General features: G+C 60.6%; 54 protein-coding genes (2 of these 54 cut by a window edge). 29 read left to right on the top strand and 25 right to left on the bottom strand.

The annotated features are described in order from the left end of the window. From GQ39_RS21615 to exaC, 3 genes are all read right to left on the bottom strand, one after another. Window positions 1-916, bottom strand: the 5' portion of a protein-coding gene (locus GQ39_RS21615; protein ID WP_047533782.1) for an ethanolamine ammonia-lyase subunit EutB. Its footprint begins 479 nt before the window's first position; the window shows 916 of its 1,395 coding nt (coding positions 1-916); the start codon lies at window positions 914-916; its stop codon lies beyond the left edge, outside the window. Between the two features lie 135 nt (window positions 917-1,051). After that, window positions 1,052-2,422, bottom strand: a complete 1,371-nt coding sequence (gene eat, locus GQ39_RS21610) for an ethanolamine permease (protein WP_047533780.1) — start codon at window positions 2,420-2,422, stop codon at window positions 1,052-1,054. Between the two features lie 263 nt (window positions 2,423-2,685). Then, window positions 2,686-4,206, bottom strand: coding sequence for an acetaldehyde dehydrogenase ExaC (gene exaC, locus GQ39_RS21605; RefSeq protein ID WP_047533778.1), 1,521 nt, complete (start codon window positions 4,204-4,206; stop codon window positions 2,686-2,688). A 299-nt stretch (window positions 4,207-4,505) separates the two neighbouring features. Between exaC and GQ39_RS21600 the strand changes: the two genes are divergently transcribed. The 4 genes from GQ39_RS21600 (at window position 4,506) to GQ39_RS21585 (ending at window position 8,803) form a co-directional block, all read left to right on the top strand. Then, window positions 4,506-6,419, top strand: coding sequence for a sigma-54-dependent Fis family transcriptional regulator (locus GQ39_RS21600; RefSeq protein ID WP_047533776.1), 1,914 nt, complete (start codon window positions 4,506-4,508; stop codon window positions 6,417-6,419). Window positions 6,420-6,547: 128 nt separating this feature from the next. After that, a complete protein-coding gene (gene mpl, locus GQ39_RS21595; protein WP_047533773.1) occupies window positions 6,548-7,897 on the top strand; it encodes a UDP-N-acetylmuramate:L-alanyl-gamma-D-glutamyl-meso-diaminopimelate ligase in 1,350 nt (449 codons plus the stop codon). Further along, window positions 7,894-8,526, top strand: coding sequence for a flavin prenyltransferase UbiX (ubiX, locus tag GQ39_RS21590; RefSeq protein WP_047533771.1), 633 nt, complete (start codon window positions 7,894-7,896; stop codon window positions 8,524-8,526). Before mpl ends, ubiX begins: the two co-directional genes overlap by 4 nt. Beyond that, window positions 8,519-8,803: a YceK/YidQ family lipoprotein gene (locus GQ39_RS21585; RefSeq protein WP_047533769.1), complete on the top strand. Its 285-nt coding sequence runs from the start codon at window positions 8,519-8,521 to the stop codon at window positions 8,801-8,803. Before ubiX ends, GQ39_RS21585 begins: the two co-directional genes overlap by 8 nt. A gap of 69 nt (window positions 8,804-8,872) precedes the next feature. On the opposite strand, the gene GQ39_RS21580 is transcribed toward GQ39_RS21585, so the two are convergent. The 3 genes from GQ39_RS21580 to GQ39_RS21570 all read right to left on the bottom strand — a co-directional run bounded on the left by GQ39_RS21580 (window position 8,873) and on the right by GQ39_RS21570 (window position 11,828). After that, the gene (locus GQ39_RS21580; protein ID WP_047533767.1) at window positions 8,873-9,514 is read right to left on the bottom strand and encodes an oxidoreductase; all 642 of its coding nucleotides are present in this window, start codon (window positions 9,512-9,514) and stop codon (window positions 8,873-8,875) included. Between the two features lie 26 nt (window positions 9,515-9,540). Beyond that, on the bottom strand, window positions 9,541-11,259 hold the full coding sequence (locus GQ39_RS21575) for a C13 family peptidase (protein ID WP_047533764.1): 1,719 nt from the start codon (window positions 11,257-11,259) through the stop codon (window positions 9,541-9,543). A gap of 113 nt (window positions 11,260-11,372) precedes the next feature. After that, window positions 11,373-11,828, bottom strand: coding sequence for a MaoC family dehydratase (locus tag GQ39_RS21570; RefSeq protein ID WP_047533758.1), 456 nt, complete (start codon window positions 11,826-11,828; stop codon window positions 11,373-11,375). 194 nt (window positions 11,829-12,022) lie between these two features. Between GQ39_RS21570 and GQ39_RS21565 the strand changes: the two genes are divergently transcribed. From GQ39_RS21565 to GQ39_RS32890, 4 genes are all read left to right on the top strand, one after another. Beyond that, window positions 12,023-12,388 carry a CidA/LrgA family protein gene (locus GQ39_RS21565; protein ID WP_047533756.1) on the top strand — a complete coding sequence of 122 codons (366 nt, stop codon included), beginning with the start codon at window positions 12,023-12,025 and terminating at the stop codon, window positions 12,386-12,388. Then, window positions 12,385-13,101: an LrgB family protein gene (locus GQ39_RS21560; RefSeq protein ID WP_047533755.1), complete on the top strand. Its 717-nt coding sequence runs from the start codon at window positions 12,385-12,387 to the stop codon at window positions 13,099-13,101. Before GQ39_RS21565 ends, GQ39_RS21560 begins: the two co-directional genes overlap by 4 nt. Before the next feature lie 11 nt (window positions 13,102-13,112). Then, entirely contained in the window at window positions 13,113-13,703 is a 591-nt protein-coding gene (locus GQ39_RS21555) for an LON peptidase substrate-binding domain-containing protein (RefSeq protein ID WP_047533753.1), read from the top strand. A gap of 117 nt (window positions 13,704-13,820) precedes the next feature. Beyond that, complete coding sequence (locus GQ39_RS32890) at window positions 13,821-13,982, top strand: hypothetical protein (RefSeq protein WP_158249377.1); 162 nt, start codon at window positions 13,821-13,823, stop codon at window positions 13,980-13,982. Between the two features lie 61 nt (window positions 13,983-14,043). Here GQ39_RS32890 and GQ39_RS21550 read toward each other — a convergent pair whose 3' ends face one another. Further along, the gene (locus GQ39_RS21550) at window positions 14,044-15,360 is read right to left on the bottom strand and encodes a bifunctional DedA family/phosphatase PAP2 family protein (RefSeq protein WP_047533750.1); all 1,317 of its coding nucleotides are present in this window, start codon (window positions 15,358-15,360) and stop codon (window positions 14,044-14,046) included. Between the two features lie 195 nt (window positions 15,361-15,555). After that, entirely contained in the window at window positions 15,556-16,254 is a 699-nt protein-coding gene (locus tag GQ39_RS21545; protein WP_047533746.1) for a DNA-3-methyladenine glycosylase, read from the bottom strand. Window positions 16,255-16,443: 189 nt separating this feature from the next. Here GQ39_RS21545 and GQ39_RS21540 point away from each other — a divergent pair, with 189 nt between their 5' ends. The 13 genes from GQ39_RS21540 (at window position 16,444) to GQ39_RS21480 (ending at window position 29,098) form a co-directional block, all read left to right on the top strand. Beyond that, on the top strand, window positions 16,444-17,715 hold the full coding sequence (locus GQ39_RS21540; RefSeq protein ID WP_047533743.1) for a glutamate-5-semialdehyde dehydrogenase: 1,272 nt from the start codon (window positions 16,444-16,446) through the stop codon (window positions 17,713-17,715). Window position 17,716: 1 nt separating this feature from the next. Further along, window positions 17,717-18,406, top strand: a complete 690-nt coding sequence (gene nadD / locus GQ39_RS21535; protein WP_161793943.1) for a nicotinate-nucleotide adenylyltransferase — start codon at window positions 17,717-17,719, stop codon at window positions 18,404-18,406. Window positions 18,407-18,479: 73 nt separating this feature from the next. Beyond that, window positions 18,480-18,974, top strand: a complete 495-nt coding sequence (gene rsfS, locus GQ39_RS21530) for a ribosome silencing factor (RefSeq protein WP_047533738.1) — start codon at window positions 18,480-18,482, stop codon at window positions 18,972-18,974. 9 nt (window positions 18,975-18,983) lie between these two features. Then, window positions 18,984-19,451, top strand: a complete 468-nt coding sequence (gene rlmH / locus GQ39_RS21525; protein ID WP_007937439.1) for a 23S rRNA (pseudouridine(1915)-N(3))-methyltransferase RlmH — start codon at window positions 18,984-18,986, stop codon at window positions 19,449-19,451. Between the two features lie 10 nt (window positions 19,452-19,461). Continuing rightward, on the top strand, window positions 19,462-21,357 hold the full coding sequence (gene mrdA, locus GQ39_RS21520; RefSeq protein WP_047533735.1) for a penicillin-binding protein 2: 1,896 nt from the start codon (window positions 19,462-19,464) through the stop codon (window positions 21,355-21,357). A 31-nt stretch (window positions 21,358-21,388) separates the two neighbouring features. Then, window positions 21,389-22,492, top strand: coding sequence for a rod shape-determining protein RodA (gene rodA, locus GQ39_RS21515; protein WP_052193736.1), 1,104 nt, complete (start codon window positions 21,389-21,391; stop codon window positions 22,490-22,492). Between the two features lie 17 nt (window positions 22,493-22,509). Then, on the top strand, window positions 22,510-23,520 hold the full coding sequence (mltB, locus tag GQ39_RS21510) for a lytic murein transglycosylase B (RefSeq protein WP_047533728.1): 1,011 nt from the start codon (window positions 22,510-22,512) through the stop codon (window positions 23,518-23,520). Beyond that, entirely contained in the window at window positions 23,520-24,527 is a 1,008-nt protein-coding gene (locus GQ39_RS21505) for a septal ring lytic transglycosylase RlpA family protein (RefSeq protein ID WP_047533725.1), read from the top strand. Before mltB ends, GQ39_RS21505 begins: the two co-directional genes overlap by 1 nt. 259 nt (window positions 24,528-24,786) lie before the next feature. After that, the gene (locus GQ39_RS21500) at window positions 24,787-25,944 is read left to right on the top strand and encodes a D-alanyl-D-alanine carboxypeptidase family protein (RefSeq protein WP_047533722.1); all 1,158 of its coding nucleotides are present in this window, start codon (window positions 24,787-24,789) and stop codon (window positions 25,942-25,944) included. A gap of 87 nt (window positions 25,945-26,031) precedes the next feature. Continuing rightward, on the top strand, window positions 26,032-26,307 hold the full coding sequence (locus GQ39_RS21495) for a DUF493 domain-containing protein (protein WP_047533719.1): 276 nt from the start codon (window positions 26,032-26,034) through the stop codon (window positions 26,305-26,307). Beyond that, complete coding sequence (lipB, locus tag GQ39_RS21490) at window positions 26,307-26,954, top strand: lipoyl(octanoyl) transferase LipB (protein WP_047533716.1); 648 nt, start codon at window positions 26,307-26,309, stop codon at window positions 26,952-26,954. The genes GQ39_RS21495 and lipB overlap by 1 nt, the downstream gene beginning before the upstream one ends. A 1-nt stretch (window position 26,955) precedes the next feature. Continuing rightward, window positions 26,956-27,978, top strand: coding sequence for a lipoyl synthase (gene lipA, locus GQ39_RS21485; RefSeq protein ID WP_047533713.1), 1,023 nt, complete (start codon window positions 26,956-26,958; stop codon window positions 27,976-27,978). A gap of 169 nt (window positions 27,979-28,147) precedes the next feature. Further along, window positions 28,148-29,098 (top strand): S66 peptidase family protein, encoded by a 951-nt coding sequence (locus tag GQ39_RS21480; RefSeq protein ID WP_047533711.1) that lies wholly within the window; start codon window positions 28,148-28,150, stop codon window positions 29,096-29,098. Window positions 29,099-29,209: 111 nt separating this feature from the next. Here the strand turns inward: GQ39_RS21480 and GQ39_RS21475 are convergent, their stop codons facing one another. From GQ39_RS21475 to leuS, 5 genes are all read right to left on the bottom strand, one after another. Beyond that, complete coding sequence (locus tag GQ39_RS21475; RefSeq protein ID WP_047533708.1) at window positions 29,210-30,532, bottom strand: lytic murein transglycosylase; 1,323 nt, start codon at window positions 30,530-30,532, stop codon at window positions 29,210-29,212. 62 nt (window positions 30,533-30,594) lie between these two features. Then, entirely contained in the window at window positions 30,595-30,759 is a 165-nt protein-coding gene (gene arfA / locus GQ39_RS21470; RefSeq protein WP_047533707.1) for an alternative ribosome rescue factor ArfA, read from the bottom strand. 196 nt (window positions 30,760-30,955) lie between these two features. Continuing rightward, window positions 30,956-31,993 carry a DNA polymerase III subunit delta gene (gene holA, locus GQ39_RS21465; protein WP_047533705.1) on the bottom strand — a complete coding sequence of 346 codons (1,038 nt, stop codon included), beginning with the start codon at window positions 31,991-31,993 and terminating at the stop codon, window positions 30,956-30,958. 39 nt (window positions 31,994-32,032) lie between these two features. Then, the gene (locus tag GQ39_RS21460) at window positions 32,033-32,638 is read right to left on the bottom strand and encodes an LPS-assembly lipoprotein LptE (protein ID WP_047539092.1); all 606 of its coding nucleotides are present in this window, start codon (window positions 32,636-32,638) and stop codon (window positions 32,033-32,035) included. A gap of 88 nt (window positions 32,639-32,726) precedes the next feature. Next, on the bottom strand, window positions 32,727-35,333 hold the full coding sequence (gene leuS, locus GQ39_RS21455; protein ID WP_047533703.1) for a leucine--tRNA ligase: 2,607 nt from the start codon (window positions 35,331-35,333) through the stop codon (window positions 32,727-32,729). Between the two features lie 280 nt (window positions 35,334-35,613). Between leuS and GQ39_RS21450 the strand changes: the two genes are divergently transcribed. Both GQ39_RS21450 and GQ39_RS21445 read left to right on the top strand, forming a co-directional pair. Continuing rightward, window positions 35,614-35,934, top strand: coding sequence for a hypothetical protein (locus GQ39_RS21450; protein ID WP_047533701.1), 321 nt, complete (start codon window positions 35,614-35,616; stop codon window positions 35,932-35,934). Between the two features lie 105 nt (window positions 35,935-36,039). Further along, window positions 36,040-36,801: a YdcF family protein gene (locus GQ39_RS21445; RefSeq protein WP_047533699.1), complete on the top strand. Its 762-nt coding sequence runs from the start codon at window positions 36,040-36,042 to the stop codon at window positions 36,799-36,801. A gap of 76 nt (window positions 36,802-36,877) precedes the next feature. Here the strand turns inward: GQ39_RS21445 and lnt are convergent, their stop codons facing one another. The 5 genes from lnt to miaB form a co-directional block, all read right to left on the bottom strand. Then, window positions 36,878-38,401, bottom strand: coding sequence for an apolipoprotein N-acyltransferase (gene lnt / locus GQ39_RS21440; protein ID WP_047533698.1), 1,524 nt, complete (start codon window positions 38,399-38,401; stop codon window positions 36,878-36,880). Between the two features lie 16 nt (window positions 38,402-38,417). Beyond that, a complete protein-coding gene (locus GQ39_RS21435; protein ID WP_046028710.1) occupies window positions 38,418-39,257 on the bottom strand; it encodes an HlyC/CorC family transporter in 840 nt (279 codons plus the stop codon). Between the two features lie 5 nt (window positions 39,258-39,262). Further along, window positions 39,263-39,757, bottom strand: coding sequence for an rRNA maturation RNase YbeY (gene ybeY / locus GQ39_RS21430; RefSeq protein ID WP_047533696.1), 495 nt, complete (start codon window positions 39,755-39,757; stop codon window positions 39,263-39,265). Then, the gene (locus tag GQ39_RS21425; protein WP_047533695.1) at window positions 39,750-40,754 is read right to left on the bottom strand and encodes a PhoH family protein; all 1,005 of its coding nucleotides are present in this window, start codon (window positions 40,752-40,754) and stop codon (window positions 39,750-39,752) included. The genes ybeY and GQ39_RS21425 overlap by 8 nt, the downstream gene beginning before the upstream one ends. A 151-nt stretch (window positions 40,755-40,905) precedes the next feature. Continuing rightward, the gene (gene miaB, locus GQ39_RS21420) at window positions 40,906-42,234 is read right to left on the bottom strand and encodes a tRNA (N6-isopentenyl adenosine(37)-C2)-methylthiotransferase MiaB (protein ID WP_047533693.1); all 1,329 of its coding nucleotides are present in this window, start codon (window positions 42,232-42,234) and stop codon (window positions 40,906-40,908) included. Window positions 42,235-42,369: 135 nt separating this feature from the next. Between miaB and GQ39_RS21415 the strand changes: the two genes are divergently transcribed. After that, window positions 42,370-42,699: a DUF1820 family protein gene (locus GQ39_RS21415; RefSeq protein ID WP_003185742.1), complete on the top strand. Its 330-nt coding sequence runs from the start codon at window positions 42,370-42,372 to the stop codon at window positions 42,697-42,699. A 141-nt stretch (window positions 42,700-42,840) separates the two neighbouring features. Here the strand turns inward: GQ39_RS21415 and GQ39_RS21410 are convergent, their stop codons facing one another. From GQ39_RS21410 to GQ39_RS21395, 4 genes are all read right to left on the bottom strand, one after another. After that, window positions 42,841-43,395 carry a tetratricopeptide repeat protein gene (locus GQ39_RS21410; protein WP_047533685.1) on the bottom strand — a complete coding sequence of 185 codons (555 nt, stop codon included), beginning with the start codon at window positions 43,393-43,395 and terminating at the stop codon, window positions 42,841-42,843. A 225-nt stretch (window positions 43,396-43,620) separates the two neighbouring features. Then, window positions 43,621-44,904, bottom strand: coding sequence for a glutamate-1-semialdehyde 2,1-aminomutase (gene hemL / locus GQ39_RS21405; RefSeq protein WP_047533682.1), 1,284 nt, complete (start codon window positions 44,902-44,904; stop codon window positions 43,621-43,623). Between the two features lie 15 nt (window positions 44,905-44,919). Beyond that, a complete protein-coding gene (thiE, locus tag GQ39_RS21400; RefSeq protein ID WP_047533680.1) occupies window positions 44,920-45,543 on the bottom strand; it encodes a thiamine phosphate synthase in 624 nt (207 codons plus the stop codon). An 18-nt stretch (window positions 45,544-45,561) separates the two neighbouring features. Then, entirely contained in the window at window positions 45,562-46,359 is a 798-nt protein-coding gene (locus GQ39_RS21395; RefSeq protein ID WP_034148145.1) for a hydroxymethylpyrimidine/phosphomethylpyrimidine kinase, read from the bottom strand. Window positions 46,360-46,765: 406 nt separating this feature from the next. On the opposite strand from GQ39_RS21395, the gene GQ39_RS21390 reads away from it, so the two are divergent. From GQ39_RS21390 to GQ39_RS21375, 4 genes are all read left to right on the top strand, one after another. Beyond that, window positions 46,766-49,126, top strand: a complete 2,361-nt coding sequence (locus GQ39_RS21390; protein WP_047533674.1) for a hybrid sensor histidine kinase/response regulator — start codon at window positions 46,766-46,768, stop codon at window positions 49,124-49,126. 98 nt (window positions 49,127-49,224) lie between these two features. Continuing rightward, window positions 49,225-50,874, top strand: a complete 1,650-nt coding sequence (locus GQ39_RS21385) for an acyl-CoA dehydrogenase family protein (protein ID WP_047533672.1) — start codon at window positions 49,225-49,227, stop codon at window positions 50,872-50,874. Between the two features lie 176 nt (window positions 50,875-51,050). Continuing rightward, complete coding sequence (amn, locus tag GQ39_RS21380; protein WP_177329334.1) at window positions 51,051-52,550, top strand: AMP nucleosidase; 1,500 nt, start codon at window positions 51,051-51,053, stop codon at window positions 52,548-52,550. A 106-nt stretch (window positions 52,551-52,656) separates the two neighbouring features. Beyond that, window positions 52,657-53,292, top strand: a complete 636-nt coding sequence (locus GQ39_RS21375) for a pseudouridine synthase (RefSeq protein WP_047533669.1) — start codon at window positions 52,657-52,659, stop codon at window positions 53,290-53,292. Here GQ39_RS21375 and GQ39_RS21370 read toward each other — a convergent pair. Both GQ39_RS21370 and GQ39_RS21365 read right to left on the bottom strand, forming a co-directional pair. Continuing rightward, window positions 53,287-53,496: a DUF2788 domain-containing protein gene (locus GQ39_RS21370; RefSeq protein WP_007937369.1), complete on the bottom strand. Its 210-nt coding sequence runs from the start codon at window positions 53,494-53,496 to the stop codon at window positions 53,287-53,289. The two genes, GQ39_RS21375 and GQ39_RS21370, sit on opposite strands and share 6 nt — an antisense overlap. Before the next feature lie 199 nt (window positions 53,497-53,695). Next, window positions 53,696-54,175, bottom strand: coding sequence for an Lrp/AsnC family transcriptional regulator (locus GQ39_RS21365; RefSeq protein WP_007937367.1), 480 nt, complete (start codon window positions 54,173-54,175; stop codon window positions 53,696-53,698). Between the two features lie 467 nt (window positions 54,176-54,642). Here GQ39_RS21365 and GQ39_RS21360 point away from each other — a divergent pair, with 467 nt between their 5' ends. Then, the gene (locus tag GQ39_RS21360) at window positions 54,643-55,677 is read left to right on the top strand and encodes a DUF6515 family protein (RefSeq protein ID WP_047533658.1); all 1,035 of its coding nucleotides are present in this window, start codon (window positions 54,643-54,645) and stop codon (window positions 55,675-55,677) included. 59 nt (window positions 55,678-55,736) lie between these two features. Here the strand turns inward: GQ39_RS21360 and GQ39_RS21355 are convergent, their stop codons facing one another. Further along, on the bottom strand, window positions 55,737-56,250 hold the 3' portion of the coding sequence (locus GQ39_RS21355) for a cation diffusion facilitator family transporter (protein WP_047533655.1). It continues 380 nt past the right edge of the window; 514 of the gene's 894 nt are visible here — the last part of the coding sequence; its start codon lies off the right edge, out of view — the gene reads right to left on this strand; the stop codon is at window positions 55,737-55,739.

Here is a 56,250-nt window from a genome sequence, read left to right as displayed (position 1 = left end):
GATCGACGCCATGGTGGGCGTTGGCCGACAGGGCGCTGCCCTGGCCTGTTTCGAAATACATCAGGTTTTGCCCGAGGGTGCCGCGATTGAGGCTCAATCCGGCGTCGTAACCTTCCTTCAATACATTCAGATTGATGCCGAAACTGGCGTTGGCCGCCTCGGTGCCGGCGATCGACTGGAACACCAGGTCCAGCGGCACCCCGCGATTCACGGCTTCGATCGATGTAGTGACATGTGTCAGAACACAGGCCTGTGTCGGTATTTCGTAGCGTTGAATAATGGCGTCGAGCATTTCCAGCATCGCGCAAATCGAGGCGATGCTGTCGGTGGCCGGGTTGATCCCGATCATGGCGTCGCCGTTGCCATGCAGCAAACCGTCAAGGATGCTCGCGGCAATACCGGCCGGTTCATCCGTGGGGTGATTCGGTTGCAGTCGCGTGGAGAGCCGGCCGCGCAGGCCCAGGGTGCCGCGGAACTGCGTGACCACACGGATTTTCTGTGCCACCAGCACCAGATCCTGCACGCGCATGATCTTCGACACGGCGGCGACCATTTCCGGCGTCAGGCCGGGTGCAAGGGCGCGCAGGACATGTTCGTCGGCGGCATCGCTGAGCAGCCAGTCTCGAAAACCGCCCACGGTGAGGTGGCTGACGATGCTGAAGGCGTGCTTGTCGTGGGTGTCGATAATCAGCCGGGTGACTTCATCGGCTTCATAAGGAATCAGTACTTCCTGTAGGAAATGGCTTAGCGGAATGTCGGCCAAAGCCATTTGTGCGGCCACACGTTCGCCGTCATTGAGCGCGGCGACGCCGGCCAGAAAATCCCCTGAGCGCGCCGGACTGGCCTTGGCCATCACGTCTTTGAGGTTTTCGAAGCGATAGGTCTGAGCGCCGACGGAATGGGCAAATGCGGCCATGGGGCGGTGTCCTCTGGTCTGTACAAGTCTTGATAACACAAACAGTCCCTGTGGGAGGTAGTGTGCTCCCACCAGGGAATTTGCATGCACTTCAATCATGCAGGCGCCAGGCCAGGAGCCCGGCGCCGGTGCAACTCAGACGCCTTCGAGCATGGCGTCCGCCGGAGCTTCGGAGCGTTGCTTGGCGGTCAACTGGAAATACAGGTAACCGGCGGCCATGAATCCGACGAAAATCAGGCCGATCAGGGTGTTGAACCAGGCCATCGCCACCAGGCACACCACGGCGAGAAACAGCGCGATACCCGGCACGATCGGATAGCCTGGCGCACGGAAGGTGCGTTCCAGGTTCGGCTCGGTTTTACGCAGTTTGAACAGGCTCAGCATACTGATGATGTACATCACGATGGCGCCGAAAACCGACATGGTGATCATCGCTGCCGTCAGGGTCATGCCTTGCAGGTTGACCAGGCCGTCGCTGTAAATTGCCGCGATGCCGATGACGCCGCCGGCAAGGATCGCCCGGTGCGGCGTCTGGAAGCGCGACAGCTTGGCCAGGCCGCGAGGCAGGTAGCCGGCGCGGGCCAGCGCAAAGAACTGCCGCGAATAGCCCAGGATGATGCCGTGGAAACTTGCCACCAGACCGAACAGGCCTATCCACACCAGCATATGCATCCAGCTTGAATTGTTGCCCACCACGGCTTTCATGGCCTGGGGTAACGGATCGTTGATGTTCGACAGTTGACGCCAGTCGCCGACGCCGCCGGCCATGACCATTACGCCGATGGCCAGGAACACCAGGGTCAGAATGCCGCTGACGTAGGCCTTGGGGATCGTGCGTTTCGGGTCCTTGGCTTCTTCGGCAGCCATGGCTGCGCCTTCGATGGCGAGAAAAAACCAGATCGCGAAAGGAATGGCGGCGAAAATGCCGGGAATAGAGGCCATCGTGAACTCATTGGAGCCGGACCAGCCATTGAGCACAAAGTTACTGAAGCTGAACCCTGGTGCAACGACGCCCATGAACACCAGTAATTCGGCGACCGCCAGTACGGTGACCACCAGTTCGAAGGTGGCCGCGATGCTGACGCCGAGGATATTCAGGGTCATGAACACGAAATAGGCGCCTACCGCCGCGATTTTCGGGTCCAGTTCCGGGTATTGCACATTGAGGTAGGCGCCGATGGCCATGGCGATCGCCGGGGGCGCAAAGACGAATTCGATCAGGGTGGCGATGCCGGCGATCAAGCCACCTTTCTCGCCAAAGGCTCGCCGGCTGTAGGCAAACGGCCCGCCCGCGTGGGGAATGGCGGTGGTCAATTCGGTGAAACTGAAGATGAAGCAGGTGTACATCGTCGCCACCATCAGGGCGGTGACGAGGAAGCCCAGGGTGCCTGCGGTGCCCCAGCCGTAACTCCAGCCGAAGTATTCGCCGGAAATCACCAGGCCGACGGCGATGCCCCATAAATGCAGGGTGCCGAGTGTGGGTTTGAGCTGTGTGGTAGAAGTCATAAGTCCTCGCTGTCTTTTTTATTGTTTGATCTTTTGGACTTTCGGAAGCGGCTTGTGCGTGTAATGCGGGCAGGCAAGGCCCGTGCCAGAGCGGCCAGCCTTTTGTGTTGTGCCATTGAAGGCGCCATCGCGAGCAAGCTCGCTCCCACAGGGTTCTGTGACAGGTCTCTATATGTGAGCTCACCACAAAAACCTGTGGGAGCGGGCTTGCCCGCGATGACGATTGGGAGGGCGACACAGAAACCCTGTGTCGCCCCCGGTTTTTAGAAGAAGCCCAGCGGATTGATGTCGTAGCTCACCAGCAGGTTTTTGGTCTGCTGATAGTGATCGAGCATCATTTTGTGGGTTTCACGGCCGACGCCGGACTTTTTGTAACCACCGAACGCGGCGTGCGCCGGGTACAGGTGGTAGCAGTTGGTCCACACACGACCGGCCTTGATGGCACGGCCCATGCGGTAGGCGCGGTTGATGTCGCGAGTCCAGAGGCCGGCGCCCAGGCCGAACTCGGTGTCGTTGGCGATGGCCAGGGCTTCTGCTTCGTCCTTGAAGGTGGTGATGCTCACGACCGGGCCGAAGATTTCTTCCTGGAACACCCGCATTTTGTTGGTGCCCTTGAGCAGCGTCGGCTGGATGTAATACCCGGTCGCGAGGGTGCCCTCGAGTTTTTCCACTTTGCCGCCGGTCAGCAGTTCAGCACCTTCGCCCTTGGCAATTTCCAGGTACGAAAGGATTTTATCGAATTGCTGCTCGGACGCCTGGGCGCCGACCATGGTGTCGGTGTCTAGTGGGTCGCCACGTTTGATCTGCAGGACCTTCTTCATCACCACTTGCATGAATTCGTCGTAGATCGACTCTTGCACCAGCGCGCGGGACGGGCAGGTGCAGACTTCGCCCTGGTTGAAGAACGCCAGCACCAGGCCTTCGGCGGCTTTTTCGATGAAGCTTGGCTCGGCCTTCATGATGTCTTCGAAGAAGATGTTCGGCGACTTGCCGCCCAGTTCCACGGTGGACGGAATGATGTTTTCGGCGGCGCATTTCATGATGTGCGAGCCGACTGGCGTCGAGCCGGTAAAGGCGATTTTGGCGATGCGTTTGCTGGTGGCCAGGGCTTCGCCGGCTTCTTTACCGAAACCTTGCACAATGTTCAGTACGCCCGGTGGCAGCAGGTCGCCAATCAGCTCGACCAGCACGGTAATGCCCAGCGGGGTTTGTTCGGCAGGCTTGAGCACCACGCAGTTGCCGGCGGCGAGGGCCGGGGCGAGTTTCCAGGCGGCCATCAGGATCGGGAAGTTCCAAGGGATGATCTGCCCGACCACGCCCAGCGGTTCATGGATGTGATAGGCCACGGTGTTGCCGTCGATTTCGGCAGCGCTGCCTTCCTGGGCGCGGATGCAACCGGCGAAGTAGCGGAAGTGGTCGGCGGCCAGCGGAATGTCGGCGTTGAGGGTTTCGCGCACGGCCTTGCCGTTGTCCCAGGATTCGGTGATTGCCAGCAGTTCGAGGTTCTGTTCGATGCGGTCGGCAATTTTCAGCAGCACCAGCGAGCGTGCCTGGGCGGACGTGGCGCCCCAGGCATCGGCGGCCGCGTGGGCGGCGTCCAGGGCCTTGTCGATGTCTTCGGCGGTGGAACGCGGGAATTCGGCAATCGGTTGGCCATTGACTGGCGAGGTATTGGTGAAGTACTGACCTTTGACAGGCGCGACGAACTCGCCGCCGATGTAGTTACCGTATTTGCTCTTGAACGAAACGATAGCGCCTTCAGTACCGGGGTGAGCGTAACGCATGATAGTTCTCCTTGGCTTTTGTACTTATAAGAGAGACGCGCATGTGCGCTTGCTATAAGCGTAGAGCAAGGGTCGGGCCAGTGCCTTACAGGTCAGGCAAATCAAGGCCTTGGGCGATTTTTGTCGGACGGGCGGGCGGTGGCTGTGACGCTTTCGGTACAGTGCCTGTGACACTTTGTACCGTTTGTGGCACAGCCTGTGACTGGCCGGTCTTGCCGACATTGCAATGCAGGCTAGGCTGGAGGATGCTCGGCATCACCTCAACACGGGTCGCCGAGCCCCGGGGAGAATAATAAGAAATGCACGACAACCATTTGAGTCGCCATGCCCAGCAAGTGCTGACTGTGACCCAGGGTAAAGCCCATCTGCACGGTCCTGGCAGCGATCCGTCCATCGCCCGCTCCTGGCTGCGCTGCCTCGAGGACTATCACCTTGATCCGGCCCTGAGCATGGCGCCGACAGTGCTGGAACATGGACGCGTCCTCGAAAGCCGTGAACGCCTGCAGCAAGTGCTGCACATCGCCGGCAGTGAAATGACCAGCCTGCATCAACAGCTTTCCGGCGCCGGTCATGCGGTGCTGCTGACCGACGCGCGTGGTGTGATCCTCAACTGTGTGACGGCGCCCGCCGAACGGAGAATTTTCGAGCGCGCCGGGCTCTGGCTCGGCGCCGACTGGAGCGAGGCCTGCGAGGGCACCAATGGCATCGGTACCTGTCTGGTGGAGCGCCAGTCGCTGACCATCCACCAGGACGAGCACTTCCGCGGCCGTCATACCGGCCTGACCTGCTCGGCAAGCCCGGTGTTCGACCCCCACGGCGAGCTGCTGGCGGTGCTCGACGTCTCGTCGGCGCGGCATGAGGTGTCGCGTCAGAGTCAGTTCCATACCATGGCCCTGGTCAATCTTTCGGCGAAGATGATCGAGAGTTGCTATTTCCTGCGTTACTTCGATAACCAATGGCTGCTGCGTTTTCATTTGCAGGCCGAGTCCGTCGGGCTGTTCAGCGAAGGGTTGCTGGCGTTCGATGGGGAGGGGCGAATCTGCGCGGTCAATCAGAGCGCACTGAACCTGCTGGGCCATGTGCGCGGTGGATTGCTGGGCAAGCCGGTTGAGGCATTTTTCGATTGTTCGCTGGATGAGTTGCTTGGCCGTGCGAGCGCCAATGCCAGCGCCAGTTGGCCGCTGCGCACCCGTGACGGGCGCAAGCTGTTCGCCGTATTGCGTGGGCAGCCGCGCCGCGTGCCAGTGCCACTGGCGCCCGGTCCGGTGGTTGAGGAGCGTGCGCCGTCATCGGGTATTTGCCTGGGCGATGCCGGTTTGCAGGCGGATTTCCGCAAGGCCCTGCGGGTGTACGAACGGGACGTGCCATTGCTGATCAACGGTGAAACCGGCTCGGGTAAAGAGGCGTTTGCCAAAGCCGTCCATCGCGCCAGTCAACGGGCGGACAAGGCGTTTGTCGCCCTCAACTGCGCCGCCATCCCGGAAAGCCTGATCGAGAGCGAGCTGTTCGGCTATCGCGGCGGCAGCTTCACCGGGGCGCGCAAGGAAGGCATGCGCGGCAAGTTGCAACAGGCCGATGGAGGCACCTTGTTCCTCGACGAGATCGGCGACATGCCCCTGACGATGCAGACGCGCCTGTTGAGGGTGCTGGAGGATCGTCAGGTGGTGCCGATCGGCGGCGAGCCGGAGGCGGTCAACGTGCGGATCATCAGCGCCACGCACCGCAATTTGCTGGACCGGGTGCAGGAAGGCAGTTTCCGCGAGGACCTGTTCTATCGACTCAACGGGCTGGAGGTCGCGCTGCCGGCATTGCGCGATCGCAGTGACAAATCGCAACTGCTGGACTTTTTGCTGGCCGAAGAGGCGGGCGCAGAACCGGTCGTGATCGACGGGCCGGCCCGCCAGGCCCTGCTGGATTTCGCCTGGCCGGGCAACGTGCGGCAGTTGCGCAACGTGCTGCGGACATTGGCCGCGTTGTGCGAGGGCGGGCGGATTGTGCTGGACGATTTGCCGGCGATGATTCGCCAGACCCGACCGGCGGTTCGACCGGTCATTGAAGAGCCTGCCGAACATCCGCTGGAAGATGCCGAACGCCTGGCGCTGTTGAATGCGCTGGAGCAAACGCGTTGGCACATGACCCACACGGCTGAGCAACTGGGAGTCAGCCGTAACACGCTTTACAGAAAACTGCGCAAACACGGTATCGCCCGCTAGGGCCAGCCAATCGGTGGGAGCACGGAAAGTCGTGCTCCCACCGGTCCAGCCATCAGCGGGGGCTGAAACACAAGGTGCGATTTTCCCCTCCCTAAGCTAACCTGCGGCCATGTTTTACGAGGTCGACTATGCACATTCATATTCTTGGTATCTGCGGCACTTTCATGGGTTCGATGGCGGTTCTGGCCAAAGAACTGGGCCATCACGTGACGGGCTCCGATGCCAACGTCTATCCGCCGATGAGCACCCAGCTCGAGGCTCAGGGCATTGAATTGACCCAGGGTTATGACCCGTCGCAACTGGACCCGGCCCCCGACCTGGTGGTGATCGGCAACGCCATGTCGCGTGGCAACCCCGCCGTGGAATATGTACTGAACAAAGGCCTGCCCTATGTTTCCGGTCCGCAATGGCTGGCGGACCACGTGCTGCAAGGTCGCTGGGTGCTGGCCGTTGCCGGTACTCATGGCAAAACCACCACCAGTAGCATGCTCGCCTGGGTGCTGGAGCATGCGGGCATGAGCCCGGGCTTCCTGATCGGCGGTGTGCCGCAGAATTTCTCGGTGTCGGCGCGTTTGGGTGATACGCCGTTCTTCGTCATCGAAGCCGATGAGTACGACAGTGCGTTCTTCGACAAGCGTTCCAAATTCGTGCACTACCGTCCGCGCACGGCGATCCTGAACAATCTGGAGTTCGATCACGCGGACATCTTCCCTGATCTGCCGGCCATCGAGCGGCAATTTCATCACTTGGTGCGGACCATCCCGAGTGAAGGCCTGATCATTCATCCGACCACCGAGCCCGCCTTGCAACGCGTCATCGAGATGGGCTGCTGGACCCCGGTGCAAACCACGGGTGCCGGCGGCCAGTGGCAGGTCAAGCTGCTCAGCGAAGACGGCTCGAAGTTCGAAGTGATGTTCGAAGGTGCTTCCCAGGGCGTGGTCGAGTGGGACATGACCGGCCAGCACAACGTCGCCAACGCACTGGCCACACTGGCGGCTGCACGTCACGTGGGTGTGGTGCCGTCCATGGGCATCGCCGCCTTGAGCGCTTTCAAAAGCGTGAAGCGTCGCATGGAAAAAGTCGCGGAGGTGCGCGGCATCACTATTTATGACGACTTCGCTCACCATCCGACCGCCATCGCCACCACGCTCGACGGCTTGCGTAAACGCATTGGCGATGCACCGTTGATCGCTATCATCGAGCCGCGCTCCAATTCCATGAAGCTCGGGGCGCACCGTGATGGTTTGCCGGAAAGCGTGGTCGATGCCGACCAGGTGATCTGGTACGCACCGGCCAACCTCGGTTGGGATCTGGCGGGCACCGCCGCGCTGTGTACGGTGCCGTCGATCGTCAGTGATTCGCTCGAAGGCATCATTGAGCGCGTCAAGAGCCAGGCCCAACCGGGCACTCACGTGGTGATCATGAGCAACGGCGGCTTTGGCGGCCTGCACGGCAAACTCGCCGAGGCGCTCAAATGAACAACGGCCCGGACCGCATCACCCTGGCGATGACAGGCGCTTCCGGCGCCCAGTACGGCTTGCGCCTGCTCGACTGCCTGGTGCGCGAAGAGCGGGAAGTGCACTTTCTGATTTCCAAGGCCGCGCAACTGGTGATGGCCACCGAAACCGACGTCACGCTGCCGGCCAAACCGCAGATGATGCAGGCCTTCCTCACCGAATACACCGGCGCTGCGGCGGGGCAGATTCGGGTGTATGGGAAGGAAGACTGGATGTCGCCGGTGGCCTCGGGCTCCGGCGCACCGGCGGCGATGGTGGTGGTGCCGTGCTCTACCGGGACGTTATCAGCCATCGCGACCGGCGCCTGCAACAACCTGATCGAACGTGCCGCCGATGTGACGCTGAAGGAGCGTCGCCAGCTGATCCTGGTGCCCCGTGAAGCACCGTATTCGAGCATTCACCTGGAAAACATGCTCAAGTTGTCGAACATGGGCGTGACGATCCTGCCAGCATCGCCGGGCTTCTATCATCAGCCGCAAACCATCGACGACCTGATCGATTTCGTCGTGGCGCGCATTCTCAACCTGTTGAATATTCCGCAAGACATGCTGCCGCGCTGGGGCGAGCACCATCTGACCAGCGATGAATAAGTTTCTGACGATTGTTCTCGCCTTGCAGTTGGCCGGGTGCGCCACCGCGCGCACGCTGGATGCCGCGAAGCCGGGTGCGCCGGTGGTGTACTCAGGGACTCGGCTGGATCTGTATGCGATGAACGGTGGTTGTTGCGCGATGGACCGCTTCGGTGCCGAAGCGCCGAGCTATCCCGGCGTCGACCTGCCGGCCAGCGCACTGCTCGACACCCTGCTGCTGCCTTTGTCGTTGCTGACTGTGATCGGGGTCAGTTTTCAGGCGACAGGCGGATTGTAGGAAAGCCGGCTTCTGTGGCGAGGGGCGGTGCGGCGTTCCGACAAGCCCCCTCGCTACAAGTTGATCAGTCTATTTGCCGAGCTTGCGCAGCTCATCCGACTCGACAATCCGCACTCCATCCTGTTCTTCCAGCGCCAGTCGCCACATGGCGCGGGCCATTTGGCAAGCCTCGATGCCGTGGTACTTGCCCGGTATCAGGCGAGACAGTGGGCCGGCGAGTTTCTCTGCCAGGCGCGGTTCGGTGCGCTCACCCAACAGCAGTGATGGACGGCAGATGGTCAGTTGCGGCCAGTCCTGCGCGCGCAATGCCTGCTCCATCTCTCCTTTTACCCGGTTGTAGAAAATCGGAGACTTCGGATCGGCGCCCAAGGCGCTGATCACGATCAGATGACGGGCGCCCATTTCCCGCGCCCGTTTGGAGAAGGCCACCACCATGTCCAGGTCCACCGCGCGAAACGCCTGTTCCGAGCCTGCCTGCTTGATGGTGGTGCCCAGGCAGCAATAGGCGATGTCGACGCGACCGTTCAATTGCGGGAGGAACACGGCCGGGTCGCCGACCGGGTTTTCAAGGTGGGGATGTTTGGCCAGCGCCCGGCGTGAGGGCGCCAGAACCCGCGTAATGGTCGGCTCATTGAGCAAGCGATCGAGTAGATGTTCACCGGTCAACCCGGTGGCTCCGGCAAGCAGTACGTGCTGAGGCGTCAAGTACATAGTGTTTCTCCCTTGATACCATCAGCTTAGTTGTTCTTTGTATCCTTGCTTTCAATGGCGGCACTTTGCAGGGCTTTGCGTGCCTGTTGTTTACGTAACAGCTGCCAGTGGGAGAGCACGGTTTTCGGTGCCCAGATCTGCGGTTCGGAGGCTTCGAAGCCATCGGCCAGCTCGCGCTCGGCGACAGTCGCCCTGGCCAGCTTGAAGGCCTGTTCCAGATCATCGGTCTGGTTCAGGGCCTGGGCGAACAGGGCATCGCCGAAGTAAGTGAAGTTGGCTTCTTCCGAACAGCCAAAGGACACGCGGTCAGCCCGCGAGGCGGTCATGATCAGGGTTCGTTCATCCTTGAGGGCAGGGATGAAGCCGCCGGAGTAGCAGGCCGAAATCACGATGACCTTGTCGCGGTTTTTCAGTGGTGCCAGGACGGCGGCCAGTTCGTCGGCCGGCAGATCGGCCAGTTCCATGCGCGGCTGGTCGAGCACCAGTTCGTGATCACTGGTGCCGTGGCTGGTCAGGTAGATGAAAATCAGGTCTTCCGGCCCGCTGCGTTCGGCCAGGGTCACGGCGGCGCGGCGCATGTTTTCCCGGGTGGCCATCGGGCGATCGACGAGGTGGTCGCGATGGTTCACCAGGCGGATCTGGCCAAAGGCGCCGAAGCGGCTGGTGAGCATGTTGGCGACGTAGTCGGATTCGCGCAGGAACACGCTCTGCTTGCCATCGCCGCCGAGGGTCAAGGTGTACAGCTCGACGGCCGGAGTCGAGGCCGGCACATTGCTGAGTGCGTCCTCCAGCAGGCGGCCCTGGGCCAGCAGGCCGAGTTCGAGGCTGTCGGGGAGTAATTTGCCATTAGCATCGCGCACGCGCTGGCCGTTGATCCAGGTACCGCTTTGTACCGTGCCGTCCGTCAGCACCAGGGTGCCGCGACCGGAATAGCTGTCGTTGTCGAACTGGCCGATATAGAAACTGCCATCAGGCAGGTTCAGGCGACCTTGGCCGGCAAAGCGCCAGTCGCTGAATTGACCAATGTAATGGCTGCCATCGGCGCCGATCAACTCGCCCTTGCCGTTCAGCGAGCCTTCCTCGAATTGGCCCAGCCAGACGTCGCCGTCGGCGTTTTCGTAGCGGCCCTTGCCGTGCAGTTGATTGTTCTTGAAACCGCCGACATAAATGTCGCCGTCGGCACTGTTGAACGTCCCGTTGCCTTGCAGCTGTCCATCGACGAAGTGCCCGGTGAACTGATTGCCGTTGCCGTCCCCGCGCTGGCCTTCGCCGTTGGGCTTGCCGTGGGCGAACTGGCCCTGGTAGGCGCTGCCATCATCGAGTTCGAGACGGCCAAGCCCTGAATACTGATCGGCTTTGAATTCGCCGCGGTAGGTCATGCCGTTTTCTTTGAGGGTGCCTTCGCCGTCGCGGCGTCCGAGTTTGAAGCTACCGGTGAAGCTGCTGCCATTGGTGGTCAGGCTGCCCTGGCCGTCGAACAGCCCTTGCTTGAACTGCCCGCGATAAACCTCGCCGTTGCTGCCGTGCCATTCGCCCTGGCCATGCCATTGGCCTTGGTCGAACTCACCGGCATACCAACTGCCGTTCGGGTAATCGATGCGACCCTGGCCTTGCAGCAGCCCATTGACCAGATCTCCACGATAGCGTCCGCCATCCGGCAGGCGGGCGTCAGGGGGCAGCGGCGATTCGCCGTCGCCGCAAGCGGTGAGCATCAGGGTCAAGGCAAGGAGTGCGAGTGAGCGCATAGCAGGATCCGGGCAATTAGGCGACGGAGTATGCCGCAGCTATGTGACCTTATACAGTCGGTATAAAAGGAGGTGATGCGAAACAGTGCGGCCTGCTTCGCATCCGGGATGGTTTACACGAAGCAGAGCGACAGGGGCTCAGCGATGTACGCCGGCTTGTCCGAGCCTTCGATTTCCAGGGTCGCGGTGGCTTTGAGCAGCCATTGGCCGGGTTTCTTCTCGGTGACTTCGGTCAGGTCGACTTTGAGGCGTACGTTCGAATTGACCTTGACCGGCTGAATGAAACGCACGCTGTCGAGGCCGTAGTTGACCACCATCTTCAAGCCCTCGGGCATGACGAGGATGTCTTCCATCAGTTTTGGAATCAGCGACAGGGACAGGAAACCGTGGGCTATGGTGCTGCCAAAGGGCGTTTGCGCGGCTTTGACCGGATCGACATGGATGAACTGATAGTCCCCTGTGGCTTCGGCGAACAGGTTGATGCGTTCCTGATCGATGGTGAGCCATTCGGAACGTCCAAGTTCCTTGCCGACATAATCATTGAGCTCTGCAACTGGAACATAGGGCATTGAGACTCTCCTTGGGTTCATCGGTTTTATAGTTTTGAATGGGGGGGTTTTTGGCCTCCCGGCTTACCACTTTAGATCAACATGGCAAATTGCTCCGGTCAACCGACCATGCTTTTGGCGAATGCCGGTCTATAGCGCCGGCGTGCTTATAATGCCCGGGCCAATGCGGGTGACGGATTTGCGGGAGATGAAGAATGTTGTTACGTGGCCTGACCTGGCTGGTGCTGTTCCAATTGCTCGGCACCGCGATAAACCATTTGTTTTTGCCAGTGCTGCCGGGGCCGATTGTCGGTCTGCTGCTGTTGCTGGTGTTTCTGATCAGTCGTGGTCAGGTGGGTGAACCGCTGAACCTGGCGGCCAGCAGCCTGTTGCGATATTTGCCCTTGCTGCTGGTGCCGCCGGCGGTGGGCGTGATGGTTTACGCCAAAGACATTGCCGCTGATTTCTGGGCCATCACGGGAGCCTTGGTGTTGTCGCTGCTGCTGTCCATGGCCTTCGCGGGTGTGCTGATGCAGCGCTTGATCAAGCGTCATGCTCACCATCCCGAGGACAACCAATGATCCTTGACTGGTACGGCGCCTGGACGTCGGTGATTCACCATCCATTGTTCGGTATCGGCATTACCCTCGGCGCCTATCAGCTGGTACTGGCCGCATTCGAGAAAACCCGCTGGATTTTTTTGCAGCCGGTGCTGGTCTCCATGTTGCTGGTGATCGGTGTGCTGGTGGGCTGCGGGCTGACCTACGCCGAGTACCGCAAGAGCACCGAGATTCTCAGCATTTTGCTCGGCCCGGCGACGGTCGCGCTGGCCGTCCCGCTTTATCTCAACCTGCGGCGGATTCGGCAGTTGTTCTGGCCGATTTTTACTACGCTGGTGATAGGCGGCGTGGTGGCTACGGGCATGGGCGTGCTGTTGGGCTGGTGGTTCGGTGCCGAACACATGATCCTGATGACCATGGCGCCGAAGTCGGTGACTTCGCCGATTGCCATGTTGGTGGCCGAGCAAATCGGCGGTGTCGCGGCGCTGGCGGCGGTGTTCGTGTTGATCACGGGTGTGATCGGGGCGATATTCGGCCCGAGCCTGCTGACCCGGCTCGGTGTCCACAGCCCCGAGGCACGCGGCATGGCGCTGGGCATGACCGCTCACGCGGTTGGCACGTCGGTGGCCTTGCAGGAAAGTGAAGAGTGCGGCGCGTTCGCGGCGCTGGCGATGAGTTTGATGGGCGTGGCCACGGCGGTGTTCCTGCCGTTGGCGGTGTCGATAGTGGTTTGAAGGAAATGTCTATGAGTCTGCCGCTTTTTCCGCTGAATACGGTGCTGTTTCCTGGCTGCGTCCTCGACTTGCAGATTTTCGAGGCGCGCTACCTGGACATGATCGGTCGCTGCATGAAGCAGGGCGGCGGCTTCGGTGTGGTGTGCATTCTAGACGGCGAAGAAGTCGGCATCGCTCCGGCGGGTTACGCGCTGGTCGGATGCGAGGCGCTGATCACCGACTTCAAGCAGCAGGACAACGGCCTGCTCGGGATTCGAGTCCAGGGCGGTCGGCGATTCCATGTGTTGCGCACCGAGGTTCAGCGCGATCAGTTGACCGTCGCCGAGGTCGAGTGGCTGGAAGATGAGCCCGAGCAACCACTACAGGATGAGGACGCCGATCTGATGGCCTTGCTCAAGGCGCTGGCCGAACACCCGATGGTCGAAGCGCTGAACATGGGCACGGAAGCGACCGGCCAACAGTCGTTGGCCAATCAGTTGGCTTACCTCTTGCCGTTCGCCGAAGTGGACAAGATCGATCTGCTGCAACTCGATGATCCGCAGCAACGACTGGACGCGATTCAGGCGTTGCTGGACGAGTTGCAAGGGGAATTGTTTGCCTGAGCAGCAATTGGCAACGATTCGGTCAGGTTGCCAGCATTGAAGGGCGCCAAGGATTTATTTAGTTTGCGTTTGGTCCACACGAAGTGGCCAATTTCATTACTAAAAGGAATTAAAATCATGACTATCTACACAACCGAACGCGCCGCTTGGGAAGCTGCTGCTGTGGGCTACATGCTTAAACATGCCAGCCTCGGGCAATCTTTTGAGGACACCGCAGCCACGGCAGGTCGGCTTGCTGATGCTCTGATTCTTGAGATGCGCAAGCGTCAAAGTGCTTGATCGCTGATGAACTGAATAAGGTTCAAAAAAGAACCCCGGCCTGACAGGCCGGGGTTCTTTTTTAATAGGCATACCGCAGCATTGTGTGCGGCAAATGCCGGATCACGAAGAACGCGAACAGCGCCACCAGCGCCGGCAATACCAGCCACCACACCCTGGGCGGCAGGGCGTTGAGCGAAGTCTGACGCTGGCTCAACCACAGGCTCGTCGCGCAGACGCATGCCGCCAGCATCGCCCCGGCCAAAATATCCGTCGGCCAATGCGCGCCGAGGTAGACGCGGGAAAGGGAAATCGCCAGCGCCGGCAGGCATCCCACCAGCAGCCAGGTCAGGCGCATCCGTGGTGGCTGCCCGCGGCCGGCCAGTACGGCGAGGGTCAGGAACAGCGCGAAAGAGCCTGACGCGTGGCCGCTGGGCATGCTGTAGCTGGTCAGTGGGTCGCTGAGCACTTCCGGGCGCACACGGGCGAAAAAATGCTTGGTCAAGGTGTTGGCCAGTGCGGTGCACATCAGCGTGCTGCCGGCGAAGATCGCCGGACGCCATTGGCGAGTGATCAGCAGCAGCCCGACCAGCAAGGCACTGAACAGCAGCATGTTGCGGAATTCGCCAATCAGCGTGAAGACAACGGCCACTTCATCGAGCATCGGGCTGCGGTGTTCCTGTACCAGGGCCATAACCCCCTGGTCGAGGGCCGTCAGGTGCGGATAGCCGATAAACAACCCTGCCAGAATCAGAACACTCATGCCTGCAATGAACATCGTGGCCTTGCGGTGGCGACGCAGGCTGCTGGTCGCGCTCAGTCCCACCATGACTGCAATACTGCCGGCGACGATGCCCGCCTGCAGCCAGAAGCCTTCGGGCAACGGCAAGCGAATCGCCGCGCCGGTGGCCCAACCCGGCAGTAGATACGCTACCGACCATCCCGCCGCCGCCAGCAGGCTGACAGCGAAGAAGCGTGGGAATGGCATGTCGAACATCCCGGCGACCATCGGCAGCATGGGCCGCAAGGGGCCAATGAAACGCCCGACCAGCAGGCTGGCAATGCCGTAGCGCTGGAAGTATGACTCGGCCCCGGCGATCCACTCCGGGTGATGGCGCAATCCGGGCAGGCGACGGATGTTCTGATGGAAATGCCGTCCCAGGAAATAGGACACGACGTCGCCCAGTACGCCGGCGAGGAAGCCCAGCAATAACGTTTCGCTCAACGACAGCGCACCGCTGCCGGCCAGCACTGCCACGGCGAATAACAAAACCGTGCCGGGGACGATCAGCCCGGCAATCGCCAGGCACTCCACGAAGGCCACGATGAATACTGCCGCTGCCAGCCATTGCGGGTTGACCGTCAACCAGGCCGTCACGCTATCGAGCCATGGGCCCATAAAGACAACTCCATTGAATGTTCAATTGATCCTGCTGAATCCACACAGCTCTGGTAAAGACGTCACCGAACCCTGTGGGAGCGGGCTTGCCCGCGATAGCGGTAGGCCAGTCGACATCGATAGACGGGTATGGCCTCATCGCGGGCAAGCCCGCTCCCACAGGGGATTTCTGTTTGCATCAAGTCTGAGTCAATTTCAGGACAGCACAAAATAATCGCGACCTTCGACCTGCCCCCGTCGCAGCGGGTTCCGCGTGCAATGGGCGGCATAGGCCCCATCCACGAAGCGGTACATCAAGTGTTCGTCACGCCCTTGAGGAATGCCCAGGCGCGTGGCCTGGATGATATGGGGAGGGGACTGGCCGACGTCTTCCACCAGTAGTACATCATGATCAAAGCGCTTTGCATCCCAGACGGGCACCTTCAATCCCAAGGACTTGCAAAGCAATGTTTGCCCCGCGCACAGCTTCTGCGAGGGGCGAGGGCGGCCTTGGGCATCGGGGTTGTTCAAGAGCATCTGCGCCAGGCTCGCCGGTCCGCTGACCTCATCGACCCAAGGGTAGGCGGATTTGATCAGCACTGCGTTGCCAGGGCCTTGAGCGCTGAAGTTGAGGGAATCGCCGCCACGGGCGTAATACATATAAATGTGGCCGCCATCCAGAAACAAAGCCTTACGCTTTTCTGTGTAACCGAGGGAGGCGTGACTGCCTTTTTCTTCGCAGTAATAGGCTTCTGTTTCGATAATCCGGGCGCTGAGCCACAGGTCGCCGACCCGATGGCGGATGACTTTGCCCAGTAGATCCCGGGCCAGCATTTGGGCGTCACGGTCGAAAAAAGCGTCCGGGAGGCCCTTGGGCAGGCTCGCGGCGGACTCACGAACAGTCAGATTAGTCATGATGAACGGCGTTTATCAGGGCTGATTGAGTCGTGATGATAACAATTTGCAGCTTAATCCCGGCTGAACGTCGGCAAATTGCCCTCCATTTCGACCATCCGCCCGTCACCGCTGTTAGTCGGTGGACGCGACAGCTATAATCTGCCGCTTTACTCTTTACCACGACCTTGGAAAAGACCACGCCAGACCATGACTGAGTCCGTTCTTGACTACATGACCCGCTTGGGGATCGCTGCCCGCGAGGCTTCCCGCGTTATCGGCCGTGCCAGCACCGCGCAGAAAAACCGCGCCTTGCAGGCGGCTGCCAATGCGCTGGATGCTGCCCGCGCCGAGCTGACGGCCGCCAATGAGCTGGACTTGGCAGCCGGCCGCGCCACTGGCCTGGAGCCAGCGCTGCTTGAACGCCTGGCGCTGACCCCTGCGCGTATCGACGGCATGATCGTCGGTCTGCGCCAGGTCGCGGCGTTGCCGGACCCGGTCGGTGCGATCCGCGACATGAGCTATCGGCCTTCGGGTATCCAGGTCGGCAAAATGCGCGTGCCTTTGGGCGTCATCGGGATTATTTACGAATCGCGACCGAACGTGACCATCGACGCCGCCAGCCTGTGCCTGAAGTCTGGCAACGCGACCATCCTGCGTGGCGGCTCCGAGGCCATTCATTCCAATCGTGCCATCGCCGCTTGTATCCAGCGCGGTCTGGCCGAAGCCGATTTGCCGGCGGCGGTGGTGCAAGTGGTCGAAACCACCGATCGTGCAGCCGTTGGTGCATTGATCACCATGCCGGAATACGTTGATGTCATCGTGCCCCGTGGCGGCCGTGGCCTGATCGAACGGGTCAGCCGCGATGCCCGCGTGCCGGTGATCAAGCATCTGGACGGCATCTGCCACGTTTATGTCAGTGCCCACGCCGACCTGCCGAAAGCCCAGCGTATCGCCTTCAACGCCAAGACTTACCGCTACGGCATTTGCGGTGCGATGGAGACGCTGCTGGTCGACCAAACCGTTGCCCAGGATTTCCTGCCGCCGATGGCTGCCCAGTTCCGCGAAAAAGGCGTCGAGCTGCGCGGTTGCGATCGTACGCGGGCAATCATCGAAGCGCTGCCGGCCACTGAAGAAGACTGGGGCACCGAGTACCTGGCGCCGATCCTGTCGATCCGCGTGGTCGACGGGCTGGAGCAGGCCATCGAGCACATCAACCATTACGGCTCTCACCACACCGATTCGATTGTCAGCGAACACCTGGGCGACACCCGGCGTTTCGTGGCTGAAGTCGACTCGTCGTCGGTGATGATTAACACCCCGACATGCTTCGCCGATGGCTTCGAATACGGATTGGGTGCCGAGATCGGCATTTCTACTGATAAGCTGCACGCCCGCGGCCCGGTCGGCCTCGAAGGTTTGACCTGCGAGAAGTACGTCGTGGTCGGTGATGGACAGCTGCGCGGACAGGAGTCGGTCTGACTTGGGCGACCTCGACCCGTCAGCTCCGGTCACTGGCAGCGAGCCCGCACCTCGCCGTATCGGCATACTGGGCGGAACTTTCGACCCGGTGCACATCGGCCACTTGCGCGGTGCACTGGAAGTCGCCGAATCATTGGCGCTCGATGAGCTGCGTCTGACACCCAGTGCCAGGCCTCCCCATCGGGATACGCCGCAGGTATCGGCGAAAGACCGTCTGGCGATGGTCGAGTGCGCGGTGGCCGGTGTGGCGCCGTTGGTGGTGGACGCCCGCGAATTGCAGCGGGACAAACCGTCCTACACCATTGATACCCTGGAACTGATGCGTGCCGAACTGGCCGCGGATGACCAGGTTTTTCTGCTTTTGGGCTGGGACGCTTTTTGCGGCCTGCCCACTTGGCACCGCTGGGAAGAGTTGCTCCAGCATTGCCATATCCTGGTGTTGCAACGCCCGGATGCCGACAGCGAACCGCCGGATGCCTTGCGCAACCTGCTGGCAGCGCGTTCGGTGAGCGACCCGCTGGCCCTCAAAGGGCCGAGCGGACAGATTGCATTCGTCTGGCAGACACCGCTCGCGGTATCCGCCACCCAGATCCGTCAACTGCTGGCCAGCGGTAAGTCGGTACGTTTCCTGGTGCCCGACGCGGTCCTGGCCTACATCGATGCGCACGGACTTTACCGTGCGTCGAACTGAATAGGAGTGCCTCAAGGCACGTAGCAACAACGTGTATTGAAGCGCCCGAACATACGAGCAAAACGAGTTTTATATGACTGACAAAGACCAAACCAAAGTAAAGCGCAAAGGCACGTTCAAGAGCGCTCCGCTGCCAGTACCGGCAGCAACCGGCGTGGTTCTCGCCGGCGAAGAGCTGGTCAAGGTTGCCGTGGCGGCCCTGGAAGATGTGAAGGCCCAGGACATCCAGGTGATCGACGTTCGTGAAAAGCAGAGCATCACTGACTTCATGATCATCGCTACCGGTACGTCCAATCGCCAGATCGGCGCGATGCTCGACAAGGTCCGCGAAGCGGTCAAGGCCCAGGGCGTCAAGCCACTGGGTGAGGAAGGCAAGGGCGACAGCGACTGGGTACTGCTGGATATGGACGATGTCATTGTGCACATGATGACGGCCTCCGCTCGCCAGTTCTACGACCTGGAACGCTTGTGGGCCGGTGCCGAGCAGAGCCGTTCGGCCAGCGCGGCTCACCACAGCCCTGAAAATACCCACGAGCACTTCACCAAGCTCAACAAAGACCAGGAATAAGGGCCCGCTGTGCGACTGCGACTGATCGCCGTCGGTTCACGCATGCCCAAATGGGTGGAAGAGGGCTGGCATGAATATGCCAAGCGTCTTCCGTCCGAGCTGGCGCTTGAACTGGTGGAAATTCCGCTCAACACCCGTGGCAAGAACGCCGACGTGGCCCGCTTCATCCGTCAGGAAGGCGAAGCCATGCTGGCCAAGGTCGGGCCGAACGAACGTGTTGTCACCCTCGAAGTCCACGGCAAGCCCTGGAGTACCGAGCAGCTGGCGGTCGAACTCGATCGCTGGCGACTGGACTCGCGCACGGTGAACTTCATGGTCGGTGGCCCCGAGGGGCTGGCGCCTGAAGTCTGTGCCCGTGCCGATCAGCGCTGGTCGCTATCGCCGTTGACGTTGCCGCACCCGCTGGTGCGAATTCTGATCGGCGAACAGCTGTATCGTGCCTGGACCGTGTTGTCCGGCCACCCTTACCACAAGTAGTTCTGCCCTCATGTCTCAGCCGATCCGCATCAAGGACCACGAAAAAGACGCCCGTCTGGTGCGTGGCCGTGTCGTGTTCGGGGCCATTGCGGTCGTGACGCTGATCGGCGTGCTGATCGCGCGGCTGTATTTCCTCCAGGTGATCCAGTACGAGTACCACTCGACCCTGTCGGAAAACAACCGCGTCCACGTCCAGCCGATTCCGCCACCCCGTGGGTTGATTTACGACCGCAACGGTGTGGTCATTGCCGACAACCGGCCCAGCTTCAGTCTGAGCATGACCCGCGAGCGCTCTGGCGATTGGCAGCAAGTGCTCGATGTGATCGTTCAGGTGCTGGAACTGACGCCCGAGGACCGGGTGATTTTCGAAAAGCGCATGCGCCAGGGGCGTCGGCCGTTCGAGCCCGTGCCGATCATGTTCGAATTGACCGAGGAGCAAATCGCTCGAATCGCCGTCAACCAGTTCCGCCTGCCCGGGGTGGAAGTGGTCGCGCAACTGGTTCGTCACTATCCCCAGGGCGCGCACTTTGCGCACTCGGTGGGCTACATGGGGCGGATCAACGAGAAAGAGCTCAAATCTCTGGATCCGGTGAGTTACAGCGGCACCCATCAAATCGGCAAAACGGGCATCGAGCGCTTCTATGAGCCCGAACTGCACGGTCAGGTCGGGTATGAGGAAGTCGAGACCAACGCTCGGGGCCGCGTATTGCGGGTACTCAAGCGCACCGATCCGATTCCCGGCAAGGACATCGTCCTGAGTCTGGACATCAAATTGCAGGAAGCCGCCGAAGCCGCGCTCGGCGGTCGTCGTGGCGCGGTGGTGGCCCTCGACCCGAAAACCGGTGAAGTGCTGGCGATGGTCAGCCAGCCGAGCTTCGACCCGAACCTGTTCGTCACCGGCATCAGCTTCAAGGCTTATTCCGAGTTGCGCGACTCCATCGACCGGCCGCTGTTCAACCGCGTGCTGCGCGGTCTGTATCCACCGGGTTCGACCATCAAGCCGGCGGTGGCGATTGCCGGCCTGGATTCGGGCGTGGTTACGGCCTCGACGCGGGTATTCGACCCCGGCTACTACATGTTGCCCAACTACGACCACAAATACCGCAACTGGAACCGTACGGGCGACGGCTTTGTCGACCTCGATACGGCGATCATGCGCTCCAACGACACCTACTTCTATGACCTGGCCCACAAGCTGGGGATCGATCGATTGTCCTCGTATTTGAGCAAGTTCGGCATCGGTCAGAAGGTCTCGCTGGACATGTTCGAAGAGTCTCCGGGATTGATGCCTACGCGCGAGTGGAAGCGTGCAACGCGCCGCCAGGCATGGTTCCCGGGCGAAACACTGATTCTCGGGATCGGCCAGGGCTATATGCAGTCGACCCCGTTGCAACTGGCCCAGGCCACCGCGCTGGTGGCCAACAAAGGCGTCTGGAACCGTCCGCACCTGGCCAAGACCATTGAAGGCCAGAAACCGTTGGATCCCAACCCGATGCCGGACATCGTCCTGCGTGACCCGTCCGACTGGAACAAGGTCAACCACGGCATGCAGCAAGTGATGCACGGCGCCCGTGGCACGGCGCGCAAAGCCTCGATCGGTGCGCAGTACCGGATCGCCGGCAAGAGTGGTACGGCCCAGGTGGTCGCGATCAAACAGGGTGAAAAGTATGACCGCTCCAAGGTTCAGGAACGCCATCGCGACCACGCCTTGTTCGTTGGCTTCGCGCCGGCCGATGATCCGAAAATCGTGGTGTCGGTGATGGTCGAGAACGGCGAATCCGGTTCCGGTGTCGCCGCGCCGGTGGTGCGTCAGGTCATGGACGCCTGGCTGCTGGATAAGGATGGTCGTCTCAAAGCCGAATACGCCAGCCCTAACAGCGCGGAGGCTACCGCCCGTGATGAATAATTTTGATCGCATGCTCTCCAGCGAGGATGTGATGCGTCGTCGTGCGACGCTGCTGCAGCGCCTGCACATTGATGGCCCGCTGCTGATTTTGCTGCTGACCCTCGCCGCCGGCAGCCTGTTCGTGCTGTATTCGGCCAGTGGCAAGAGTTGGGATCTGCTGGCCAAACAGGCGACCTCGTTTGGCATCGGTCTGGTGTCGATGATCGTCATTGCCCAGTTCGAGCCGCGCTTCATGGCCCGCTGGGTGCCGGTCGGTTATGTGCTCGGCGTGCTTTTGCTGGTGGTGGTGGACGTGATGGGCCACAACGCCATGGGCGCCACGCGCTGGATCAACATCCCGGGGGTGATTCGCTTCCAGCCTTCGGAGTTCATGAAAATCCTGATGCCGGCGACCATCGCCTGGTACCTGTCCAAGCGCACTTTGCCGCCGCAGCTCAAGCATGTGGGCGTCAGTCTGTTTCTGATCGGCTTGCCCTTCATCCTGATCGTCCGGCAGCCGGACCTGGGCACTTCGCTGTTGATTCTGGCCGGTGGCGCCTTCGTGCTGTTCATGGGCGGGCTGCGCTGGCGCTGGATTCTCAGCGTGCTGGCCGCCGCCATGCCGGTGGCCGTGGCAATGTGGTTCTTCATCATGCACGACTACCAGAAGCAGCGGATCCTGACCTTCCTCGACCCGGAAAGCGATCCGCTGGGCACCGGCTGGAACATCATTCAGTCCAAGGCCGCCATCGGTTCCGGCGGTGTGTTCGGCAAGGGCTGGTTGCTGGGCACCCAGTCGCACCTGGACTTCCTGCCGGAGAGCCACACCGACTTCATTATTGCGGTCATGGGTGAGGAGTTCGGCCTGGTGGGCATCTGCGCGCTGCTGCTGATCTACCTGCTGTTGATCGGTCGAGGGCTGGTGATTACCGCCCAGGCCCAGACATTGTTCGGCAAATTGCTGGCCGGCAGCCTGACCATGACGTTTTTTGTATATGTTTTCGTCAACATCGGTATGGTCAGTGGCCTGTTGCCGGTGGTGGGGGTGCCGTTGCCGTTCATTAGCTACGGAGGAACTTCGCTGGTGACGTTGCTGTCAGCGTTTGGGGTTTTGATGTCGATCCATACCCATCGCAAGTGGATCGCGCAGGTTTGAATAAGGTGAAGATTTCAATGCAAGTAATGCATGGCTGGGCGACTCGATACGCGTCGTGGGTTGGCCTGGTAAGCATCCTTGGCACTGCGCAGGAAGCGTTGGCCGGCGATTACGAAGGTTCACCCCAGGTGGCCGAATTCGTCGGTGAGATGACCCGCGATTACGGCTTCGCCGGCGAGCAGCTGATGGGCGTGTTCCGTGAAGCCGAGCGCAAGCAGTCAATTCTGGACGCGATTTCGAAACCCGCCGAGCGGGTCAAGCAGTGGAGCGAATATCGCCCGATGTTCATCACCGATGCGCGCATTGCCCGCGGTGTCGACTTCTGGCGTCAGCACGAGACGGTGCTGGCCCGTGCCGAGCAGGAATATGGCGTGCCGGCTCAGGTGATTGTGTCGATCATCGGCGTTGAGACCTTTTTCGGACGCAATACCGGTAATTTCCGGGTAATCGATGCCTTGTCGACCCTGGGTTTCGACTATCCTCCCCGTGCCGAATTTTTCCGCAAGGAATTGCGTGAGTTCCTGCTGCTGGCCCGGGAAGAGCAGGTCGATCCATTGACCCTCAAAGGCTCCTACGCCGGTGCCATGGGCTTGCCGCAGTTCATGCCGAGCAGCTTTCGCGCCTATGCGGTGGACTTCGACGGTGACGGGCACATTAATATCTGGACCAACCCGGACGACGCCATCGGTAGCGTCGCCAGTTACTTCAAGCGTCATGGCTGGGTGGCCGGGGAGCCTGTGGTCAGTCGCGCCGATGTTCGGGGTGATCAGGTGGACGATGGTTTGACCACTGGCATCGAACCGACGAAAACCGTCGGAGAGTTGCGGGCCTTGGGCTGGTCAAGTCATGATGCGCTGCGCGATGATATGCCGGTTACCGCGTTCCGCCTGGAAGGCGACAAAGGCCCGGAATACTGGATGGGCCTGAAGAATTTTTACGCAATCACGCGTTATAACCGCAGCGTGATGTACGCCATGGCCGTACATCAACTGTCAGAACAGCTGGTCCAAGCACGGGGCGTCAAGTAATGCGGGCATTGCCTATGAATAAACCCCTGAAGCTGATGGCATTCGTCGCGTTGGCAGTGCTGGTCGCCAGTTGTTCGACCAGTCGCTCGCCCGGCCAGAAGTCCTCCACCGCAGTGCGTTCGGCACCGGGACTGGACATCAACCGCGCCCACAAGGATGGCGCGCCGTGGTGGGATGTCGATGTGTCGCGCATCCCCGATGCCACGCCGACCCTGCACACCGGCCCCTACAAGGCCAATCCGTACACGGTGCTCGGAAAAACCTATTTCCCGCTGCAGGATTCCAAGACTTACGTCGCTTCGGGCACGGCGTCCTGGTACGGCACCAAGTTCCATGGTCAGAACACCGCCAACGGCGAAGTCTATGACCTGTATGGCATGAGTGCCGCGCACAAGACTTTGCCACTGCCAAGTTACGTTCGGGTGACCAACCTGGACAATAACAAGAGCGTGATCCTGCGGGTCAATGACCGCGGGCCGTTCTACTCGGACCGGATCATCGACTTGTCCTACGCCGCCGCCAAAAAGCTGGGCTATGCCGAAATCGGCACCGCGCGAGTCAAGGTGGAAGGGATCGACCCGCAACAATGGTGGGCCGCCAAGGGCCGACCGGCGCCCTTGATGCTCAACGAGCCGCAAGTTGCACAGAATAGTGCCCCGGTCATTACGGCTTCGGCCGGTACCGTCGAGCAATGGACACCGCCACCACAGCAGCACGCTGCCGCCGTTGTGCCTGTCCAGATCGATACTAAAAAAAACGCTTCTGCACCAGCCTCTGGCCAGTATCTGCAGGTGGGCGCGTTCGCCAACCCGGACGCTGCGGAGCTCCTGAGGTCGAAACTCAGCGGGATGGTGAGCACCCCGGTGTTCATCAGCTCGATCGTACGCAATCAACAGACGCTGCATCGGGTTCGACTGGGGCCAATCGGTACGCCGGGTGAAATCCAGCAAGTGCAGAACAGCGTGCGTCTGGCCAATCTTGGTTCGCCGAGTGTGGTCACGGAGTAATACGTAGGACTTGATTGACGGTTCACTTGCAGTCGGGAGTGAACCAGGTTGTTGGCTCGTCGAGAACAAAAGCCCGGCAAAGGGTGACTGGAGTGAGCAACTGAATACGCGATGACTCGTAGGGTTTGTTCGAAAACTCGCCGAGCGGCGGTCACGCAAGCAGCGTGATCGCCGCGCAGGCCGTTCAAGAGCAAAGCCTGAAGGTTATTTGATTAGTTTTGCCCTTGGGCAAGTTTCCATTAGCGATTTCGAGAGACGGATGAACATCACCACCTTTGCCAAACGCCTGTGCCTTCTAGTCCCGCTGCTCCTCTCGCCTGCCGCGTTCGCGGCCGAGATGATGCCGTCGCCACCGCAACTGGCCGCCAAGGCCTACGTGCTCATGGACGCCAGCAGCGGCAACGTGCTGGTCGAGAACAATGGTGACCAGCGCCTGCCGCCAGCCAGCCTGACCAAGCTGATGACCGCCTACATCGCGACCCTGGAAATCCGTCGTGGCCAGATTGGCGAAAACGATCCGGTGACCGTCAGTGAAAACGCCTGGCGCACCGGCGGTTCCCGGATGTTCATCAAGGTCGGCTCGCAAGTCACTGTCAGCGACCTGCTGCACGGCATCATCATTCAGTCGGGCAACGACGCCAGCGTTGCGCTCTCCGAGCACATCGCCGGCAGCGAAGACGCGTTCGCCGACCTGATGAACAAAACCGTAGCCGATCTGGGCATGAGCAACACCCACTTCATGAACCCGACCGGGCTGCCGAACCCTGAGCACTACTCGTCGGCTCACGACATGGCGGTGCTGGCTCGCGCGATCATCCACGAAGACCCGGCCCACTACGCGATCTACTCGCAGAAAGAGTTCTTCTGGAACGGCATCAAGCAACCGAACCGCAACCTGCTGCTGTGGCGCGACAAGACTGTTGACGGTCTGAAAACCGGCCACACCGATGAAGCAGGCTACTGCATGGTGTCTTCGGCCGTGCGTGATGGCATGCGTCTGATCGCCGTGGTGTTCGGCACCAACAGTGAAGTGGCTCGCGCCGCCGAGACTCAGAAACTGCTGACTTACGGTTTCCGTTTCTTCGAAACCCAGACCTTCTATCAGAAAGGCGCCGAGCTGGCTCAGGCTCCTGTCTGGAAAGGCTCGACCAACCAGGTCAAGGCCGGTCTGGCTGAAGACCTGACCATGACCCTGCCGAAAGGCCAGCTGAAAAAGCTCGCTGCCAGCATGACCATGAACCCGCAACTGGTTGCGCCAATCGCCAAGGGCGACGTGATCGGTAAGGTCGAAGTGAAACTGGACGACAAGGTCGTGCACAGCGCTGATCTGATCGCTCTGGACGCCGTCGAGGAAGGTGGTATCTTCCGCCGCATGTGGGATAGCATCCGTCTATTCTTCTACAGCCTGTTCAACTGAATTTAGTGTGCACCTGCAAGGCTCCGTGCTGATCCAGCCCGGAGCCTTGCCCGTCGCCACGGCTTACGCTTACGAGGCCGTTACGCCATGACCGATACCGAAGTAAAGGCGCCAAAGATCGAATTCCCCAACGTTGATTACCCGGTTAAGGTGATCAGCGATACTGGCGTGGGCAACAAAGACAGGATCATCGAGATCGTCAGGAAACACGCGACGATCAACGATGAACGTGTGGATGAGCGTCAAAGCACCAACGGTAAATACACCACGATTCAGTTGCACATCGTCGCCACCGACCAGGATCAGCTGTACAACATCAACAGCGAACTGCGGGCCACCGGCTTCGTGCACATGGTGCTGTGATGCCTGGCACGCTGGGCTTTCGCGAACTCGGCCAGATGGCTTACGAACCGGTCTGGCATGCCATGCAACGCTTCACCAACGAACGCGGCAGCGATGCCGCCGACGAAATCTGGCTGGTAGAGCACCCGCCGGTGTTCACCCAGGGCCAGGCCGGCAAGGCCGAACACCTGTTGCTGCCGGGAGATATTCCGGTGGTGCAGGTTGATCGCGGTGGCCAGGTGACGTATCACGGCCCCGGGCAATTGGTGGCCTACCTGCTGCTGGACGTGCGCAAGCTGGGTTTCGGTGTCCGTGACCTGGTGACCCGCATGGAGACGTGCCTGATCGAGCTGCTCGCCAGTTATGGCGTGACGGCTGCGGCCAAGCCGGATGCGCCGGGTGTCTACGTCGACGGAGCGAAAATCGCATCCCTGGGTCTGCGGATCCGCCACGGTTGTTCCTTTCATGGCCTGGCCTTGAACGTGGACATGAACCTGGAACCGTTTCGACGGATTAATCCCTGCGGCTACGCCGGGCTGGCGATGACTCAGCTGAGCGATCACGCAGGATCGATTGAATTTGCCGAGGTAAGTGCCCGGCTGCGCGCGCAGCTCGTCAAACACCTCGACTATGCTGAGCAGACGACCCTAACGGGCGGAATCGACTGATATGACTACTGATGCAGTGCAAACCATGATCCCGACGCAGGATGTCACTGATCGTCCGGCCCCGCGTGCCAAGGTTGAAGCCGGCGTAAAGCTGCGCGGCGCCGAGAAGGTTGCACGCATTCCGGTAAAGATCATTCCGACCACCGAGCTGCCGAAAAAGCCTGACTGGATTCGCGTTCGTATCCCGGTATCCCCGGAGGTCGACCGCATCAAGGCCCTGTTGCGTAAACACAAACTGCACAGCGTGTGCGAAGAGGCCTCCTGCCCGAACCTGGGCGAGTGCTTCTCCGGTGGTACCGCGACCTTCATGATCATGGGTGACATCTGCACCCGTCGCTGCCCGTTCTGCGATGTGGGTCATGGGCGTCCGAAGCCACTGGACGTCAATGAGCCGGAAAGCCTGGCCATCGCCATCGCTGACTTGCGTCTCAAATACGTGGTGATCACCTCGGTAGACCGTGACGACCTGCGTGACGGTGGTGCCCAGCACTTTGCCGACTGCATCCGCGAAATCCGCAAACTGTCGCCAAACGTTCAGCTCGAAACCCTGGTGCCGGACTACCGTGGCCGCATGGACATCGCGCTGGAAATCACCGCGGCCGAGCCGCCGGATGTGTTCAACCACAACCTGGAAACCGTGCCGCGCCTCTACAAGGCTGCGCGTCCGGGGTCTGACTACCAGTGGTCGCTGACCCTGCTGCAACGCTTCAAGCAGATGATGCCGCACATTCCGACCAAGTCAGGCCTGATGCTGGGCCTGGGCGAGACCGATGAAGAAGTCATCGAAGTCATGAAGCGCATGCGCGAACACGACATCGACATGTTGACCCTGGGCCAGTATCTGCAACCGTCCCGCAGCCACTTGCCGGTGCAGCGCTTTGTGCACCCGGACACCTTCGCCTGGTTCGCCGAGGAAGGTTACAAGATGGGCTTCAAGAACGTCGCTTCCGGTCCGCTGGTTCGCTCCTCGTACCACGCCGACGAGCAGGCGAAGCTGGTCAAGGCCGAGTTGATGTCGTCCTGATGCGCTGAAGACAGGAAAACGCCCGCCAGGCATTGAGCCAGGCGGGCATTTTTTTGTCCTGCCCACGCCCATCACCGATTTCTCCTGCAACCTGCGGGCAAAGAAGCCTCTTCTGTTTGTGCCCATTCCTGACTACTGTGTGTTGAGGATTTCACGCAGGGAGATATGGATGACAGTTCCACCGACCCACACTCTTTGTCCAAATGCTCCCGTTCCGGCATTGCCGATGGAAGGGCTGATTGGCGTCATTGCGCCTGCCGGTCCCGCTGCGCTGGACACCCACAAGGCCGTACAGTGGATGCGCGCCCGAGGCTATTCGCTCAAAGTGTTTCCCGGCGTCTACGAAAAGGAAGGCTACCTGGCCGGTAGCGATGAGGTGCGGCTGAACGATTTGCATGCGGCATTTGCCGATCCTGAAGTCGACGCCATCATCTGCCTGCGAGGTGGTTACGGCACGCCACGCTTGCTTGACCGTATCGATTTCGAGCTGCTGCGCAATAACGCCAAGCCATTCATCGGTTATAGCGACATTACTGCGTTGCATCTGGCGATCAGTCGCCATGCAGGGTTTGTGACGTTCCATGGTCCACTGCTCAACGCCGATCTGCTCGGCAAACGACAACAACCCACCGAGTCTTCGTTCCTCAACATGTTGCGCGGCCATTTGAAGGCGGGCAGCGTGCTCGCGCATCCCGAGGCCTACCCATTGACCACGATCGCGCCTGGCATCGCTCACGGGCGTTTGCTGGGTGGGAACCTGTCGATGATTGCCGCGACCATGGGCACGCCTTACGAGATCGACGCCGAGGGTGTCATCCTGTTTATCGAAGACATCAACGAACCGCTGTATCGCATCGATCGATTGCTGACTCATCTGCGACTCGCCGGGACGCTGCGCAAGCTGCGTGGCGTTCTGGTCGGGGACGTGGCGGGGGTCGATGTGTCCTCCCTGGATCGATTGCTCAAGCAGGCGTTCGAGCCATTTCGGATTCCGGTGCTATCCGGGTGGCGCAGCGGGCATTGTGACCCGAATTTGACGTTGCCCATGGGCGCGCTGGTCAGGCTGAATGCGGGCAGGCAAGAGCTGGTGCTGGAACAGGATGTGGTGATCAGGCGCTAGAACGTCACGGCCTGACAAGTCGTCATCGCGGGCAAGTCCCCCAGTGGCATCAAGGTGAATGCAGTATTTGCACGCAACTTGATGTCAGTGGGGGGCTTGCCCGCGACGCTTTCAGCGGCTGCGAAGACCTTCCAGCAACTTGTGCGTCGGGTAACCATCGGCTGGCCAGCCGAATGACTGCTGGGCGCTGCGGATCGCCTTGCGCGTGTTGGCGCCGATGATGCCGTCGGCAGTGCCCGCATCGTAGTTTTGCGCGCTCAGCAGGTTTTGCAGTTCAATGCGCTCGGAACGGCTCAATGGCAAATCATCTTTCGGCCAGGAGCCGTTGATCAGGCCCGCACCGTTGAAACGCTCGGACAACAGGCTCACCGCCAGGGCGTAGGACGAAGAGTTGTTGTACTTGAGGATCGCCCGGAAGTTATCGAGCACGAGGAATGCCGGGCCGCGATAGCCGGCTGGCAGCAGCAAGGCCGCAGACAGTTGCTCTGTGCCCGCCGGGACCTGCCCGCCATTGGGCAGTGTGATACCCAGTTGGCGCCATTCGGCGACACTTTTACGAATTGTGCCGTCAGCCAGCATGTAATTGAAGTTGCCCGGCAGTTGCACTTCGAAGCCCCATGGCTGGCCTTTCTGCCATCCGGAGCTTTGCAGGTAATGCGCGGTCGACGCGAGGGCGTCGCTGGCACTGCCCCAGATATCTCGGCGACCGTCGCCATCGAAGTCCACGGCGTGGGTGTTGTAGGTGGTCGGGATGAACTGGGTCTGGCCCATGGCGCCGGCCCAGGAACCGAGCATTTTCTCCGGTTCGATGTCGCCTTGTTGCAGGATCTGCAAAGCGGCGATCAATTGCGCGTGAGCGAAGCCGGGGCGTCGGCCTTCGTAGGCCAGGGACGCCAGTGAGTTGATCACCGACTTGTTGCCCTGGAACTGGCCGAAGTTACTTTCCATGCCCCACACGGCGACCAGGGCCTGGCGATCGACGCCGTATCGCTGCTCGATGCTTTGAAGAATGCCGTCGTATTGGCTGACCAGTGACTGCCCCTTGCGCACCCGCAGTGGCGACAGGGCGCCATCCAGGTATTCCCATACCGGCCGGGTGAACTCCGGCTGGCTGCGGTCGGCACGAATCACGCTGGGGTCGAAGCTGACGTTGGCGAAGGCGCGGTCGAAGAGGTCGGCGCGGATGCCGGCGGCCATGGCGTCCTTGCGGAAACCGGCCTGCCATTCGGCGAAGGTCTGGGTCGGCTGGATGTCGAGATTGTCGTCGCTTGGTACCACTGGCGATACCACTGCAGGTGCGGTGGTGACAGGAAGGGTCTGAAGCGGCTGGGCGTCGGCGGCGGTGGGTTTTTCCGCGCAGGCGACTAGCAAAATGAGGCTGGAGGCAGCTATCAATTGGCGCAGGTGCCAACGACGGGAAAGACAAAGGGGCATGCACGGGTCCAGGGAAAACGGATCAGGTGCAGACCTTAACATGTTGAGCGGATGCATGCCTTTCAGGCTGCCAGAAAGTAAGAAGCCTCCCAGCTATTAGACTGGAAGGCTTCGCGGCGGTAGCTGCCTTTGCCCTTGCCGGCTCGTTCCTGACGGCTGCGGAACAGTGGCTGGGCGATGATGGATTTGGCCTTGTTGGGGCCGCGTTTGGACGGCTTTTTGCTCATGATGGGTGCTCGCAAGTGAGTGGTTTTTGCGGAGCAAATCATCGGCTGAAGTTGGGGTTCTGTCTATAGGGCAGGTTGTCAGTCAATACGCCGTACCCTGTAGGAGCGAGCCTGTTCGCGATGGAATCAGGAACACTGCGGCGAGCCAGACTCCCCGCGTTATCGTTAACGACCATCGCGAGCAGGCTGGGCGGGGTTACTCGGCAGGCAAGGTAAGGCGCTGGCCCGCCATCAACAACGTCAACCGACTCAGGCTCATCCAGGGCGAGCCGGCGGCCTGGCCCTTGATCTGTGCATCGATGCGCTGCGCTTCGAGTAGCAACTGCGCCCAGCGTTGCGCCGAATAACGTTGCAGGGCTTTGCTCATCAGCGGCTTGCGCTTGTCCCAGACAGGTGGTTTGGCCTGGCTGAAGGCTTTGTCCAGGGGCGTTCCCTGGCTGTATTGCAACGAGATATTGGCCAGCAGGCGCAGTTCCCGGGCCAGCGCCCAGAGAATGACCGGCGGTTCGACGCCTTCCCCGCGCAGCCCTTCGAGCATGCGCAGGGCATGGGCGGCTTCGCCGTTGAGAATCGCATCGGTCAGCCCGAAGACATCGAAGCGCGCACTGTCGGCCACCGCGGCCTGCACGGTTTCGATCGTAATCTGACCACCTTCGGCCATCAGCTTGAGTTTTTCGATTTCCTGGGCGGCGGCCAGCAGGTTGCCTTCGACCCGCGCGGCGATCAGCTCGACCGCGTCCTGACTGGCGGAAAGCCCGGCCTGGGACAGTCGCTGTCGGATCCAGCTCGGCAACTGGCTGACATCCACCGGCCAGATCTGCACGAACTGGGTTTGCTGGCCTTCGACCAACGCCTTGCCCCACTTGGTTTTCTGCGCGCTGCCATCGAGCTTTGGCAGGCTGATCAACAGCACCGTGTCTTCGGCCGGTCGCGAGCAGTACTCGATGAGAGCGGCTGCGCCCTTGTCACCGGGCTTGCCGGAGGGCAGACGCAGTTCCAGCAGGCGTTTTTCGGCGAACAGCGACATGCTGGCACCGGCTTGCAGCAGCGTACCCCAGTCAAAACTGGCATCGGCGGCAAAGACCTGGCGTTCATCAAAACCTTGCTGGCGAGCGGCAGCGCGGATGGCGTCGGCGGCTTCCTGACACAGCAAGGGGTCGTCGCCACTGATGACGTAGACCGGCGCGAGGGCACCTTGCAGGTGCTTTGCGAGTTGGGCGGGGGCGAGTTTCATAGGCGAGGGCGAACGGGGCGCCTGAGCGCCCCGCAAGTCTTACTGCTTCGGCAGTTCGACAGGCGACTGACGCGGCGTTTCCGCTTCAGCCTTCTGCGCCGCTTCCAGCGCCGCGGCTTCAGCCTTGGCCCTGGCATCGGCAGTCTGCTGCAACTGATCGAGCTGGGCCGGGGTCAGTTGTTGCAGGCGCAGCATCATGCGCTGAATCAGCTCGCGGCGGGTTTCGCCCCGGGCTGTTGCAGCTTCCTGGTCGGAACCTACCAGGTTGTTGCCGTCGTGCATGAAGATCTTCTGAACTTCAAGTTTGTCGCTCAGCAGATCCAGGTTGTTCTGACCACGGATGTCGTAGTTGAGGACGGTGGTGACCTGGTACTCGCCAGTACGACCGGCGCCGGCGTAACTGAGGATGCGCTGGTTTTCCTGCTCATCGGTCAGCACCAGTTTGTAAGGTGCACCGGTGTAGACCTTGACGCCGCTGCTTTCCAGCACCTGGCGCATTTGCGTCACGGTTTCGCCGTAGGCGTTGCGCGCGCTCAGGTCGAGCTCCTTGATCGCCAGTTCTGTAGTGCCGGTGCCACGCAGCTGGAAACCGCAGGCGCTCAGCAGGACCGCAAGGCCCATCACCAGCAAATTGCGTTTGATCATTGTGTTGCTCCCCTTGAAACCATGTGGGCCGATCATGCGGCCCGAAAGGTTTTACGCGGCGCCAGGCATGACCTGGCGCCTGATCCAATTAGCTGGCGACGATGTTGACCAGTTTCCCGGGCACCACGATCACTTTCCGAATGGTCAGACCGTCGACGAAACGCAGCACGTTCTCGTTGGCGCGTGCGGCGGCTTCGACTTCTTCACGGCTGGCGCTGGCCGGCATGTCGATATGGCCGCGCAGTTTGCCGTTGACCTGGATCACCAGTTGCAGGCTGTCCTGTACCAGCGCGCTCTCGTCCAGCCGTGGCCAGGCGGCGTCGATCACCGGTTCGGCGTGACCCAGTTGACTCCACAGCTCGTGACTGATGTGCGGGGTGATCGGGGCCAGCAGCAGGGTCACGGTTTCCAGGCCTTCCTGAACCAGTGCGCGATCCTGTCCGGTGCCTTGCGGGGCTTTTTCCAGCACGTTCATCAGCGTCATCACCTGGGCGATGGCGGTGTTGAATTTGTGGTTCTGGCCGACGTCGTGGCTGGCCTGCTTGATGGCCTGGTGGATCGAGCGGCGAATGGCTTTCTGCTCGTCGTTCAGGCTGGCCACGTCGAGCTTGCCCGGCAGGCCCTGAGTAACGTGCGCTTGAGCCAGGCGCCAGACGCGCTTGAGGAAGCGGTGCGAACCTTCCACCCCGGAGTCGGACCATTCCGCGCTCATGTCAGGTGGCGAGGCGAACATCATGAACAGGCGGCAAGTGTCTGCGCCGAACTGATCGATCATCGACTGTGGGTCAACGCCGTTGTTCTTGGACTTGGCCATCTTCTCGGTGCCACCGATTTCCACCGGCAGGCCGTCGGATTTCAATTTGGCGCTGATGACCTTGGCCTTGCTGTCGCGTTCGAGTTCCACGTCCGCCGGGTTGAACCAGGTGTAGGCACCGTTGGCTTCGCGACGATAGTAAGTCTCGGCGATCACCATGCCCTGGGTCAGCAGGTTCTTGAACGGTTCGTTGGAGCTCACCAGGCCTTCGTCGCGCATCAGCTTGTGGAAGAAGCGCGCATAGAGCAGGTGAAGAATCGCGTGTTCGATACCGCCAATGTACTGATCCACCGGCAGCCAGTGGTCAGCCGCGGATTTTTCCACCAGGCCACCTTCAAAGTGCGGCGAGGCGTAGCGGGCGTAGTACCACGAGGACTCGACGAAGGTGTCCATGGTGTCGGTTTCACGCTTGGCAGGCTGGCCGCATTTCGGGCAGTTGCACTCGTAGAACTCGGGCATGCGCGCCAGTGGCGAGCCGGCGCCGTCGGGTACGACGTCTTCCGGCAGCACGACCGGCAGTTGATCTTCCGGTACCGGCACGTCACCGCAGGTATCGCAGTGAATGATCGGGATCGGGCAGCCCCAGTAGCGTTGACGGCTGATGCCCCAGTCGCGCAGACGGAACTGGGTGCGCGAGGCGCCGAGGTTTTTCTTGATCAGTGCCACTTCGATGGCGTCGAAGGCGCCGGCGAAGTCGAGGCCGTCGAATTCGCCGGAGTTGATCAGCGTGCCGTGTTCGCCATAGGCGTCCTGCCACGGTGCCGGGTTGACGTCACCAGAACTGGTGCGCACCACGGATTTGACCGGCAGGTTGTACTTGTGGGCGAATTCGAAATCGCGCTCGTCGTGGGCTGGAACGGCCATCACCGCGCCATCGCCGTAATGCATCAGCACGTAGTTGGCGACCCAGACCGGCAGCTTTTCACCGGTCAGCGGGTGTTCGACGAACAGGCCGGTTGGAATGCCTTTCTTCTCCTGGGTGGCGACATCGGCTTCGGCGACGCTGCCGCCCTTGCATTCAGCGATGAACGCCTGCAACTCAGGATTGTTCTGCGCGGCCAGGCTGGCCAGGTGGTGCTCGGCGGCCACGGCGACGTAGGTCGCGCCCATCAGGGTGTCCGGACGGGTGGTGAAGACTTTCAGTGCGCCAGCTTCGCCGATGGAATCGACGTTGTAGGGGAACTGCACTTCCATGCCGCGGGATTTGCCGATCCAGTTGCGCTGCATGGTCTTGACCTGTTCAGGCCAGCCAGTCAGATCGTCGAGACTCTCCAGCAGTTCATCCGCGTAGGCGGTGATCTTGAAGTAGTACATCGGGATTTCGCGCTTCTCGATCAGCGCGCCGGAACGCCAGCCGCGACCGTCGATGACCTGCTCGTTGGCCAGAACGGTCTGGTCGACCGGGTCCCAGTTCACGGTGCCGTTCTTGCGGTAGATCACGCCTTTTTCGAACAGGCGGGTGAACAGCCATTGTTCCCAGCGGTAGTAGTCAGGCTTGCAGGTGGTCACTTCGCGCGACCAGTCCACCGCCAGGCCCAGGCTGCGCAACTGGGATTTCATGTAGGCGATGTTTTCGTAGGTCCACTTGGCCGGTGCCACGTTGTTCTTCATCGCGGCGTTTTCCGCCGGCATGCCGAAGGCGTCCCAACCCATGGGTTGCAGGACGTTCTTGCCTTGCATGCGCTGATAGCGGGAGATCACGTCGCCGATGGTGTAGTTGCGCACGTGCCCCATGTGTAGCTTGCCGCTGGGGTAAGGGAACATCGACAGGCAGTAGTAAGTCTCCTTGCCTGGCTGTTCACTGACTTCAAAGGACTTTTGCTCGTCCCAGAACGATTGGGCGGCGGCTTCGATTTCACGGGGCTGATATTGTTCGTGCATGGCTACTTTTGAACTGAATAGGGGTGGCCTAATCCTCTTCAATGCGACGCTGGACGGTGAATGCGCCAATTCGGCGTTTCGGTGCCCAGGCGAGCTGGAAGTGGAGTTACAGGAAGCGCCGTAGCATACATGACCGCACTCTATCGAGGGAAACCCTGATTACGGCCGCGCGTCTCGCAAAAAACGCTACGAGGGCCGTTGGTCGCGGCGTTCAGTCGGTTTGTTCATGGAAGCTAAGCTCTAACTGGGGAGTAGGTTTTATCTTCCAATGAGGTGAGGGATGGTTGATTCACAGCAAAAAGCTACAAAACCGGAGTTATATGAAAGACTGATAGATCGTCTTGGAATGGCCCTGGAAGCGGCAAAAACCGCAGGCCGGTTGCGTGATGAGCGTCCGCTGGAGCTGGAATTGCGTGGTCTGAGCCTCGCAGAGTTTGCTCTGGTCAAGGCGTATCTGGATCGTTGTGAGCGTGAAACGCACGGATGCTTGTCCGAGGCAGTGAAGCAACTTGATGCGCCGCATACAGCCAAGATCATCTGGCTCAAGGACAAAACACCCGGCAGAGACGCGGTAAAGGTCCGGTCTCTGCATTGCAAATAAGGCACGGCGCCATGCTCCCGGGTTTTTCGAAGCATAGCCCTTCCATATTGATTGTCGCATTGCGTCAACCCACTTAGGCTTCGGGCATCTTCATGGAGATGCTCGATGCCTTTTCGTTATTTCTTAAAACAACTTCTGTTGCCGCCGGGCATTCTGTTGCTACTGCTGGCGCTTGCCTGGTGGTGGCGCCATTCAAGGCCGAGGCTCGCCGCTGTGTGCTTTACCCTGGGTTTGGGCGGCTTCTGGCTGATGAGCTTGCCCATCGTGGTGCAATGGGGCGCCGAGCTGTTGGAGCGCGAGCCGCCGTTGGCGCGAGAGGAGTGGGCCACTTTGGCTCGGCATGCCGATGCGATCGTGGTATTGGGTTCGGGACGCGAGCGCGGCGATCCGGCGTGGGGCGCGGATCAGCCGACGGGCGTGGGCCTGGAACGCGAACGCTATGCGGCGCGTCTGGCCAAGGCCTCGGGCTTGCCGGTGCTGACCAGCGGCGGCCTGCATTACGGCACGCCGCCGACCGAGGCCCGATTGATGGCCGACTCGCTGCACGATGATTTCGGCGTCACTGTTCGATGGCAGGAAGGGCGCAGCCGTACGACCTGGGAAAACGCGCAATTCAGCGCCGAAGTATTGTTGCCAGAAGGCATCAAGCGCGTGGTGGTGGTGACTCAGGCCTGGCACATGCCGCGGGCTGTCTGGAGCTTCCAGAAGGCAGGGTTTGAAGTGGTGTCTGCGCCCGTGGGGTTTTTAGGCGTGGACAATGCCCGGCCGCTGGGTGGCTGGATGCCGGAATTCAAGTCGATCTGGCAGAGCGGGCAGTTGCTGAATGAAGCGGTGGGGCAGGTGGGGTATTCGTTGTTCTACCGATAGCGAGGGCTGGCCATTACCCTGTGGTGAGGGAGTGTGCTCCCTCACCACAAAAAGCCCTCTGCCCAGGGCCCGCAAGTCAGACCGTTTTGGCCATCCGGCTGGCAATCAGTGCCCAGCCAAACAACAGCACGCAAACAATGATCAACGGCCACGAACGCCATTGAAGATAAGGCGTCAGGTTGTGCATCGGCACCACTTCGCCATACAGGATGCCGCGCTCGAACTGCGGGATCTGCGCGGTGATCTGGCCGAACGGGTTGATCAGGCCGGTCACGCCGTTATTGGTGGCGCGGATCATCCAGCGTCCGGCCTCCAGCGCGCGCATCTGCGCCATCTGCAAGTGTTGCAGCGGACCGATCGAGGTGCCGAACCAGGTGTCGTTGCTGATGGTCAGCAGCAAATCGCTTTGTGCCGCGAGGCCGGCAGCGAACTCCGGATACACCACTTCGTAGCAGATGAACGGCGCAATCTGGTAACCCTTGGCCTGCAACATGGCCTGGTCGGCCGGGCCTCGGGCAAAGTCCGACATCGGCAGGTCGAAGAAGGCGATCAAGCCGCGCAGCACATCTTGCAGTGGAACGTATTCGCCAAACGGCACCAGTTTCTGCTTGAGGTATGTGCCATCGCCTTCACCGACCACGGTGATGCCGTTGTAGAAGCGTTTTTCGTGATGGACCATCTGGCGAATCGGCACGCCGGTAATCAACGCCGAGTGACGTTCTGCGGCAAAATTCCCCATCATGTTCAGGTAGCCCTCGGCGGACTCCTTGAGTACTGGGACCGCGGTTTCCGGCCAGATCAGCAGGTCGACGCGTTTGGAGCTGAAGCTCATGTCGCGATAAAGCGCCAGTTGTGCATTGAGCTGGGCCGGGTCCCACTTCATGCTCTGTTCGATATTGCCCTGGATCGCCGCGACACTCAGTGGTGCGCCCGCCGGGCTGGTCCAGGCGTGGTGTTTGAGTGCCATGCCGGCGACCCAGGGGCCGACCAGCAAAACGGCGCCAGCCACGATGAAGCCTTTACGACCCGTGCGCACCAGGCGCATACCGTTGTAGATCAGCGCAGCGGTCAGGGCCAGGGTGAAGGAAATCAGCCACATACCACCAACGGGGGCGAGCCCCGTCAGTGGGCCATCGAGCTGGCTGTAGCCGGAATACAGCCACGGGAAGCCGGTCAGGAACCAGCCGCGGAAGGCCTCCTGGCCTACCCACAGCGCGGCGAATGCAAGGGCGTCGGCCAGTGGCGCTTCGTTGCGTCGTAGCCAGCGCGCCCAGAGCCAGGCGGGCAGCGCAAAGAACCAGGCAATCGCCGCCGTGAACAGCAGCATCAGGAACCCGGCCAGCAACACCGAAGCGCCACCGAAGTTGTGAATGCTGTAGTAGATCCAGCTGGTACCGGCACCGAACAGGCCAAAACCGAAACACCAGCCACGGCCGAGTGCCTGGCGAGGGCTCAGTTCGCGCAGACCGGCATAAAAAAGCCCGACCGCCAGCAGTGCCAATGGCCAGATATCGAACGGCGCCAGGGCCAAGGTGGTGATTGCACCGGCCGCCACGGCCAGCAGGTTACCGGGCCAGCCGGGGCGGGTTGTCCAGCGCATTTCTATCCTTAATGTTTTACCGGGCGATTGGCGTCAGGCGCAGCAGGTGAATCCGGCGACTGTCGGCATTCAGGATGCGGAAGCGGTACGGGCCGATTTCGGTGATTTCGTTGCGTTTTGGCAGATGCCCGAATGCACTCATCACCAGGCCGCCGACGGTGTCGAACTCGTCATCGGAGAATTCACTGTCGAAGAACTCGTTGAAGTTCTCGATCGGCGTCAGGGCCTTGATCAGGAAATCACCGCTTGGCAGCGGCTTGATGTAGCTGTCTTCTTCGACATCGTGTTCGTCTTCGATGTCGCCGACAATCTGTTCGAGCACGTCTTCGATGGTCACCAGGCCCGCCACGCCGCCGTATTCGTCAATGACGATGGCCATGTGATTATGGTTGGCGCGGAACTCGCGCAGCAGCACGTTCAAGCGCTTGGACTCCGGCACGAACGTGGCCGGGCGCAGCAGATCCTTGATATTGAAGCTGTCGCCGTTCTCCCGAAGGATCAACGGCAGCAAGTCCTTGGCCAGCAACACACCCATCACGTCATCGTGGCTCTCGCCGATCACCGGGTAGCGGGAGTGGGCCGAGTCGACCACGGCGGGCAGGAACTCGCGGGGTGTCTGGGTCGCCTTGATGCTGACCATCTGCGAGCGCGGGACCATGATGTCCCGTACTTGCAGGTCAGCGACCTGGATGGCGCCTTCGACGATGGCCAGCGCTTCGCTGTCCAGCAGTTTGTTTTGGTGTGCGTCGCGCAGCAGCTCCAGCAGCTCCTGGCGGTTTTTCGGCTCATGGGCAAAAGCCTGGGTAAGCTTACCCAGCCAGGACTTTTGCCCGTTGCTCGATCGATCTTCGCTCATAGCGATTACTCTGAATCCTTTGTTGTTACGGTTGGGGATGTTTCGGTTTCGTCGTCCGCGTACGGATCGGGATAGCCCAATTCTGCAAGCAACGTTCGTTCCAGTGCTTCCATTTCCTCGGCTTCGTCGTCATCTATATGGTCGTAACCCAGTAGATGCAAGCAGCCGTGAATCACCAGATGAGCCCAGTGGGCCTTGAGTTCCTTGCCCTGTTCGGCGGCTTCGCGCTCGACCACGGCCACGCAGATCACCAGATCGCCCAGCAACGGGATGTCGAGAAACTCGTCGGGTACGTCGGCAGGGAATGACAGGACGTTAGTGGCGTAATCCTTTTGCCTCCAGGTGTGATTCAGTTCGCGGCCTTCGGCTTCGTCGACCAGACGAATGGTCATCTCGGAGTCGGCGCTGCGCTGGCGCAGGGCCAGTTCGCACCATTGGCGGAACTCGGCCTCGCCGGGGGCGGGCGCCTGGGTAGCCAGTTGCAGATCAAGCTCAAGCATCGCGGCGGCTGTCCTTTGGCGCTTCATCGGTCACGCGGTTCTCGAAGCGCTCATAGGCTTCGACAATGCGCTGCACCAATGGATGACGCACAACGTCCTTGGGCATGAAATGGGTAAAGCTGATGCCTGGCACGTCTTTGAGCACTTCGATCACATGGTGCAGCCCGGATTTGGTGCCTTTGGGCAGGTCGACCTGGGTGATGTCACCGGTGATGACGGCGGTAGAGCCGAAGCCGATCCGGGTCAGGAACATTTTCATTTGCTCGACCGTGGTGTTCTGGCTTTCGTCGAGGATGATGAAGCTGTTGTTCAGCGTGCGCCCGCGCATATAAGCCAAGGGGGCGACTTCGATCACCTGGCGTTCGATCAGTTTGGCGACGTATTCGAAGCCGAGCATCTCGTAGAGCGCGTCGTAAAGCGGGCGCAAATACGGGTCGATCTTCTGGGACAAATCGCCCGGCAGGAAGCCGAGTTTCTCACCCGCTTCGACCGCTGGACGCACCAGCAGAATGCGGCGGATCTGCTCGCGTTCCAGTGCATCGACCGCGCAGGCAACCGCCAGATAGGTCTTGCCGGTACCGGCCGGACCAATGCCGAAGTTGATGTCGTTGCCGAGGATTTCCTTCACGTAGCGCAACTGATTCAAGCCGCGAGGGCGAATCATGCCTTTCTTGGTGCGCAGGGCGACGGAGGCTTCGGCAGGGGCGTGATTGTCCAGCTCTTCAACGGCCGATTCCTGCAGGAACAGGTGAACCATGTCCGGCGACAGCTCCGTACCCTTGGTTTCCCGGTACAGGCGGCGCAGCAGGTTTTCCGCAGAGGTGGTGTGCTTGGGTTCGCCGATCAGCTCGAACTGATTGCCGCGGTTACGGATCTCGATGGTCAGGCGCTGTTCGATCAAGCGCAGATGCTCGTCGAATTGCCCGCACAGATTGGCGAAGCGGCGAGCTTCAAAAGGCTCGAGGATAAAACGATGTGGTTCGATGGGTGCGTTCAAGGTCGTATTTAGCCGCCCTGGGGCAATAGTGATGAGTTCAAGGATAGCGCCAGTGGCGTGGGTGCGAAAGCTCTTAAATGGATCAACCCATTCTCAAGAACAATGCATTTCACTGTGGGAGCTGGCAAGCCAGCTCCCACAGGGATCGGTGTTATTGAATCAGCGAGCCTCGCAGCGAGTGCGGCTGTGCGGCATCGATGTGCACGTCGGCAAACTGACCGATCAGGGTCGGATTGTCACACTTGAAGTTGACGATACGATTATTTTCGGTCCGGCCTTGCAGCTCTCCGGGGTCTTTTTTCGAATAATCGGTGACCAGAATCCGCTGGATCGACCCGACCATTTGTCGGCTGATTTCGAAGCCTTGTTGGTTCAGGCGATGTTGCAAGGCGTTCAAGCGCTCTTTTTTCAGCTCTTCGGGGGTGTCGTCTGCCAGATCGGCGGCCGGAGTACCTGGACGCTGGCTGTAGACGAACGAATAGGAAAAGTCGAAGCCGACGTCCTGGATCAGTTTCATGGTCTGTTCGAAGTCTTTTTCCGTCTCGCCGGGGAAGCCGACGATGAAGTCCGAACTGATGCAGATGCCCGGTACGGCCGCGCGCAGCTTGCGCAGTTTGGATTTGTATTCCAGCGCGGTGTGGTTGCGCTTCATCGCCGCGAGGATGCGGTCCGAGCCTGACTGCACCGGCAAATGCAGGTGTTTCACCAGTTCCGGCACCTCGGCGTGGGCCTGGATCAGGCTGTCGGAGAATTCCAGCGGGTGCGAGGTGGTGTAGCGGATGCGGTCGATGCCATCGATGGCGGCGACCACGCGGATCAGCTCGGCCAGATCGGCCAGGCGACCGTCGTGCGTGGTGCCGCGATAACCGTTGACGTTCTGCCCCAACAAGGTCACTTCGCGCACACCGTTTTCAGCCAGGTGAATGATCTCGGCGATCACGTCGTCGAATGGCCGGCTCACTTCTTCGCCGCGGGTGTACGGCACCACGCAGAAGGTGCAGTACTTGCTGCAGCCTTCCATCACCGACACGTAAGCGCTGGGGCCATCGATGCGCGGCTCGGGCAAGTGGTCGAATTTTTCGATTTCCGGGAAAGAAACGTCGACCTGCGGCAGCTTGCTGATGCGTGCGGCGTCGATCATTTCCGGCAGGCGGTGCAAGGTCTGCGGGCCGAAGACGACGTCCACGTAGGGCGCGCGATCTCGGATGGCGGCGCCTTCCTGGCTGGCTACGCAACCGCCGACGGCGATGACCATGTCCGGGTTGGCGAGTTTCAGTTCGCGCCAGCGGCCGAGCTGAGAGTAGACACGATCCTGGGCGCGTTCGCGGATCGAGCAGGTGTTGAGCAGGATCACGTCGGCGTCTTCAGCACGCGCGGTGACTTCCAGGGCCTGGTGTGCGCCCAGCAGATCGACCATGCGCGAGCTGTCGTACTCGTTCATCTGGCAACCGTGGGTTTCGATGTAAAGCTTCTTGGCCATGGAAAGAGTCATCACGTGATTCAAAGAACCGCGCATTATAGGGAACATGCACCCAGGTTCCTACCGCTGCGCGTCCGACGGCTATGCTATAGTTCGTGCCCTCTTTTTTATCCCTCGATGTGTTACCCGCCCACCATGACCAAACGTGAAGCTCCAATCTACAAGGTGATTTTCCTCAACCAGGGCCAGGTGTTCGAAATGTACGCCAAGCAGATCTATCAAAGTGATCTGTGGGGCTTTCTGGAAGTGGAAGAGTTCGTCTTTGGCGAGCGCACGCAAGTGGTCGTCGATCCGAGCGAAGAGAAGCTCAAGGCTCAGTTCGAAGGCGTGGTGCGCAGTTTTGTGCCCATGCATTCGATCGTGCGCATCGACGAAGTCGAGCGCCTGGGCACGCCGAAAATCAGCGAAGCCCGTGGCGCGGTCGGCAATGTGATGCCGTTTCCGATGCCGATGCCTGAGAAGTAAGGTTTCAAGACCGAGTCGTCTCCATCGTGAGCAAGCTCGCTCCCACAATGAATCGTCTGCGAACACAATAGTTGTGAACGCCAGAAATCACGTGTGGGAGCGAGCTTGCTCGCGATGGGGCCAGAAAAATCGGTACAGAACTTAAGGCAACGGCGCGAACGGCGTACGCCCATCGGCGCTCTGCAATTCCATCAAATACTTACGGAAAATTTGCCCCAGCACCTGAGTGGCGACTTCCAGTTCTTCGCGAGGCATCTTTTCGGTGACTTCGTCGGCAGTGTCCAGCGCATCTTCGTCGCCATTGACCGCAGCCATTTTCAGCAGGATATACGCCTGAACGTTATTGGCCGGCACGCCTTCACCGTGGAAAAACATGGTGCCGAGTTTGAGCTGCGCCTGGGCGTGGCCTTGCAGCGAGGCCTTTTCGAAATAGCTCAGGGCTTGATTGAGGTCGCGCGGGGCGTTTTTGCCTTCGTAGTAGAACTCACCCAACTCGTATTGCGCTTGGGCATCCCCTTCATCCGACGCTTTCTGGCAGGCGGCGAGTGCCTGTGCCAGGTCTTGCGGCTGGGTATTGAGGGTGCAGCGACCCATCGCTGGGATTAACAACGAGTTACCGCCTGCTTGTGCGAGCGCGAGCAGGGGCTGAAGGAGCAACAGGCAGCCCAGTGAAAGGGCGCGGCCGGTGCGGTTCATGGGAATCGACTTACCTCTGAAGGGCGCGCGGACCCATCGAGGGGATCCAATAAGCGCGCATTATGAAATAAGCAGGGCCAACCTTACAAAGTCTTTACTCGTTTTTCTGCTGCGCGGGAAATATATCGCCCACTTTGCTGGGGATTGTTGGCTGATGAGTCGGAAAAAAAGCGGGAATGCAGGTGAAAGCCGACGCTGGCGATGGCCAGCGTCGGCTCGATCACGTTACTTCAGTGCAGCGAACGCGCGCTCAGCGGCATCCAGGGTCAGTTTCAGCTCGGTTTCGCCGTGGGCGATCGAGGTGAAGCCGGCTTCGAACGCGCTTGGCGCCAGGTACACACCACCTTCGAGCATCAGGTGGAAGAAGCGACCGAACAGCGCCGCATCGCTGGCCATCACGTCATCGAAAGTCACGATGTCGTCGGCGCCGCTGAAGTACAGGCCGAACATGCCGCCGGCCTGAGTGGTCACGAACGGGATGCCTGCCGCATCGGCACGTTGTTGCAAGCCATCGAGCAGGCGCGTGGTGTAGTCGGTCAGCTCCGCGTGGAAACCCGGACGGCTGATCAGGCGCAGGGTGGTCAGGCCGGCAGCCATCGCCAGCGGGTTACCCGACAACGTACCGGCCTGGTAGACCGGGCCCAGCGGGGCGATGCGCGACATGATTTCGCGCTTGCCACCGAAGCAGCCGACCGGCATGCCGCCCCCGATGATCTTGCCGAACGTGGTCAGGTCCGGCGTTACACCGTAGTGAGCCTGGGCACCGCCCAGGGCGACACGGAAGCCGGTCATCACTTCGTCGAAAATCAGGACCACGCCGTGCTTGTCACACAGGGTCCGCAGGCCTTCGAGGAAACCTGGCGCCGGTGGTACGCAGTTCATGTTGCCAGCCACCGGTTCAACGATGATGCAGGCCACGTCCTGCCCGACTTCGGCGAGCATCGCTTCAACCGCGTCGATGTCGTTGAATGGCAGGGTCAGGGTGTGTTTGGCGAACGCCGCCGGCACGCCGGCCGAACTCGGTACGCCTTGGGTCAGGGCCCCGGAACCGGCCTTGACCAGCAGGCTGTCGGAGTGACCGTGGTAGCAGCCTTCAAACTTGATGATGCTGTCGCGGCCAGTGAAACCACGGGCCAGACGAATGGCACTCATGGTCGCTTCGGTGCCGGAGCTGACCATGCGCACCATGTCCATCGAAGGCACCAGCGAGCAGACCAGGTCGGCCATCTGGGTTTCCATCTCGGTCGGCGCGCCGTAGGACAGGCCGTGCTCCAGCTGTTTACGCACGGCGTCCAGCACATCCGGGTGGCTGTGGCCGAGAATCATCGGGCCCCAGGAGCCGACGTAATCCACATAACGCTTGTTGTCTTCGTCGGTGACGTAGGCGCCTTCAGCGTGTTTGAAGAACAACGGCGTGCCGCCAACGCTCTTGAACGCGCGCACTGGCGAGTTCACGCCACCGGGAATGTGTTTCTGGGCATTGGCAAACAGGGTTTCGGAACGAGACATGTGCGGACTCTCAAATCAGATTTTTAGTAATTCATTGAATGCGCGGGCGCGGCGGGTCACTTCGGTCGTGCTCTCGGCGCCAAACAAACCATGCACCACGGCCAGCAGATCGACGCCATGGGCCACCAGCGGGGCGGCGTTGTCCAGGGTGATGCCGCCGATCGCGCAGATCGGCAGGTGCAATTTCTGGCGCGCCTGGTCCAGCAGATCGAGGCTGCAGGTCGGGGCGCCGGGCTTGGTGTTGGAATTGAAGAAGCGTCCGAACGCGACATAACTGGCGCCTTCCTTGACAGCTTGCTCGGCCAGTTCGAGCTGTGCATGGCAGGTCGAACCGATGATGGCTTTGGAGCCGAGCAGGGCGCGGGTCGGCGACAACGGGCCGTCGGTTTGGCCCAGGTGTACGCCTACGTTCAGGCGTGCGGCCAGTTCGGCGTCGTCATTGATGATCAACTGCGTCTTGTAGCGCTCGCACAAATTGCGCAGGGCTTGCGCCTCGCGCAGTCGACGGGCCTCATCGCTGCTCTTGTCGCGGTACTGCAGCAGGGTGACGCCGCCTTCCAGCGCCGCCTCCACGTACGAGAGAAATTTACCGGCCAGCAACTGACTGTCGGTAATGGCGTACAGGCCACGTAGTTTCATCGGACAGGCCTCATGGCGTTACGAACAGAAGTCCAGTGGCAGGCGGCGTGGCACGAATTGCCCTTTGCCCAGTTGCTCCGCGTCACGCAGGGTGCGCCACGTGTAGTTAAGTGCAGTCTGTACGGCGCTGGCGAGGTTTTCACCCTGGGCCAGACGGCCGGCGAGGGCACTGGCTAATGTGCAGCCGGAACCGTGATAACTGCCCGGCAGGCGCTGACAGGTAAAAGTGTCGCGATGGCCGTCACGGCTGTAGAGGCGATTATGGATTTCGGTTTCGTCGCCATGGCCGCCGGTGATCAGCAGGTGTTTGACGAACGGCAGGAGTTTTTCAGCGCACTCGTCCGCGGTGCCTTCGGGCAGTTCGGCGAGGATGCGGGCTTCGGGAAGGTTAGGGGTGGCGATGATCGAGAGCGGCAGCAAGCGTTCGCGCATGGCGTAGCCGACTTCGTCCTTGCCCAGGCGTCCGCCGCCGCCAGCGCGCAGCACCGGGTCGCAGACCACTGGCAGGTGCGGGTGCGCCGAGAGCAGTTCGACCACGGTGTCGACCATTTCCAGCGAACCGAGCATGCCCAGTTTGACGGCCGCAACCTCGGAATCGTTGAGCACGGCATTGGCCTGGGCCAACACCCACTCACGGTCGAGGACACGGAAGTCAGTGACGTTGACCGTATCTTGCACGGTCAGGGCAGTGACGGCCGGAGCCGCATGGCAACCCTGAGCGAGCAGGGCTTCGATATCTGCCTGCAAGCCGGCGCCACCACTTGGGTCGTGGCCGGAGAGACAGAGGACAACGGGGCGAGAGCTGTAGATATTCATGGTGCGCGAGCTTACCACCAAACATCTTTTTTCGGATGCAGCGACATGCTTGTGGCGAGGGGCGCTTGCTCCCGCTCGAGTGCGAAGCAGTCGTCAAGTCCAATGGCTCGGCGCAACTGACAAAACGTTGGGGCCGCTTCGCAACCTGGCGGGAGTAAGCTCCCTCGCCACAAGTGTTCGCTCAGGTATTTTTACAACCTGATCAATCAAACAGCTCTAGCTCAATAATCTCCGCTGAAAAGCCCGTTCTAGAGCCTTTGCAGGAAAAATTTCAGTAGTGCTCAATGGCCATCAACGGCTATGCTAGAGTGGATCCAAATCAATAACAGGTAATACCGGTTTTACGTCTGCTCAAAAGGAATGGGGGGCTTCCTGACAGAACCGGATAGGCCACGCTGGGGCACCAATGCGCTATTTGCTAATGTTGATGTTGTGTTTGCCCTTTTTGGCGAACGCCGTCGAATTCGATGAGTTCACTCAAAGCCTCCCCCTGGGCCGATCCCTGCAGGTGTTTGAAGACGCAAGTGGTCAGGCGACCATTGCGGACGTGCGCGCACAAGCGGCGGCCGGCAACTTCAAATCCCATGACAAAGCCACCCTCAATGCCGGGTACTCGCGTTCGGTGTTCTGGCTGAAAATCGACTTGCAGTACCGCCCGACCAACCCTGCGGCGCAACGGACCTGGCTGCTGGAACTGGCCTACCCGCCCCTCGATCACCTTGATCTCTATCTGCCTGATGCAACCGGTAACTATCAAGTGGTCCGTCAGACGGGCGATGCATTACCCTTTTCCAGTCGCGAGATCCGTCAGAACAACTACCTGTTCAGTCTGAACTTCACCCCCGGCCAGACCCAAACCCTGTACCTGCGCTTGCAAAGTGAGGGCTCGATCCAGGCGCCGGTGACATTGTGGTCAAGCACCGCCTACCTCGAAGAGCAGCCGGTCCGACTCTATGTGTTGGGCCTGATCTATGGCGTGTTGCTGGGGATGCTGGTCTACAACCTGTTCATCTACCTCAGCGTGCGCGACACCAGTTATCTCTATTACATTGTCTACATTGCCTCGTTCGGCCTGTATCAACTTTCTGTGAACGGCGCTGCCGTAGAGTATTTCTGGCCGGACAATCCCTGGTGGGCCAACGCCGCGACACCATTTTTCATCGGTTGCGCCGGGCTGTTCGGCAGTCAGTTCGCTCGCAGCTTCTTGCAGACGGCCACCCACAGTCGCTGGCTCGATCGCCTGTTGCTGGCATTGGTGGCGTTCAGCGCGCTGGTGGTCGGATTGTCCTTGATGACCAGTTACGCCCTGGCCCTGCGCCTGGCCACGGCGCTGGCGCTGACCTTTACCGTGGTGATTTTTTCTGCGGGGATTTTCGCCTGGCTACGTGGTCTGCGAGTGGCGCGGTATTTCATCATTGCCTGGTCGGCTTTTTTGCTGGGCGGCATCATCAACACGCTGATGGTGCTGGGTTATCTGCCGAACGTGTTCCTGACCATGTACTCCAGCCAGATCGGTTCGGCCATCGAAGTGGCACTGCTGTCCCTGGCCCTGGCCGACCGCATCAATGCGATGCGCGAACAGCAGGCGCAAACGTTGTTCGACGCCGGGCAAAAACTTGAAGTGCTCAACCAGCAACTGGCCCACAGTAACAAGCTAAAGGACGAGTTCCTTGCCACCTTGACCCATGAACTGCGCACGCCCATGAACGGGGTGATCGGCTCACTGGAGCTGATGCAGACCGTCGAGATGGACCCCGAGCTGGAGCAATACCAGCAAACAGCCGCGGGATCGGCGCGGGAGATGATGCGTATGGTCAACGGCATCCTGACCCTGACCGAGTTGCAGGCCGGCAAGCTCAAGGCTTATCCGACGACATTCAGTTTGCGCGGTGTGGTCGAGGCGTTGCGTGTGCAATTCGACGGCAGTGCGTCGAGCAAATCGCTGGACTTCAAGGTCGACGTGGCACCCGGCGTGCCGGACCGATTGCATGGCGATAGCACCAAGTTGGCGCAATGCCTGGAATGCCTGCTGGATAACGCGATCAAATTCACCAAGGTGGGAGGGTTGGCGTTGCGGGTGACGGGTAAAACCGTCGAGCCTGACCGACTCGCGCTGTCCTTCGCGGTGATCGACACCGGCATCGGCTTTACCGATCTGGGGGAGGCGACCATGTATCAACGCTTCTTCCAGCTCGATGGTTCGATGACCCGTGAATACGGTGGCTTGGGCGTGGGTTTGGCCATCTGCCGGCAGTTGGTGGAGTTGCTTGGCGGACGCCTGACCCATCGCTCCGAGCCTGGGCGTGGGAGTCGCTTCCAGCTCGATGTCGAGTTCGAAGTGCCGGCGCCGGAGCGTTCGACGGTGCCCTTTATGGCCCGGGATTTCCCGCTCCTGCGCCTGCCGCAGGATTGCTCGGTGTTGCTGGTGGACGAAAACAGCATCAATCAGTTGGTGATGCGCGGCATGTTGCTCAAGCTCGGTTTCCGGGTCCGCACGGCTGACAGCGGCCAAACCGCACTCGAATTGTTGCAGTGTGAAACCTTCGACGCCGTGCTGCTCGATTGTCAGTTGCCGGCCCTGGATGGTGTGTCGTTGTGCTGCCAGATTCGCGCCTTGCCGGGCTGCGCCGAGGTGCCGATATTCATGATCGCACTGGGTGTTGATCGGGAGCGCTGCCCGACCGGCGCGTTGATCGACTACCTGAACAAACCGGTGAAATTCGAAGATTTGCAGGCTGCGCTCTATCGACGGGTGCTTCGCGCGTAACAGGGCGAAAGCGCCGGCAGTTAGGCAGATATGACACTTTGATCAGCCCAGTGGCGGTGCTTAACTGAGGTCCCTTGGCTGACCAAAGGAGCCCCGTCATGAACCTGCATCAGTTTGCCGAAACCCACGAAGTCACCAACCAGCCACCGTCTCTGGACGGCATCAACCTGTATCGCATCGACTTGCCGTTGCAGGAGTGGTCGCGGCGCTTCGGGGCCGGTTGGGCCGAATCGCGGATCGATGCGTACGGTGCGCTAGCGGGTGGGCCGCTGATGGAAGCGGGATTCCTGGCCAATCAGAACAAACCGGTGTTCAACAGTCACGACCGCTTTGGCCATCGTATCGACCTGGTGGAGTTTCACCCGGCCTATCATCAACTGATGCGCACGGCGATCGAGCATGGCCTGACCTCGCTGCCCTGGGCACACCCCCAGGACGGTGCCCATGTTGCCCGTGCTTGCATGACGTATTTGCACAGCCAGGCCGAAGCCGGCAGTGGCTGCCCGCTGACCATGACGTTCGCCAGCGTACCGGCACTGCGCCTGCAGCCGGATCTGGCCAGACAATGGCTGCCGAAAATTCTGGCCACCGAATACGACCCGCGCAACGTCGGCATGGTCCATAAGGCCGGGGTCACCATTGGCATGGCCATGACCGAGAAACAGGGTGGCACCGACGTTCGTGCCAACACCACCAAGGCTTATCCGGTCGGTGCCAGCGGCCCTGGCCAGGCTTACGAACTGGTGGGGCACAAGTGGTTCTGTTCGGCGCCGATGTGTGATGCCTTTCTGACGCTTGCGCAGACGGACAAGGGCTTGACCTGTTTCCTGCTGCCGCGCCATCGCCCGGATGACACGCGCAATCAGTTCTACATCCAGCGACTGAAAAACAAACTCGGCAACTGCTCCAACGCCTCCAGCGAAGTGGAGTTTCGTGGTGCGCTGGCGTGGATGGTCGGCGAAGAGGGTCGTGGCGTTCCCACCATCATCGAAATGGTGGCCATGACCCGCTTCGATTGCATGGTCGGTTCCAGTTCGCTGATGCGCCAGGCCCTGACCCAAGCCAGCCATCACTGTGCGCACCGCTCGGTCGGCGGCAAATTGCTCAGCGAACAGCCATTGATGCAAAACGTGCTGGCGGACCTGGCACTGGAAAGCGAAGCGGCGCTGGCCTTGAGCTTGCGCATGGGCCGGGCGCTGGATCATCTGGAGAGTGAGCAGGAAGCGAAGTTCGCCCGACTGGTGACGGCGGTGGGCAAGTACTGGATCTGCAAGCGCGCGCCAGCCATGATCAACGAAGCCGCTGAATGCATGGGAGGGGCCGGATATGTCGAAGACAGCATCCTGCCGCGGCTGTACCGCGAGGCACCGGTCAACTCGACGTGGGAAGGCTCCGGCAACGTGCAATGCCTCGATGTGCTGCGGGCGCTGTCCAAAGAACCTGGCGTGCTGGACGTATTGTTCAACGAGCTGGGCGACGGCCATGGCGACAAGCGCCTGGCCGCGCACATCAATCGGTTGCAGACGGCCTTCAAGGACACCAGCGACATTCAGTACCGTGCCCGGCAATTGACCGAAGACATCGCCCTGGGGCTGCAGGCCAAGCTGCTGCTGGAGGCGGGCAATGCGGTGGTCAGCGATGCCTTCATCGCCAGTCGACTGGATGGAGGTGGCCGGGTATACGGTGCGTTGCCCCGTGGACTGGATGTGGAAGCCCTTGTCACTCGCTCGTCTGCACAGGGGGTCTGATCACGATTGACCCCCTGTAGGAGCGAGCTTGCTCGCGATAGCGGTATCTCAGTCAACCCATCTGTCGATTGATATACCCTCATCGCGAGCAAGCCCGCTCCCACAGGGTTTTTGGTGTGTGCAATATTTTTTGTAGCTGCATGCCACTGTTCCCGTGAAGCGACGATGCAGGCAAGATGAAGGCCTGCAAGTCAGAACACAGGATGCTGATCGTGACCGAAGCTTTTATTGTCGTTCAAACCGCCGAGCAAGCCGTTGACCGGCTTGCGCTCTTGCACAATCGTGCAACCACCGCACTGAGCCAGGCGCTCAAGCGTTACCTCAAGGATCGCGTCGAGCCCGATGCCGAGCAGCGGGCATTGTTCCGTTATCCCGAACTGCGTCTGACCTACCTTTGCCAGGGCGAAGTCCCGCAGACCACCCGCGCCTACGCCAAGGTCCAGTTGCCAGGCACCTACAGCGTCACCGTCACCCACCCTTCGGCGTTCCGTAAGTACCTGCTGGAACAGCTCGTGCCCTTGATGCACGACTTCACCGTGACCGTAGAGGTCGGTGTCAGTCAGCAAAACATCCCGTATCCGTATGTCGTCGAACAGGGCGATGAGCTGGCCGGCTCTGGCGTCACCGCTGCCGTGCTGGCTCGGGTGTTCCCGAGCACCGACCTGTCGGCGGCGACCGACGGCATTGCCGATGGTTTGTACGACTGGGAAAACACCGATCCGCTGCCACTGGCGCTGTTCGATGCCGCACGGGTGGACTTCTCCCTGCGCCGACTGGTGCATTACACCGGCAGCGACTGGCGTCATGTACAGCCGTGGATTCTGCTGACCAACTACCACCGTTACGTCGACCAGTTCATCGTCCATGGCCTTGAACAATTGCGCAAAGACCCGCGTTTCGTGCGCATGGTGCTGCCGGGCAACGTGATCATCGAAAAGAGCATGGACCACGGTGAAGCCTCGGCTATTGCCGCCGGCGTGGTCTGGCACCGCTACCAGATGCCGGCCTATCACCTGATCGCCAGCGATGGCCATGGCGTAACCTTGGTGAACATCGGCGTCGGCCCGTCCAATGCCAAGAACATCACCGATCACCTGGCGGTGCTGCGTCCGCACTGCTGGCTGATGATCGGTCACTGTGGCGGCTTGCGTCAGTCGCAGACCATTGGCGACTACGTGTTGGCGCACGCCTACATGCGCCGCGACGGGATTCTCGACCGGGTGGTACCACCGAACATTCCGATCCCGGCCCTGGCCGAGGTGCAGATGGCCTTGCAGCAAGCGGCGGCCAACATCACCGGCGAGCAAGGCGACCAATTGAAGAAACGCCTGCGCACCGGCACCGTATTGACCTACGACGACCGTAACTGGGAACTGCGCTGGGCCCAGGAGCGTCCGCTGATCAACCTGTCTCGCGCCGTCGCGGTGGACATGGAAAGCGGCACCATTGCTGCCCAGGGCTATCGCCTGCGTGTGCCTTACGGCACGTTGCTCTGCGTGTCGGACAAGCCGCTGCACAGTGAAATCAAGCTGCCGGGCTCGGCCAACGCCTTCTATGAGCGCGCGGTCAGCCAGCATTTGAAGATCGGCATCGAGGCGGTGGACTTGCTGCGCACCGAACTCAACTCGCTGCACTCGCGCAAACTGCGCAGCTTCGACGAACCGCCGTTCCGCTAACGGTTTGTCATGGTCATTTAGCGGTCGGGGCAAGGGCGTGGCAGTGGTAATTATTGATGGCGCGCCCTAGCATTGTCAGCCCTGACCGTTAGATGTCTCTTTTGCCATGTCCCGTCCTCAACGTCCCGTTTCCCGCCGTCCTGGCGCGAAGCCATCCCCTTCGGCCCCGCGCCGTGTCGCCAAGGCGCCACCGGCCGAGCCAAAACTGATCCTGTTCAACAAGCCGTTCGATGTGCTGACGCAATTCAGCGATGGCGAAGGTCGGGCGACGCTCAAGGACTTTATCGATATTCCGGGAATTTACCCCGCCGGACGGCTGGACCGTGACAGCGAAGGCTTGCTCCTGCTGACCAACGACGGCCAGCTACAGGCGCGGATCGCCGACCCGAAACACAAATTGGCCAAGACCTATTGGGTGCAGGTGGAAGGTGAGCCGAGCGCCGAGCAGTTGCAGCGCTTGCGTGACGGTGTCGAGTTGAACGACGGCATGACCTTGCCCGCCGAGGCGAGGCAACTGGATGAACCCGAGTTGTGGCCGCGCAATCCGCCGGTGCGCTTTCGCAAGAGTGTGCCAACCCGTTGGCTGGAACTGGTGATTCGCGAGGGGCGAAATCGTCAGGTGCGCCGCATGACGGCGGCGGTCGGACTGCCGACGTTGCGCCTGGTGCGGGTCAGAATCGGCGACTGGACCATCGAAGGGCTCGATCAGGGCCAGTGGAAGGAAGTGCCGGCACGCTTATAAGGTGCCGGACTCGATCAATCCGATCACCACGCTCTTGATTACGAACGCCGCCACGCCAAGGCCCAGCACGAAGAACAGAATGAACGAGCCGAAACGCCCGGCCTTGGACTTCTTCGCCAGATCCCAGACGATGAAACCCATGAAAATGATCAGGATGGAGACCAGGCCGGTCATCATCCACTCTTCGAAAACTGCAGGATCCATTGAACATCTCCAGCGCGGGCGAGGCTAATAGGGCGCGGGGAGTATACGCCTCGCTGGGGGAGGGCAGTATTGACCTGCGGCGGTGTGTCGCAGTCATTCGTCGGCTGTTGCGGCCCCATCGCGAGCAAGCTCGCTCCTACAGTTGATCCTGGTGCGCTGAAGATCCCCTGTAGGAACTGGCTTGCCAGCGAAGGCGCCCTTAGCTACGAAGATGAGTCAGCGGCAACTCTGTGCTGTTCAGCACCTGGTTCAACACAAAACTGGAGCGCACGCTGGTCACGCCTTCAATTCGCGTCAGGTGCCCCAGCAGCAGTTTCTGATAGTGGTCCATGTCCGGCACCACGACCTTGAGCTGATAATCGGCATCCATCCCGGTCACCAGGCTGCATTCCAGGACTTGCGGCAAGGTACGGATAGCCGCTTCGAAGTTCTCGAAGCGCTCTGGCGTATGGCGGTCCATGCCGATCAGCACATACGCCGTCAGGCTCAGGCCGAGCATCTTGCGGTCGAGCAGGGCGACCTGGCGGGAAATGTAGCCGTCGTCCTCCAGTTGCTTGACCCGCCGTGAGCAGGGCGACGGTGACAGGCCGATGCGTTCGGCCAGCTCCTGATTGGAGATGCGTGCATCACGCTGCAATTCAGCCAAAATGCTCAGGTCGTATCGGTCGAGTTTGCTCATCAATCAGGCCTTTGTCATAACTATTGCGACAGATTATCTATCCAGGGTTAAAAATTGCGCAAGTAGTGTTTATTTGAGCAATATTCGCAATCCTCTGCTGGCTCTCCGAGCCTATTCTTATCACCAGAATCACTGCTCGGACAAACAGTCCAGTGCGGCTCGCCCAATCAGGCCAGCTGCGGTCGCCACCCCCACAGGGGATGTGCCGGCCCCCGAGCTACACACTGTCCAGAAGACGGCGTGAGGTGAGCCGACGTCAAAAGCGTCGAGCACGGACGAAGTTCTCAAGGGGAGGCCGACAGGTCTCCCCTTTTTCTATGCCTGGAATATAGTGCTGCCCCTCAATAAATAAGTTTCGCGACTGATAACCTGTGGCAGAACCAGCCTGTGCATTTCCAGTCTTACGTACAAGCGCTGTTCGCTCCTACGGAATCCGTACCCCAGCAGTCCCCACAGTGAGGAAAAGCATGAAGTCGCGCATCTGGCGTTTGGCCGGAGTTGGTTTGCTGTGTGTCAGTGTCACTGCGCAATCGTTGGCCGATGAGCCGCAGAACCGGGGGCCCGAGGGTGGTCGACAGGGGGAGGGCGGTTATCAGGGAAATAATCAGGGCCATGGCAACAATCAACCGCGCCCGCAAAACAATGACGTCATTCGTGGCGACAACAGTCGCCAGTTCGAGCACAACGGGCAGAACCGGAACGATGGCCAATGGCAAAACCGTCAACAGCCCGATTTCAACAATCCGGTTCGTTCCCCTCCGCCGCCACCGCAATTGCCGGCCAATGACTTGCCGATCCAGCCAAGGCCCGACGCTGTGCGTCAGACTCAGCCGCCGCAACGCGGGTATTACCAGGACGTGCCGCGGCGCAACGACAACAACCAGCACTGGGGCGGCTACACCGGTGCGCCGTCGAGTAATAATCAGTGGCAGGGCCGTCCGAACGGGCACGGCAACGGTTGGGGTCCAGGGCCGCAGTATCGCCCGGGTCATGTGATCGATCGCTTCCCGGACCGCGAGTACCGCGTGCCTTACCGTGGCATGGATTATTTCTATTCCGGCGGTTACTGGTATCGCCCGCTAGGCCCGCGTTATGTGGTGGTTGAGCCACCGCGCGGGATTCGCGTCAGTTACTTGCCGGATTACGCCGAACAGGTGTTGATCGGCGGCGCGGTGCTATTTCTGGCGGCGGGCGCGTACTACGCCTATCAGGAGAGTACCCAGGATTACGTCGTGGTCGAACCACCTGTTGGCAGCCTTCAACCGCAGCCGCAACAGCCACCACCACCCGTCAACAACAGTTATGACGTGGTGGCTTACCCGGCCAACGGGCAGTCCCAGGAGCAAGTCAACCGGGATGGCTACGAGTGCTATCAATACGCGGTGCAGCAGAGTGGCTTCGATCCGCGAACCGCGACCTACCAGCCAGACCCTTCGGTGGTGCAAGCCTATCGCCAGGCTCAGGGCAATTGCCTGAGCAGTCGTGGGTATCAGGTTCAGTAGCAGTTTCAAGCTTCAAGCTTCAAGCCGCAAGCTGTGAGCATTAGCCTCAAACTTGCAGCTTAAAGCTTGGAGCTTGCCGCTATTTTCATCGGGTCGGCGTGCACCAGCACTTCGGCTCGCGGGTAGGCGGCGTGAATCGCATCGGCGGCTTGATCGCTGATGCCGTGGGCAACGGATAGCGTCAGATCCCCCGGCAATTCCAGGTGGAGTTGCACGAACCACTGGTTGCCGGAAACCCGCGTGCGCAGGTCATGGGCGCCCAGCACGCCCGGAACGCTGCACGCCAGTTCGAGCATGTGCTGGCTGACATCCGGTGGCAGCTCTTCATCCATCAGCACCGTGAAACTTTCCCGGGCGATCTGCACCGCGCTCCAGAGAATGTACGCGGCAATACCCAGGCCGAACCAGGCGTCGACCTGATGCCAGCCAAACCCGGCCAGTACCAGCGCCACCAGAATGCTGCCGTTGAGCATCATGTCCGAACGGTAATGCAAGGAGTCGGCGCGCACCGCGTTGGACCCCGTGGCCTTGACCACACGATGCTGCAACATCAGCAGCGCCAGGGTCAGGACC

It is taken from the genome of Pseudomonas sp. 11/12A (assembly GCF_000800055.1).
GTDB classification, from domain to species: Bacteria; Pseudomonadota; Gammaproteobacteria; order Pseudomonadales; family Pseudomonadaceae; genus Aquipseudomonas; species Aquipseudomonas mohnii.
Note: the sequence above shows the minus strand (reverse complement) of the source record. Positions and strands in the feature narration are given on the sequence as shown.

Excerpts from the sequence above, each read along its gene's own strand:
- eat (WP_047533780.1), bottom strand. The coding sequence starts at position 2,422 with ATGACTTCTACCACACAGCTCAAACCCACACTCGGCACCCTGCATTTA.
- exaC (WP_047533778.1), bottom strand. The coding sequence starts at position 4,206 with ATGCGTTACGCTCACCCCGGTACTGAAGGCGCTATCGTTTCGTTCAAG.
- GQ39_RS21600 (WP_047533776.1), top strand. The coding sequence starts at position 4,506 with ATGCACGACAACCATTTGAGTCGCCATGCCCAGCAAGTGCTGACTGTG.
- mpl (WP_047533773.1), top strand. The coding sequence starts at position 6,548 with ATGCACATTCATATTCTTGGTATCTGCGGCACTTTCATGGGTTCGATG.
- ubiX (WP_047533771.1), top strand. The coding sequence starts at position 7,894 with ATGAACAACGGCCCGGACCGCATCACCCTGGCGATGACAGGCGCTTCC.
- GQ39_RS21585 (WP_047533769.1), top strand. The coding sequence starts at position 8,519 with ATGAATAAGTTTCTGACGATTGTTCTCGCCTTGCAGTTGGCCGGGTGC.
- GQ39_RS21580 (WP_047533767.1), bottom strand. The coding sequence starts at position 9,514 with ATGTACTTGACGCCTCAGCACGTACTGCTTGCCGGAGCCACCGGGTTG.
- GQ39_RS21575 (WP_047533764.1), bottom strand. The coding sequence starts at position 11,259 with ATGCGCTCACTCGCACTCCTTGCCTTGACCCTGATGCTCACCGCTTGC.
- GQ39_RS21570 (WP_047533758.1), bottom strand. The coding sequence starts at position 11,828 with ATGCCCTATGTTCCAGTTGCAGAGCTCAATGATTATGTCGGCAAGGAA.
- GQ39_RS21565 (WP_047533756.1), top strand. The coding sequence starts at position 12,023 with ATGTTGTTACGTGGCCTGACCTGGCTGGTGCTGTTCCAATTGCTCGGC.
- GQ39_RS21560 (WP_047533755.1), top strand. The coding sequence starts at position 12,385 with ATGATCCTTGACTGGTACGGCGCCTGGACGTCGGTGATTCACCATCCA.
- GQ39_RS21555 (WP_047533753.1), top strand. The coding sequence starts at position 13,113 with ATGAGTCTGCCGCTTTTTCCGCTGAATACGGTGCTGTTTCCTGGCTGC.
- GQ39_RS32890 (WP_158249377.1), top strand. The coding sequence starts at position 13,821 with ATGACTATCTACACAACCGAACGCGCCGCTTGGGAAGCTGCTGCTGTG.
- GQ39_RS21550 (WP_047533750.1), bottom strand. The coding sequence starts at position 15,360 with ATGGGCCCATGGCTCGATAGCGTGACGGCCTGGTTGACGGTCAACCCG.
- GQ39_RS21545 (WP_047533746.1), bottom strand. The coding sequence starts at position 16,254 with ATGACTAATCTGACTGTTCGTGAGTCCGCCGCGAGCCTGCCCAAGGGC.
- GQ39_RS21540 (WP_047533743.1), top strand. The coding sequence starts at position 16,444 with ATGACTGAGTCCGTTCTTGACTACATGACCCGCTTGGGGATCGCTGCC.
- rsfS (WP_047533738.1), top strand. The coding sequence starts at position 18,480 with ATGACTGACAAAGACCAAACCAAAGTAAAGCGCAAAGGCACGTTCAAG.
- mrdA (WP_047533735.1), top strand. The coding sequence starts at position 19,462 with ATGTCTCAGCCGATCCGCATCAAGGACCACGAAAAAGACGCCCGTCTG.
- rodA (WP_052193736.1), top strand. The coding sequence starts at position 21,389 with ATGCGTCGTCGTGCGACGCTGCTGCAGCGCCTGCACATTGATGGCCCG.
- mltB (WP_047533728.1), top strand. The coding sequence starts at position 22,510 with ATGCAAGTAATGCATGGCTGGGCGACTCGATACGCGTCGTGGGTTGGC.
- GQ39_RS21505 (WP_047533725.1), top strand. The coding sequence starts at position 23,520 with ATGCGGGCATTGCCTATGAATAAACCCCTGAAGCTGATGGCATTCGTC.
- GQ39_RS21500 (WP_047533722.1), top strand. The coding sequence starts at position 24,787 with ATGAACATCACCACCTTTGCCAAACGCCTGTGCCTTCTAGTCCCGCTG.
- GQ39_RS21495 (WP_047533719.1), top strand. The coding sequence starts at position 26,032 with ATGACCGATACCGAAGTAAAGGCGCCAAAGATCGAATTCCCCAACGTT.
- lipB (WP_047533716.1), top strand. The coding sequence starts at position 26,307 with ATGCCTGGCACGCTGGGCTTTCGCGAACTCGGCCAGATGGCTTACGAA.
- lipA (WP_047533713.1), top strand. The coding sequence starts at position 26,956 with ATGACTACTGATGCAGTGCAAACCATGATCCCGACGCAGGATGTCACT.
- GQ39_RS21480 (WP_047533711.1), top strand. The coding sequence starts at position 28,148 with ATGACAGTTCCACCGACCCACACTCTTTGTCCAAATGCTCCCGTTCCG.
- GQ39_RS21475 (WP_047533708.1), bottom strand. The coding sequence starts at position 30,532 with ATGCCCCTTTGTCTTTCCCGTCGTTGGCACCTGCGCCAATTGATAGCT.
- arfA (WP_047533707.1), bottom strand. The coding sequence starts at position 30,759 with ATGAGCAAAAAGCCGTCCAAACGCGGCCCCAACAAGGCCAAATCCATC.
- holA (WP_047533705.1), bottom strand. The coding sequence starts at position 31,993 with ATGAAACTCGCCCCCGCCCAACTCGCAAAGCACCTGCAAGGTGCCCTC.
- GQ39_RS21460 (WP_047539092.1), bottom strand. The coding sequence starts at position 32,638 with ATGATCAAACGCAATTTGCTGGTGATGGGCCTTGCGGTCCTGCTGAGC.
- leuS (WP_047533703.1), bottom strand. The coding sequence starts at position 35,333 with ATGCACGAACAATATCAGCCCCGTGAAATCGAAGCCGCCGCCCAATCG.
- GQ39_RS21450 (WP_047533701.1), top strand. The coding sequence starts at position 35,614 with ATGGTTGATTCACAGCAAAAAGCTACAAAACCGGAGTTATATGAAAGA.
- GQ39_RS21445 (WP_047533699.1), top strand. The coding sequence starts at position 36,040 with ATGCCTTTTCGTTATTTCTTAAAACAACTTCTGTTGCCGCCGGGCATT.
- lnt (WP_047533698.1), bottom strand. The coding sequence starts at position 38,401 with ATGCGCTGGACAACCCGCCCCGGCTGGCCCGGTAACCTGCTGGCCGTG.
- GQ39_RS21435 (WP_046028710.1), bottom strand. The coding sequence starts at position 39,257 with ATGAGCGAAGATCGATCGAGCAACGGGCAAAAGTCCTGGCTGGGTAAG.
- ybeY (WP_047533696.1), bottom strand. The coding sequence starts at position 39,757 with ATGCTTGAGCTTGATCTGCAACTGGCTACCCAGGCGCCCGCCCCCGGC.
- miaB (WP_047533693.1), bottom strand. The coding sequence starts at position 42,234 with ATGGCCAAGAAGCTTTACATCGAAACCCACGGTTGCCAGATGAACGAG.
- GQ39_RS21415 (WP_003185742.1), top strand. The coding sequence starts at position 42,370 with ATGACCAAACGTGAAGCTCCAATCTACAAGGTGATTTTCCTCAACCAG.
- GQ39_RS21410 (WP_047533685.1), bottom strand. The coding sequence starts at position 43,395 with ATGAACCGCACCGGCCGCGCCCTTTCACTGGGCTGCCTGTTGCTCCTT.
- hemL (WP_047533682.1), bottom strand. The coding sequence starts at position 44,904 with ATGTCTCGTTCCGAAACCCTGTTTGCCAATGCCCAGAAACACATTCCC.
- thiE (WP_047533680.1), bottom strand. The coding sequence starts at position 45,543 with ATGAAACTACGTGGCCTGTACGCCATTACCGACAGTCAGTTGCTGGCC.
- GQ39_RS21395 (WP_034148145.1), bottom strand. The coding sequence starts at position 46,359 with ATGAATATCTACAGCTCTCGCCCCGTTGTCCTCTGTCTCTCCGGCCAC.
- GQ39_RS21390 (WP_047533674.1), top strand. The coding sequence starts at position 46,766 with ATGCGCTATTTGCTAATGTTGATGTTGTGTTTGCCCTTTTTGGCGAAC.
- GQ39_RS21385 (WP_047533672.1), top strand. The coding sequence starts at position 49,225 with ATGAACCTGCATCAGTTTGCCGAAACCCACGAAGTCACCAACCAGCCA.
- amn (WP_177329334.1), top strand. The coding sequence starts at position 51,051 with ATGAAGGCCTGCAAGTCAGAACACAGGATGCTGATCGTGACCGAAGCT.
- GQ39_RS21375 (WP_047533669.1), top strand. The coding sequence starts at position 52,657 with ATGTCCCGTCCTCAACGTCCCGTTTCCCGCCGTCCTGGCGCGAAGCCA.
- GQ39_RS21370 (WP_007937369.1), bottom strand. The coding sequence starts at position 53,496 with ATGGATCCTGCAGTTTTCGAAGAGTGGATGATGACCGGCCTGGTCTCC.
- GQ39_RS21365 (WP_007937367.1), bottom strand. The coding sequence starts at position 54,175 with ATGAGCAAACTCGACCGATACGACCTGAGCATTTTGGCTGAATTGCAG.
- GQ39_RS21360 (WP_047533658.1), top strand. The coding sequence starts at position 54,643 with ATGAAGTCGCGCATCTGGCGTTTGGCCGGAGTTGGTTTGCTGTGTGTC.